Origin of the sequence: Ehrlichia ruminantium (genome assembly GCF_009728835.1) — a bacterium.
Taxonomy (GTDB): Bacteria; Pseudomonadota; Alphaproteobacteria; order Rickettsiales; family Anaplasmataceae; genus Ehrlichia; species Ehrlichia ruminantium_B.
Genome location: NZ_CP033455.1, coordinates 757,568 through 815,238, shown reverse-complemented (window position 1 = coordinate 815,238; position 57,671 = coordinate 757,568). Strand labels below are relative to the sequence as shown.

Genomic DNA, 57,671 nt, shown 5'->3' with positions numbered 1-57,671 from the left:
CTTAATTTGAATTCTATGTTAGAGAATTCATACGTGTTGTTGTTGTATATGTTATAAAGTAATTTAGGTAGTGGTAGTAAATTTTTTTTATAAGGTAATCCTATGTCTTCCGATATTGCTTTTCCAGTTTTTGGGGAAATAAATGTTAAATGTTCTTGCGTATTATTTATAGCGCATTTTGACAAATCAAGTCCAAATCCAAGTTCAGAAAGTAATATCATTTCCAATTTTAAATATTTTATTTGCCAGTTAATATTTTTAAGTTGTATTGAGCTAATAAAAATGTCTAGATAATGGTAAATAGTGTAATTTTCTTCATTTTCTGGCAATACTTGATCTAATATAAATGTAAAAAAAGCTAAGCATAAAATTTGTAAATTATTTGTTATATAATAGTGTAGAGTAGATTTAATAAGTTCATATTTAAAGTACCCCAAATTACTTATTAATCTTGAACTCCAAGTCACGTTAATATAATCACCTATTTGTAATCTACTAGTTGTTTTTTTATAGTGTTTTGTCAGTCCTTTTTTTAAACCATGTTTTTGGGTAAGTACTGAAATAATGATTTGATTATCGCAATATTTTCTTATTGCAATTACTATACCTTGATCTTGCCATCTCACACTATTAGGTTATTTTATAATATTACTTATCATAGTGGAAAATGTGTAAGAGTAGAATTATAAAGTATATGTTTTTTTGTGATGGTGAGGGATTATATTGATCAATGTTATATTATTGATATAGTATCTTCAGTATTTTTGAGTTTTTGATCCTATGTTAGTTATATGTTGTTGAAGATAATGTTATATTTAATTGTGATATGCATTTCTGATATAGTGATTCTTAATACTTTTAGTAACTGTAACATTTTTCTAATGTGTAATTTTGTATGAATATTGTTGTTTGCTTTCAATATTACGAAAAAGCTGTATAATAGAGGAAATTGTTAAATGGTTACTAATATATAATGAGTTTAGTTAATACTATTAGACATCTTATAATAGAAAAATTATCTATATTAAATATTGATCAGTTAGTTACAACAAATGACTTGATGTTAAATAAATTAATAGTTGATTATCCTAATAATCCTGACTATGGAGATTTATATACTAATGCAGCACTAGTCCTAAGTAAATATGTCAAAAAAAGTCCTATGGATGTTGCAGAGATTTTAGTTAGTGAATTTTCTAAGATTAAAGAAATATCTGATATTAATGTTGTAAAACCTGGATTTATCAATTTTAATCTTTCTCTTGATATGTGGTATGGAGTTATAATTTCTATTAATAAATTACAGGAAGATTTTGGCAATGTTAATTTTGGTTGTGGTAAGAAGATAAATATAGAATTTGTATCTGCGAATCCAACTGGGCCAATGCATATTGGTCATGCACGTGGTGCTATATTTGGTGATGTACTTGCTAACTTATTGGAGAAAGTAGGATATCAGGTTATTAGGGAGTATTATATTAATGATGCAGGTACACAAATAGATGTATTAGTTGAATCTGTATATTTGAGGTATAAGGAAGCTATAGGTGAAAACATTATAATAGGCAGTGGCTTGTATCCTGGGTTATATTTGAAAGATGTTGGGCAATTATTATATCAAAGGTATGGTGAAGATCTGTTAGAAATGGATGATAATCAAAGAAAACAGATTATACGTGATGTATCCTTAACATATCTCTTGAATCTAATTAAAGAAGATCTTGCATTATTAGGAATTAAGCATGATGTTTTTACATCAGAATCACAGTTGATAAGAGATAATGTTGTACAAAAGTGTGTAAAGCTTTTGCACGAGAAACAATTAATATATTATGGTGTTTTGGATCAACCTAAAGGTACAGAGGGTATAAATTGGAAACCTAGAACGCAGATGTTATTTAAATCTACTAATTTTGGAGATGATATAGATAGAGCTTTACAGAAGGCTGATGGTAGTTGGACGTATTTTGCAAATGATATAGCGTATCATTTTTATAAGATTTCGCGTGGTTTTAACCACATGATTTTAGAACTTGGATCTGATCATATTGGATATGTGAAAAGATTAAAAGCAGCTGTAAAAGCATTAAGTGATGGCAATGCAACAATTGACATAAAATTACATAATATTGTGAATTTTTTTGATAATGGCACTCAAGTTAAAATGTCAAAAAGGTCTGGAGAATTTTTAACTATTAGAGATGTTATAGAACAAGTAGGGAAAGATGTAGTTAGGTTTATAATGCTAACTCGTAAAAGTGATGTAGTTCTGGATTTTGATTTTGCAAAAGTGGTAGAACAATCTAGAAATAATCCTATATTTTATGTACAGTATGCCCACGCTCGTGTTCATTCACTTATACGTAATGCACCAAAAATTTTGGAAATAGAATTTGTAGATTTTTCTGTGTTGTCTTCTAAAGAAGAGATTCTATTAATTAAACTATTAGCAAAATGGCAACATATAATTGAGATATCAGCAAGAACTGCAGAACCACATCGTATAACATTTTACTTAATAGAAGTTGCGGAAGCGTTTCATACATTATGGGGTTATGGTAATAAGAGTACAGGTATGCGTTTTATCGTAGATGGTGATATAAATCTCACATCTGCGAGGATATATTTAGCAAAATCTGTTGGGTATATTATTGCGAGTGGTTTCAAAATATTTTCTGTAGTACCATTAAAAGAGATGAAGTAGTGGCAAGTTACTAATTGTATTGAGTTATAGTAGCTATTTATTTTTAATGAATACTATTGATAGTTATCAATAAATTTTTATAAACATTTTAATTCCTTATACAGGATATTATTTATTTGTATGTTTATAAAGAATTAGTATTTAAAGATATTGTAATTGAAAAGAATTGTGATATTGATATCTGTAAATTTATAATCATAGTCATTTCTTTTATAAATATTACATATAAATCATAATAAAGTATAAAATAATCAATATACAGGCTATAGACTATGATATTAAAACTACAACATTACAAATTATCAAGATATTTAAAAGTAATACATTTTTAGTTCTGATATCATAATATATGATTTTTATATATTAGTTGTTGTGTTTGTTATTGCTTCATAAGTCTTGAGCTAAGTTTCAGTGTTATACATAAAAGAATTTTTATGTATTTATAAGAAATGATAATGCTAAAAAATATGTTTATTTTTAGTTACTACTATTTTGATGGTTATCGATAAATTTATATAAGTGTTGTAATTTCATATATAAGGTATTAGTCATTTGTATGTTTATAAAAAATGAGTATTTAAAAATAATATAATAGATACTGTTTTTATATATTAGTAGCTATTCTTAGTGTTTATTATGTATCAATTTTAATATTATCATATAAAGTAAGAACTTGTATTGTTGTATACATAATAATATTAGTGTGATTTATGCAAAATAAGTTAGATAATGGTAGTGTTAATTATATATCGTATATTTTTATTGATTTATTACATACCATTTAGTTTGTGGATTGCATGTATAATGAAAGTATGTGTTGTTACTTTCTATTGTTAGTGTTATTATTAAGACAGTTCTTGTATGAAATGTGTGGTTATATTACACTACTTGTTAGTATGATGGAATGACATTTTACCTTTACTTAGTTTCTGTAAGTAAAGGTAAAATGGTTGGGTTTTTTATTTGTTATAGTCTGTACTTACGTAATTATAGATGAAGTCTACAGTCAATTCAAAAATATGCTGATTTAATAAAATAAAGTTAGATTAGTTGTAGTTTTGATACTATTATTTTGTATACTGTTGTTTTATTGTATCAGTTGTGTCATTTTTATTGTCTGTTATATTGAGTATCATTTATTTCTATTTAAGTATAGTGATTGATGTTTTATTTCATAAAATTTTACTAAACAAAATATTTACAACTAAAATTTAGTAGTTTTTTGTGATACCTAAATAGTGTATACTGTGCTTTCTGTAATTATCATATCTAATACTTGATCATGTGGTTCAGTAGGTACTTTATCACATAACTGTATGTCGTATGCTATTCCTATAGTTTGGCAGTGTGGTTTTAATTGAGCAATAGTACTGTCATAGTATCCACCACCAAAACCTAACCTATTTAACTTCTTATCAAAGGCAACTAAAGGTACTATTATAATATTTGGAGTAACAGAATTAGTAGTATTCCATTGATGAAATGACAGTATTTTACTATCTTGATTTATTATAGGAATTGCTACTATGTTACCTTTTTGTAATAGGTAGTGCATTAATGGTAAAACGTCTATTTCACCATCTATAGGCATGTATCCAGAAATAATATGTGATTTTTTGATTGTTACGTTATTTATATAGTTATTTAATAATGAGTAAGCTGCTTCTTTTTTATGAATAGTATCTTTTCTTAGTTTTCTATATTTTTTACGTAACTCAATTTTTTTGTAATTAATGTTTTCAATATTTTCCATACTCATACATAATAATACTCATTTACATAAGATAATGCACTGACAACTGCTGTGTCTACTCTTAATATTCTTGTTCCTAAAGATAATCCATCACAAAAAGTGTATGCAAAATTCAATTCTTCGGCTGAAAAACCACCTTCTGGTCCTATAATAATATGAATGTTCTCCTTATTTGTTAGAGTCTCTACTGGTTTTTTGCCTTTTCCTGTTTCGTCACAGATAATAAAATTGTTATTTGTTGTTTTTAGTTTTTTTAAATCAGTAAGACTGATTGGATTGGAGATTTCTGGTATATCAAGCCTTTCACATTGTTCAGAAGCTTCAATTGCCCACTTTTTACATTTTTCTAAATTTATATTACTAGTTGCTATATGTTGTGTATAAATTGGTTGTAAAACTGTAACACCCATTTCTGTTGCTTGCCTAATTATGTTAGGTAACGTGCTACTTTTGACAATTGCAAAACATAAGGTTAAATTCTTACTATACACTTGCTTTCTAGTTAGCTTATTTACTCGAATTTTAATGTTACTAGATAATTCATATATATCACATAGCCATTCCCCATCTTTACCATTGAATATCTTGATCTGATCACATTGTATTGCACGCATTACCTTATATATGTAGTGAGATACTAAAGTGTTTAGTGTAATAATAGAATGCTCGTTAATGGAATCAGTAACATATAACCTAACGTTTAATAATCTATTATACATCTATTTAATTTGTTACACTATTTCCCTTATTATTTCTAAAATATTGTTGACATGTCCAGCTACTTTTACATTACGCCAAATTCTTCGTATTATTCCATTTTTGTCTATCAGAAATGTTGAACGGTCTATTCCCATGTAGGATTTGCCAAACATATTTTTTTGTACCCAAGTACCATATTGTTGGGATAATTGGGAGTCTTCATCTGATATCAATTCGAATGATAGATTGTGTTTCTTTTTAAAATTTTCATGCGATCCTTCACTGTCTTTAGATATGCCAATAATCACTGTATCTAAATCAGCGAAATCATTAATTGCAGCTTCAAAATCCTTTGCTTCTCTAGTACAACCTGGAGTGTCATCTTTTGGATAAAAATATAAAACTATATTTTTAATTCCTTTATATGTGTTGAGACTTTTAAAGTATGGTGCTGTGTCTCCTATTTCTACTGTCATAAAACCTCACTGTAAATTTATTAAAACAATGCTATGAATATTAATATGAGTCAATAATTTTTACATATTTATAAACTGTGATTGCAGCTTACGCAAATATGTGTATAGTAAAAATTTTACATTCAATAACATATACTATGACAGAATATGACTCACAGTTAGTAGAAGGATCAGATTTCTCATTAGTGGAAGAAAGGGTATTGGAATTTTGGAAGAAGAATAATGTCTTTAAAAAGTCTGTAGAAAATCGTGATGAGAAAAGAAGATTTGTATTTTATGATGGCCCACCATTTGCTAATGGATTACCTCATTATGGTCACTTGCTTACTGGATTTATTAAGGATACAGTTGCACGCTATAAGACAATGGCAGGATTTAGAGTTGATAGGAGATTTGGATGGGATTGTCATGGATTGCCAGCTGAAATGCTTGCAGAAAAAGAATTAGGTGTGTCTGGTAAAGTAGCTATAGAGAAGTTTGGGATAGAAAAATTTAATCAGCATTGTCGTAGTTCCGTAATGAAATTCTCAAAAGAATGGAAACAATATGTTGACAGACAATCACGCTGGGTCGATTTTGATAATGATTACAAAACAATGGATTTACCTTTTATGGAATCTGTTATGTGGTCATTTTATCAGTTATGGCAAAAGGGACTTGTATATGAATCTATAAAGATAGTCCCATATAGTTGGGCGTGTCAGACACCACTGTCAAATTTTGAAACTAGAATGGATAATGCATATAGGCAAAAAACAAGTAAGACAGTAACTTTAGCATTTGAATTATTAGATAAACCAAAATCTCTTCTAGTGAATAATATCACATCATATAAAATTCTGGTGTGGACAACAACACCTTGGACTTTGCCTTGTAATCTTGCTTTAGCTATTAGTCCAAATATTAAATATTGTGGGGCAATTGTAAATAAAGAAATGTATATTTTTTCTAAGGCATATTTGAAAGATTTTGAGAGTCATTGTAAAAAAAATAACATAGAATATTCAGTATATAGTGGTGATATCTGTTATTCAAGTTTAGAATATTTGTCTTATAAGCCTGTATTTGATTATTTTATTGGTACGAAGAATACATTTAAAATTTTGGTCGCAGATTTTGTGATGGAAGGTGAGGGTACAGGGATAGTACATATAGCTCCAGGTTTTGGAGAAGATGATTTTGTACTATGTAAAAAACAAGGTATTCCGAATATTGATGATAAAGATACATCAAAGTTACTCTCAACAATTTGTCCAATAGATGATGGAGGGAAGTTTACTGATAAGATTTCAGATTTTGTGAATATGCATGTGTTTGATACTAATGATCAGATTATAAGTATGTTAAAGGGAAAAAATCTTTGTTTTAAAACGGATCAATATTTACATAATTATCCCCATTGTTGGCGTACTGATACTCCATTGATATATAGAGCAATGTCGTCTTGGTATGTTGAAGTTACAAAAATTAAAGATAAGATGATGGATCTGAATAAGACTGTAAATTGGATTCCTGGTCATATTCGTGCTGGACAATTTGGTAAATGGATTGAAAATGCTAAAGATTGGGCGATATCACGTAATAGATTCTGGGGTACTCCTTTACCAGTATGGAAGTCTGATAATCCTAATTATCCAAGAGTTGATGTATATGGATCAATAAAAAAAGTATTTGATGATGTAAAAGCATTAGAAGAAGATTTTGATATATCTATAGATGATTTACATCGTCCATATATTGATAGTTTAATACGTCCTAATCCTGATGATCCTACTGGTAAGTCAATGATGAGACGTGTTACTGATGTATTTGATTGTTGGTTTGAATCTGGATCAATGCCATATGCTCAACTTCATTATCCATTTGAGAATAAAGAGCTTTTTGAAAATTATTTTCCAGCAGATTTTATTACTGAATATATAGCTCAAACTAGAGGATGGTTTTATACATTATTTGTATTGTCTACAGCTTTATTTGATAAACCTCCATTTAAGAATTGTATATGTCATGGGGTAGTATTAGATACTCAAGGACAGAAATTGTCGAAAAGGCTTAATAATTATGCTGATCCAATGGAAATGTTTAAGCGGTATGGTTCTGATGCTATGCGTTTTCTAATGTTATCTCATACAGTATTACATGGTGGAGACTTATTATTAGATAAAGATGGTGTAATGATACGTGATGTACTGCGTAATGTGATAAAGCCAATATGGAATAGTTATAATTTTTTTACTATTTATGCTGAGATTGACAAAGTAAAAGCAAGAGTGATCAGTAGCATAAGTGAAGTATATAATATTATGGATAAATATATAATATGTGAGTGTATCAGTACTGTAAGGTCTATATTTAATTCTATGGAAGAGTTTGATCAGAATGCTGGTAATTGTGGGTATAATATAAAAGCTGCATGTAATAGCATTGTGCAATTTTTTGAGGTATTGAATAATTGGTATATAAGGAGATGTAGAAGTAGATTTTGGTCATCAGAGATTACTCAAGATAAGATAGATGCTTATAATACTCTGTATACTGTAATGTACTATATAATAAAAGTATCAGCACCATTTTTACCAGCTATTACTGAAGCAATTTGGCAAGGATTGAATTTTCAAGAGGAAGAATCTGTACATTTATCATTATTACCTAGTATAGAACGTATTACGTTAGAAGATGAGGATAGAAAAAATATACAATATATGAAACTTATCATCAATATATGCAGTTGTGTACTTTCTATTAGAAATGTTAAGAATATTAGAGTGAGACAACCTTTAAATAAGATTACTATATATGTTTATAATGATAATGATCTGTTAAATTTGCCCATAGAATATCAGAATATTTTGCTAGATGAAATAAATGTTAAAAATATAGTATTTAAGTCTAGTATTGAAGATATTGCATCATTTCAATTGAAGTTAAATTTTCCAGAATTGGGAAAAAGAATACCAGAAAAAGTGAAAAACTTGATATCATTATTAAAAAATAATCAGTGGGAAGTATTAGGAAATAATCAACTAATGCTTGGTGTTAAGGAAGGTGAGCACTATATATTAGATAGTAATGAATATATGTTAACTCTCAAAGTTCATAGCGAGTTTGGGTCTACTATTGTTCTAGACCAAAGTTTACTTGGAGTATTAGTATTAGATAATAGCCTTACTAATGAATTGATTATGGAAGGTATAGCAAGAGATGTTGTTAGGGTAATCCAGCAATCTAGGAAAGATAATAAGTTTAATATTTCTGATAAAATTGATGTAGTTATACAGACTGAGGATGTAATAGCTCAAGAGTCAGTAAAAATATGGTATGAATATATTATACAGCAAACTTTGTCATTATCACTTATTGTACAAGAGAATTTAAATAATGATGGCATGGCAGAATATTATAAAACTGCAATGAAAGATAGAAAATTAACTGTTTTTATCAAGAGATTATAGTTTTGTGAATAATATGTATAATTACTATATATGTTCTTTCTTAAAAAGATATTGTATTTGTTTCCAGTCTATTTTGTATTAGTTTTGTTAGATATAATTAGCTACAACTAAATGAATCAGTATTTAAGTACTTTTTTTAATTGAAAATAGGTATGGGCAGACTGTGTGAATTATATGGTAGTATTTTATGTTATTATAAAATGTTGTTACGTATTTCTGAGAGTATAATTTTGGTTTTTATTGATATAGCCTTTATTATTTTACAAATATTAGAGATCTTGTATTTTTTTAACAGATCTTGCTGGTGTTAGGTATAAACTGCATGTCCCAACATTATTAATGTGTGTAACATATGTACTAGTAGGTGTAAAATATTATTACTATGTGGTAAAAATTTTTCTACAAAATAGAATTGTAATTTTTGAGTGTTTAAATTCTGATATTGATTAGTACATAGTTTGTTTTAGTATTGATATCAAGAGTAATTTATAGAATGGTCTGTATTGGTTAATGTATAATACTAATATTAGTAACAATATTTTGCATTAGAACATATCTAATTTTTAGTCGAAATCTTATTGATTGTATATATTAATAAGGGCAAGTAGTAAAGAAATTATAGCTGCTTTTATATTAGTTTTATCGTATGACTACTTATCATAATTTATTTATTACTTAATATATATTTAATAACATACTGAATTTATATATTATCAAGATTTTTTAAAAGCCATAACAAATCAACCTTGGTTCAACTTCAATACTATTTGTTAACAGCAGTAATATTACTTGCCAAAATAATAATTGAAAATATAGATAGTTATTCTTATCTATAACAATCTCAAATAATGTAAGATTAAGTATGAATTCGATTAGAAAAATTTTGTGATTATATAGGTAAAAATTATTCCAATGCGTAATAATCTCAACACTGTTTAAAGTGTAAGTTTGTTGATTATAAGTGTTTCAAATTCTTAGATTTTTTAATGTTATATTATTTGTGATCATTCAGTAACTTAAGTTATATTGTAATATGTTAATATATTATTTTAGCAATATAATGTATGTCAGATAAATTGCTCATATGTATATTAAATTAATATACATATATAATGTATTGTAAGTATTAATTAAATCTTGATCTGAATTTATATAAAGCTATTCTATAAGTATAAGGACTAATTTATTAGTTATTAAATGTGATATGATAATAAAGTGCATAAGGTTTATTTTATATGATCAGTTGAGTATTTTACTTAAGTTGTATATGGTTAAAGTATTTATACAATAACTATTGATTGATTTTTCAATGCTTAAATATGATGTTAAAGTTGAAAATTTTTAAATATAAATGCAGTGTTATAAATATTTTGGAAAAAGTGATTGTTTTTACTGATATACAGTAAGTTATATATATAACTTAGTAATTTACATCATTATTAAGTGGTTTTTTATAGATGCGATGTGAGTTAAAAAATACTGATCAGATAAGGAAAAGCATTAGTAAAATAAAGTATTACATCAAAGAGACATTTAATAATATTTTGTTATGATATAAAATTATAAAATACCTTTGTTTCATATATTATGTAAAATTTTTGTTATATATACCTATATAAATTATATTCAATATTAAAGGAAGGAAGAATAGTGTTTGTATGCTATAATGTGAGGTTTTATATATATTGAATGGTTTATAATTGGAAAGTAATTTTTAGTTCAAGTTATATTTTAAGTGTGTTATAACTATAATTTCGTAATATAAGAATATACTAAAAAATTACTTTTTATCTTAGAGCGTAAGAGAATAATAGAAATTTCTGAGAAAGTTGTTGTATGTATCACACTCCTGTATTACTTAATGAAATGTTGGATATGTTATCTCCTCAAGATGGTAAAATATATGTTGATGCGACATTTGGTGCAGGAGGATATACTAAAGCAATTTTAAATTCTGCGGATTGTCAGGTTTATGCCATTGATCAGGATGAATGTACTAACATTTTTTATAAAGAATTATCTAATGATTTTCCAAGTAAAGTACATTTTTATATTAGTAAATTTAGTAGAATGCAACAAATATTGAATAGTGCTCAAATACACAAGGTAGATGGTGTTATATTTGATATAGGAGTTTCTTCTATGCAATTAGAAGATGCTAGTCGTGGTTTTTCTTTTTCTAAGAATGGGCCTCTTGATATGAGAATGAGTACTTTATCCTCTACTATTAATGCGCATATGTTTGTCAACACAATTTCTGAAAGAGAAATAGCTGATGTTATATATCAATATGGAGGGGAGAAGTATTCAAGAAAAATTGCAAGAGCTATTGTTAATGCTAGGAATAAAAACATAATAAATACTACGGGAGAACTTGCATCCATAGTACGATCTGTAGTTTCACGTAGTAAGAATCATGATATTGATCCGGCAACAAGAACTTTTCAGGCAATTAGAATATGGGTTAATAAAGAGTTGGAAGAATTAGAGCAAGGTATAGCTTGTGCTGCTAGTATATTAAATCAAGGTGGAAAAATTATAGTTATTTCGTTTCATTCTCTAGAAGATAGAATTGTAAAAGTGATGTTTAAGTCATTATGTAGTAAGAAATCTACAGATTTATTAAGTTCAGATTTAGAATTTCAGTTAATTAATAAAAAGGTAATTAGACCAACTATTCAGGAAGTACATAATAATCCTAGAGCTAGATCTGCAAAATTGCGTGCTATATTGAAAGTATGAAATTATATAATATAGGGATTATTTGTACATTTGAGTTTTCGTGGTTATATATAAAATGTAATTGATGTTTTAATAGTTATTTTAGGTATTAGTAATTTATCGTGTTAGTTAAAAAAAAATTTTTAATAATGCATTTTATATAGAATGTGGTTGTTCTTAATATAAAGTCTATTGTATCATTTTTTATATATTCTAATTATGTAGCTTATTATATAAGTCATTCTAAAATTGTCTTTATTATAAGTTTGATACTTATGAACTTATGGATTGTTATGTATTTTATGTGTCTGCATTAATTATATTAATCTGAAACTTTGCAATTTACCGATTAATGTTACTATTGCTAGTAAAGATTTATGTAAGTATCTATATATAATGTTTGCTGTAAATATAGTTTTGTATGTATTTAAGAAATAAAGCCTATAAATGTGTGAAAAAGTATAACTTATATTTGGATAATATAGGATATGTTACTGATAAGTTTATCTTTTTTCTATGGTTTACTGTTTGATATTTTTTTAATTCTAGTTTTAATATATTTGAGATAAGATACTAATCTGTATACTGTATTCTTATGATTTTTTAATACAAATATTACTATTGCTATTTTAAACTTGTGATATTCCCTTTTTTTTTTGTTTTGAATAATCTGTATATTGATATGTAATCTTTAGCATGTATATACTGTCAGAAAATAGTAGATGTAATACAAAGCTATTACTTTATTTACTATATAAGGTAACTGATTTGAATGTTCAATTTGTGTAATTTATAGTTTTGATATTGTATGATTAGTATGAACTATGATTCAATAAAATTGCTATATTAGTAACGTACTGACTATTTATTGTTGTTATGTGTGATACTATGTGTAGTATTGTAGAGTTTTACAATATATTATTCTTAAACGTATATATGAACTGGTGTATTTTAGTGTGAATTATATTGGTTAGCCATACTAATTTATTGTAAAAATGGCTATTTTTGTTTGTTATAGTGTAAAATTATCTGATATGTCTAGGTGTTAAGTAACGAATTTTATAAATATAATTTTGTTCAGTAGGCGCATATGCTATTTGCAGTATGAATAAATTTATTTATTACTTTGTTTATTTAAATGTCTTTATATTTGGGGTAGTGTAATTATTACCGAGATGGTGAATATGATAATATCCGTGATTATAATGTTTAATATATTAAGTTTATAAAAATGAGTTAGATATGATAGTCTAATGTATTATGTATCTTATATAATGTAAAACCATGAGTTTGTATGAGATATTTGTAAATGTAATGTTAAGGAAACGTCTATAAAGAATTGAGGTACAGCCTTATTAAGAGGTATCAATGCTATTAATTAAGTATACTTTAATTGGTGACAAATACTTATGCTTAGTAGATATTATATGTTGAATGGATCGTATACGAATGGTTTATTCTTAGGGTTATTTTTATTTATGTATTTTATTAAACTTGAAAGAATATGATATCTACTTTCTTGAATGGATGATGTGAATACTTCTTTTTTTGTATGATCAGAAAGCAAGTGCTTTTTTTTAGATATTTCTTTCTGATCAAGTAAGTCACATTTGTTTAACAATATAAATTCTGTTTTTTCAGTTAATGCTTTACTGTAAAGTAATAACTCGTTTCTAATGCACTCATATGATTCTATTATATCTTCTAATGTGCAGTCTATAATGTGTAATAATATAGAACATCGTTCTATATGTTTTAAAAACTTGTCTCCTATTCCATGGCCTAAATGGGCTCCTGGAATTAATCCTGGTATATCAGCTAAAACTAATTCTGTATTATCAATGAAAGCAACTCCTAATTCTGGTTCTAATGTTGTAAAAGGGTAGTTTGCTATTTTTGTTTTTGAATCGGTACATGAAGCTAAAAAACTTGATTTGCCTGCATTTGGTAAACCTATAATTCCGATGTCAGAGATAATTTTTAATTTCAATATAACCCACTTTTCTTCTCCTTGTTCACCAAGTGTGAAATGTCTTGGTGCTCTGTTAGTGGAAGTTTTATATTTGGAATTGCCTATGCCACCTTTACCGCCTTGTGCTGCTATAAATTGTTGATTTTCAGAATTAAGGTCAATAATTAGTGTATCTTCTTCATCATATATCTGTGTTCCTATCGGTACTTCTACGATAATATCTTTTCCTGATGATCCAAATTTGTTTTTTCCTGTTCCGGGATGTCCATTTTCTGCTTTTATATGCTGTTTATACTTAAAGTATATTAAAGTATTAACGTGATGACTTGTAATGAATATTATATTTCCACCATTACCTCCATTACCACCATCAGGTCCACCAAATTCGATAAACTTCTCACGACGGAAACTACTACATCCATCTCCACCTTTTCCTGCCTTTAAATAGACCTTTGCTTCATCAATAAAGCTCATAGCATTCCTTGATATGTTGCTGAAGTACCTAATAGTTTCTCTATGTACAATAATTCATTGTATTTTGCTAGTCGTTCAGATCTTGATAGGGATCCTGTTTTTATTTGTCCAGAGTTTACAGCTACAGCTATATGAGAAATTGTAGTATCATTTGTTTCTCCTGATCTATGGGATATTATTACGTTGTAATTGTGTTGTTGAGCAAGTCTTATAGCATTTAATGTTTCAGTTAAAGTACCGATTTGATTTGGTTTTATTAATACTGCATTTGCCATGTTATTATCAATCCCATTTTTAATCAGTTGACAGTTAGTTACAAATAGATCATCTCCGACTATTTGTATTTTATCTCCTAATTCTTTTGTTATCATTTTCCACCCTATTATATCTTCTTCTGCGATTGGATCTTCAAGGGATATAATGGGATATTGACTAACTATATTTTTATAGTATTGAACTAATTCACTAGTACTGAGTTCATAATCTGAAAATTTATACTTTTCATTTTTGTAAAAAGTAGATGCTGCAATATCCAACCCCAGTGAAAAATCTTTGTATACTTTGTATCCTGATTTTTCTATGGCATCTATGATAAGCTCAAATACTTCTGTGTTATCCTTTATGTTAGGAGCAAAGCCTCCTTCATCTCCTACATTAGTGTTATATTGTTTTTGTTTTAGAATTTTTTTTAATGTGTGAAATACTTCAGATGACATTTGTATTGCATCTTCAAATGTATTAGCCCCATGTGGAATAATCATAAATTCTTGAAAATCTAAATTATTGTCTGCATGCATTCCACCATTTATTATATTAATAAGAGGAGTTGGCAAGACTTTTGCTGTAATTCCCCCTAAGTATTGGTATAGTGGAACATTCAATGCTGAAGCTGTAGCTTTTGCTACTGCTAATGATATTGCAAGTGTAGCATTTGCCCCGACTCTTGACTTATTACTTGTACCATCTATTTCAATTAATGCATTGTCTATTTTTTCTTGATTTAAAGTTTCTATTTTTATGATTTTTGGACCAATGTCTGAGTTAATCAAGTTTATTGCTTTTGTAACTCCGTATCCATGATAATAATCCGGATTATTATCTCGTAATTCTACAGCTTCAAATTTTCCTACGGATGCTCCTGATGGTACACAAGCTTTTGCTAGTACATGATTTGATAATGTTACTTGTACTTCTATAGTAGGATATCCTCTGCTATCTAGGATTTGTCTGGCTGATATATCGTTAATTTTTATGTTGGACACAATGTACCTTATTAATGATTTAGTTTTTTAGATGATAATAACTTTCATATATGATGTAAATGTGTATTCTGAGTGTTGACTTAATTTAAAATTATAATATTATTGACAGGCTATGTTATGTTACACAGAATTAGCTAAGGTTTTTTAAGAGCACTATAGAGTATTTATTATGTTTGCTATTGTTGAAACTGGTGGAAAGCAATATAAAGTAAAAGAACAAGATGTTATAAGGGTAGAAAAGTTAAGTGCAAGTATAGGAGAAGAAGTTACTTTAAATAAAATTATTGCATTGACTGATCTAAATGATAAGGTTATTTTTACACAAAATGCGAGTGTTACAGCATCAGTTCTTGAGCAATGTAGGAATGATAAAGTAATAATATTTAAAAAAAGACGCCGTAAGAATTATAGGCGTAAAAATGGTCATAGGCAGTATATGACTGTCTTACGCATTACTAAGATAAATAATATGGAGTAAAGATATATGGCTACGAAGAAATCTGGTGGTAGTTCCAGTAATGGTAGGGATTCGAGAGGTAGACGGTTAGGTGTGAAAAAGTTTGGTAGCGAAAAAGTAATTCCCGGTAATATTATTATACGTCAAAGAGGTACCAAGTATCATCCTGGTAAGAATGTAGGTATTGGAAAAGATCATACTATTTTTTCTAAAATATCAGGTGTTGTGTACTTTAGGAGGGGAGCATCAAATAAAACATTTGTTGATGTATTAGAAGTTAGCTCTGCTTCGTAATATGTTATTTTCATTGGGCTTGTAGCTCAGGTGGTTAGAGCGCACGCCTGATAAGCGTGAGGTCGGCAGTTCAACTCTTCCCAGGCCCACCAGTTGTGTTGTTATTTTAGTAAAAATTATATATTTCTATTGTACTTATTAGATAGCAGTTATAAGGTTTTAATATATAACATGAATGTGTTTATGTTAAGTAGCTGTTGGTTCCACTTATTAGTTCTTATTTATTAAAAGCTTTATGTTAGAAAATAAAAACAAAGTATTTACTAATCTTGGTGGTCAGGATTCTCCATTTTTAAAATCTGCAAAAAGTAGGGGCATTTGGAGTAATACACTGGATATACTAAATTTAGGGTCAGAATACATTATTCAAGAAGTAAAAAAATCTGGGTTGCGTGGTAGGGGTGGTGCAGGTTTTTCTACGGGACTTAAATGGAGTTTTATGCCAAAAACTAGAACGGAAGGACAACCAGCATATTTAGTTGTTAATGCGGATGAATCGGAACCTGGTACTTGTAAGGATCGTGATATATTGAGATATGAACCACATAGATTAATTGAAGGAATATTAATAGCTGGGTTTGCTATGAAAGTTACTACAGCTTATATTTATATCCGTGGTGAGTTTTATAATGAATATTTAGTGTTATCTGAAGCGCTTGAAGAGGCATATAAAGCAAAATTGATTGGAAAAAATGCATGTAAATCGGGTTATGACTTAGATATCTTTATTCATAGAGGTGCTGGGGCATATATTTGTGGAGAAGAAACTGCACAGCTTGAATCTTTAGAAGGGAGGAAGGGAATGCCAAGGTTGAAACCTCCATTTCCGGCTGCGATAGGATTATATGGCTGTCCTACTACTATTAATAACGTTGAAACTATTGCAAATATTGGTGAAATCTTAAGAAGAGGTAGTGACTGGTTTGCATCTTTGGGTAAAGAAAATAATACTGGTACTAAAATCTTCTGTATATCAGGACATGTTAATAATCCATGTAATGTAGAAGAAGAATTGGGTATTTCTATGAAAGATCTGATAGAAGAATATGCAGGAGGTGTTCGTGGAGGATGGGATAATTTATTAGCAGTAATACCAGGTGGTTCATCAGTACCTTTGCTTCCAAAATCTATTTGTGATACCATTACTATGGATTTTGATTCTTTAAGAGCAGTACAATCTGGATTAGGTACTGCAGGCTTGATAGTTATGGATAAATCTACAGATCTAATTGCAGCTATAGAAAGATTATCACATTTTTATATGCATGAGTCTTGTGGACAGTGTACACCATGTCGTGAAGGTACTGGTTGGATGTGGAGAATAATGAAGAAAATGGTTAAAGGAGATGCTACACATGATGATATTGATTTATTATTAAATATTAGTCATCAAATAGAAGGACATACGATCTGCGCTCTTGGTGATGCTGCAGCTTGGCCAGTACAGGGATTAATTAGACATTTTAGAGATGTGATTGAAGATAGAATAAATCATTATGTTAGGAAATCATAAAAAAATAGATCTATTTATTTAGATATTATCACATTGGAAGATCATTTGAAGGTAAACTTAATTCTTCAACATCTTATCACTGGTATATAAGCTATGGCATGTTATGTTGAGTATTATAATTATCTTGTAGTTTTGTGGTACTTGATAATATTTTATTATTTAAGTTTTTTATATTATAGAGATATAATTACTGATATAATCACCCTTAAGATTAGATCTATATAAAAGCCTCAGTTATTTTATCTTAAAGTAATTGTGAGTTCTTAATTATATATAGAGGTGATGGTTACTAGTTGTACTACTTTTAAATTATTGAGAGAGTATATAAGCTCTTTTCTTAAGGTAGCTTAGTATTGTATATATTATCTATGATGCTTATAGATATTTTGGCTAAAGTTAGTTGAAGTGCTTGCTAAGTAGATTTTTAATAAATAATATTTAGATGCACAATATTATTGTATTGTTTAATAATTAAGATAGACAATGCATTGTATGAACAGGATTTTATGTGTTTGTTTAACATGTATTATCCATATGAGAGCTTTTTACTTAAAAGTTTAAACTTTATTAAGTTTTTTTGTCTAGCATGTGTGATCTAAATTTTTGAGAAGTTAATGTATTCTAGCTTTTCAGTTACTATAATTAGTAGTTTACTTGAATGTTTTATTGGTTATACTTTAAATAATTTTTATTGAGTTTGTTAATTATTGGCAGATAAAGGTACAATGATTTATTTTTTGTTTCACTTTTTTGCAGTATTAGTAGTAGTATCTGCTGTAGCTGTGATTTACGTATCTAATCCTGTGTATTCTGTCTTATTTTTGATTTTAACATTTTTTATATCTAGTACCTTATTTATTTTATTAGGTGCAGAATTAATAGCGATGTTAGTTATAATAGTATATGTTGGTGCTGTTGCTGTATTATTTCTATTTGTTGTAATGATGTTAGATATAAATTATTCAAGATTTAAGCATGGTTTTACGAAATATTTTGTTATAGGATTAATAGGTGGAATGATATTATTTGTTAACATGGTATTTATTATTAAACAATCTTCAACAACTGAGTTAGTTACAGATTCTAAACCATATGTTAGTAATGTTGTGGCTATTGGAAATTTGATATATACGAAGTATATGTATATTTTTCATTTGTCTGGTGTATTGCTTTTAATATCAATAATTGGATCATTGGTGTTGACTTTACGTGATAAGGGTAATAATGTGCGTAAGCAGAGTGCAAATGTTCAGGTTAGTAGGTCACCCTTTGTAAAATACATGGATGTTAAGGTAAGAGGAGGAGTGAATCATGAAGACTCTAATTGATGCTGGAATTACTCTGAATCATTTTCTTATTTTAGCGGCAATTCTTTTTACTACTGGTGTTTGTGGTATTTTTATAAACCGCAAAAATATTATTACAATTTTATTATCAATAGAATTAATGTTATTAGCAGTTAATATCAATTTTGCTGCTTTTTCAGTCTATATTGACAATATTTTAGGGCAAGTATTTGTAATGTTTATTTTGACAGTTGCAGCAGCAGAATCTGCAGTAGGGTTGGCTATTATTGTTGTATATTTTAGAAGTTGTGGAAATATTGATATTGAAACAGCAAATAAAATGAAAGAATGATAAAAATGCACTTTTTTTATCTGACTATTTATGTTTAAATATTGAAAATGATAATTTGTTATCTAATTAAGATTGATTGGGGATCAGCTTTATGATAAAAATAGAACTATTATCTGTATTTTTACCTTTAGTAGGTTCTATTCTTAGTAGTATAATAAATCATAGGATGTGTGCACAGCTGTGTGCTACTATGTTTGTCATTTTTTCTTCGTTATTATCTTGGTATTTATTTTTCAATTTTCAAGATAGTTATATTATTGATTTATTTCCATGGATTCAAGTTTATGATTTAGAAATTCATTGGTCATTGTATATTGATACTTTAAGTATTATTATGCTTGTGATAGTAAATACAGTTTCAGTAGTAGTACATCTATATTCAATAGGGTATATGTCTCATGATATGGGGGCATCCAGATTTTTATCATATTTATCTTTATTTACATTCTTCATGTTGATGTTAATAACGAGTGGTAATTTCTTGCAGTTGTTTCTAGGATGGGAAGGAGTAGGCTTATGTTCTTATTTGTTAATTGGATTTTGGTTTGAAAAATCTTCAGCTAATAAAGCTGCAATGAAAGCATTTATTGTAAACAGAGTAGGTGATTTTTTTTTTATATTAGGAATTATAGCAGTATTTTTAGTATTTGAGTCATTAGATTTTACTGCAGTATTTCATAATGTAGCAAATCCAAATCATATAGTTGGTGTAGTTAACTTTTTTGGTTATCAAATGCCTTATATAGATATTGTATGTTTATTACTTTTTATTGGGTGTATGGGAAAATCTGCCCAAATTGGTTTACATACATGGTTACCTGATGCTATGGAAGGTCCTACTCCTGCTTCAGCATTGATTCATGCTGCAACTATGGTAACGGCAGGAGTATTTCTTGTTGCTAGATGTTCTCCGTTATTTGAGTTATCAGATATTGCACGTAACTTTATATTAATAATAGGGACTATTACTTGTTTGTTTGCTGCAACTATTGCTATTGCTCAAACTGATCTTAAAAAAGTTATTGCATATTCTACCTGTAGTCAATTAGGATATATGTTTATTGCGTGTGGTTTATCAGCATATAGTGTTGCTATATTTCATTTGATGACACATGCCTTTTTTAAAGCATTGTTATTTTTGTGTGCTGGTAATATAATTCATTCTACACATGAACAGGATATTTTTAAAATACGTGCTTCTTGGCGTCAGATACCATTTACGTATATATTAACTTGGATAGGGTCTTTAGCATTAGCAGGTATTTTCCCATTTGCTGGTTTTTATTCAAAAGATTTAATTATTGAAAGTAGTTATCAGGTTAGTAATGTTGCTTTTGTAATATCTAACTTAGTTGCATTTTTAACTGCATTTTATTCTTGGAGATTAATAATAATAGTTTTTCATGGTAATGATTCAGAAAAAATGTCTATACATGAATCAGGAAAGCTAATGCTTTTGCCTTTGTTGGTGTTGACTATAGGTTCTGTATTTTCTGGTGTGTGGGGAGAAAAGATATTATTAATAAGTGATCCTACATTTTGGAAGAATAGTATAAAGGTACAATTGCATGATAAGGAAGTTGGATTATTTATAAAGTTGTTACCTCTGTTTTTGAGTATTTTAGGAATAGTATGTGCATATCTAAGATATTATTTTAATAATTTTACTTTTTTTAGATTTGATAAATTGGTTAAATTTTTGTACAAGAAATGGTATATTGATGAGTTATATTATTATATATTTATAGTACCTGTTAAATTTATTGCTAACTTCTTTTCACAAGTTGTTGATAAAAAAATTATTGATTATTTTGGCTTAGGTGGTATTACTAAAATGGTAGATTCCTTATCAAAAGGTAGTGTTAAAATACAAACTGGTTTTATTTTCGATTATGCATTTGTAATGTTATTGGGATTGATAAGTATTGTCATGTGGTTAATTTATAATAATACAGGATTTTAAAACCTTATGCTACTTTTTATGATTTTGTTGCCAATATTGGGATCATGCTTGTTAGCAGTGAATAATGTTGATGCAACTTCATTATTTATAAAGATAGTTTCTTTAGTATGTTCTGGAGCTGCGTTTATTATCAATATTATTATAGCTGTAAAGTTTGATTATTCGTATAGTGGATACCAGTTTATATGTAATTTATTACATAGTTTTGCAGTAGGAGTAGATGGCTTATCATTACCACTTGTATTATTAACGAGTTTTCTATTTTTATTATGTATTGTATTTTCTATATTCAATATGAAAATAGATAACTTACGTATATTTATTGCATTATTATTATTGCTAGAAGGGTTAACAATAGGGGTTTTTACTTCACTTGATATTATAATGTTCTACATATTCTTTGAGTCTGTTTTAATTCCTATGTTTTTTATTATAGGAATTTGGGGACATGAGGATAGAATATATGCTACATTCAAGTTATTTTTGTATACTTTAGCCGGTTCCTTATTATTTTTAATAGCTATCATATATATATACTATTTTTCTGATGGGGTAAGTAACGTAGAACAATTAAGTTACATTTTACCTAATTTTTTAAATCTGGAAGCTCAGAAATGGTTGTGGTGTGCATTTTTTATTTCTTTTGCAATAAAGATTCCTGTTGTTCCGTTTCATACGTGGTTACCTAATGCACATGTTCAAGCACCGACTGTTGGTTCTGTATTATTAGCTGGTATTTTAATTAAAATAGGTACATATGCACTGCTTAGGTTTTCAATTCCTATGTTACCAGAAGCTAATATGTATTTTTCAAATTTTGTTATGGTATTGAGTATTGTTGGTGTTATTTATGCTTCGTTGATTTCTTTTGTTCAAACTAATATTAAAAAATTTATTGCATATTCTTCAATTGCCCATATGGGATTTGTTACTGCTGGAATATTTTCTTTTAACGAATATGGAATGTCAGGTGCTGTATTTCAAATGATTAGTCATGGATTAATATCTGCAGCTTTGTTTTTTTGTATTGGTATGCTTTATGATAGAAATCATACTTTGGAAATATCAAGATATGGTGGCATAGCAAAAGTGATGCCAAGATTTTCTATTATGTTTATATTTTTTACTATGGCCTCTATTGCTCTGCCTGGTACTTCAGGATTTATAGGAGAATTCTTATCTATATTGGGAGTTTTTTATTATTCTAAAATATTTGGAGCTTTGATTGCTACTGGAGTTATATTAGGTGCTCTATACATGTTGTTTTTATGTAGAGAAATAATTTGGGGCACACCGAATAGTAGTTTAATTGTCTGTGATGTTAATAAGAATGAGTTATTTATTTTAGTTGTTTTAGCTACTTTTGTGCTAATATTTGGAATATATCCTTATTATATATTGTTAAAGTCTTTGTCTCCATTTATGGAACAATTGTCATTAAGAAACTTATACTTTAGTAGTATTTGAGATTGTTATGTATTGGAATAATTTTATTTATATAATACCTGAAATTTTTTTAGTTGGTTCGTCTTTAGTCCTATTATTATTAGGGATTGTTGTAGATAAGAAAATTATACATGTTTCTTCAATTATAACCTTGTTAGTTACTATTGGTATTGTAATAAGTAGTATTGAAATTGAACCAAGATTGATTTTTGATGGGCTTTTAAAGTCTGATTTATATATTTCTGTGTCAAAAATTACTATTCTGTTTTCTAGTAGTATGATTTTATTTATGTTATTAGCATCTGGCAGAAGTTACTGTTATGAATTTTCTATTATGATTTTATTTGCAGTTTTTGGATTAATTACTTTAATTTCGGCAAATAACTTACTATCTTTCTATTTATCATTTGAAATACAAAGTGTAACTTTATATGCATTAACATGTTTTGATAAGAAAGCTGTTGACTCTTCTGAAGCAGGAATAAAGTATTTTGTTTTAAGTGCATTATCTTCCTGTATTATGTTATATGGAATTTCAATGTTATATGGATACACAACACAGGTTGGTTTTAATGAACTGTATGCTTTCTTTTCTGAAAGCGAGATTGTCTCTTTAGGTGCAATTTTAGGTGTAGTACTTATTTTGATTAGTATTTTCTTTAAATTATCTGTTGCTCCTTTTCATATGTGGGTTCCTGATGTGTATCAGGGAACTTCTACTATTATGACAGCATTTTTTTCTATTGTTCCAAAAAGTGCATTTATATTTTTGTTAGTCCGGTTGCTTAATGAAGTTTTAATTGACCTATTCAAGAATTGGCAACAAATAATGATTTTTGTATCTGTGTTATCTGTTTGTATTTCAGCAGTTTGTGCAATGAGGCAGGATAATCTCAAAAGATTATTTTCGTATGCAGCTATTGGTCATATTGGATATATGTTAATTTCATTAGCAATGAATACTTTTAATAGTAATATTGCTGTGATGTTATATTTATTGTTGTATATTGTTATGAATATAGGTCTTTTCTCATTTTTGATGCAGTATAAAAATGATGATTATTCTATTTTTAGTCTTACAGGATTACACAATAGACTTCCCGTTACTGCATTCTGTATTGCTGTAATTATGTTATCTATGGCTGGAATACCACCATTAGCTGGATTTTTTGCTAAATATTATGTGTTATCAAGCCTAATAGAAAATGGTTTTATAGAAATTGCAGTAATTTTTGCGCTTGTTAGCGTTATTTCCTGTTATTATTACTTAAGGGTTATTAAAGTTATGTATTTTGATCAAAGTAATGATAGTTCCTGTAATTTAGTGATGAGTAAAAGATTACTTTTTATTATGTTAGTGACAGTATTGGTTAATCTAATATTTTTCTTATTCATTGGGTGTGTAAAGCCTATGATAGGTTATTTTCTGCATTTTAATTTTTTTAATGGATAATAATCTGAATATTCGATATATAATTTGTTAAAGTTTATTGATATTTAAGTTTGTGAAAACGGTTTCTATATTTGGTTCGACTGGTGCTATTGGTCAGATGATAATTGATGTGATTCTTGCTAATTCTGATAGGTATCAGGTAAAAGCATTGGTTGCAAAGTCAAATGCTCAATTACTAGCATTTCAAGCTAAAATAGTAAATGCTGAAATGGTAGTAGTTGCTGATGTTGAGTTATACGGAGAATTAAAGGATTTGTTATTTGGTACTGATGTTAAAATCAGTGTTGGTGATGTTGGAATTAAGATGGCAGCATCATTAAATGTAGATTATGTGATGATGGCTATTGTAGGGATAGCTGCCCTTGTACCTATGATATATTTAATTAGTGCAGGTGTTAAAGTAATTGCATTAGCGAATAAAGAAAGTATAGTTTGTGGTGGAGCATTATTATTTAATTTGGCAAGAGAGAAGAATGTTAATATTGTTCCTGTAGATTCAGAACACAATGCTATATTTCAAATACTTGATGGTAGTGATAAGAAAAATATAGATAAGATTACTATAACTGCATCTGGTGGTGCATTATTGCATATGGATTATAAGCAAATGCAAAATGTAACAGTCCAAGAGACGATAAGACACCCAGTTTGGAGGATGGGTAAAAAAATTTCTGTTGATAGTGCAACTATGGTAAACAAATCTCTTGAAATCATAGAAGCTCATCATTTATTTTCAGTGAAATCAGAGAAATTGGATGTTATTATACATCCTGAATCTGTAGTACATGGTATAGTATCGTATGTAGATGGTGCTTCCATTGCTTTTATGTCTGTTCCTGATATGAAAATATCGATTATGTATACATTATCTTGGCCAAATAGAATGGCTGTATTATGTAGAAAATTGAATTTGGTGTCATATAGTCAATTAACGTTTATGAAACCTGATATTAATAGGTTTCCTGGTATAAAGTTAGGTTTTGAAATTCTTAGAACATCAAATGTTCATGCAAATAGCATTGTTTTTAATGCTGCAAATGAAGTTGCAGTTGATGCTTTTTTAAATAGGAAGATAGGATTTCTTGATATTGTAAATGTCATTTATTCCACATTAGATATGGTTGACTGTTGGCATATTAATTCTTTATCAGATATTCTTGAGTCTGATGCTATAGCAAGGAGAATTGCATCTGATGTTATTCATACATTATGTTAGTTATTTAGTTTTATATCAAAATTAATAATTCGTTTTAAGTTATGGTCTTATTTTTTTGAAAATTACTGTATTTTGGTTGTAGTATTTGATGTTAAAGTATCATTTTTCGTAATTTATTATTTATGTATATACAAGTTGTTAATAGTATGTTAAGGTTTAGGCAGATGAATATTAATCATGTTATATATAGTTCTGGATAAATATGTTTTAAAATGATAAAATATTTATCTTTGTTAGAAATAATGCGTTTACTTATCATGGTATATTTAGTATAAGTATATTATGGTAGATAACTTATCTATATAGGTATCGGATGTTTGTGCGTGTATTAAGTACATTATTAGTGTTAATGTGTTGTTGTGTTGTGTCATGTAGTAATAAAGCTAAGTATCAGTTTAGTCGTAAATATTCTCCGATTTATAATCCAGGTGGGGAATCTTTTGAAAGTAATCATGAGTTTTCTCGTGCTTATTCAATTTATAAGGAACGTAGGGATGCTTTAACAGTAGATAATACTGATAATAATCATAATAAGTTAAAACAGAAAGCTAATAAAGCAGGTAAGCCTGTGAATAATTATGATGCTGTAAGTGAAGATATATCCTTACATAATCAAGATTCTAATCTCATGGTAGATAATAATGGAATTAATTTAGCTGATGTAGTTGGTGCGAAATTTATTCGGCCTATGATGGATAATGATGAAGATGGTGATGTTATAAAACGTGATGATACAAGAAATAGTGAGTCAGATAAGGCTTCTAAGAATGATGTAAAACATATAGATGATAAAAATATAAGTAAGGAGTTACATGATAAAGAAAACCTGCTTAATAATAGTGATTCTGTTGCTGAAGGAAAATCTGACATTGTGGAGAAAAATCAAATAGATTATGAAGATCAAAGTGGATTATCGTCTGCAGGTAAACCTGTAGAGTTAGATGCAAATAAAGTCCAGATAAAAGATGAGAAGAATAAACCATTACCTAAGGATAAATCTGCTAAATTAGATGTAGGGAAACTTCCAGTAAATAATGAGACTCAAAGTAAGTTGTTACCTGAAAATAAACCTGCGGAATTAGATGCAAATAAAGTCCAGATAAAAGATGAGAAGAATAAACCATTACCTAAGGATAAATCTGCTAAGTTAGACGTAGGGAAACTTCCAGTAAGTAATGAGACTCAAAATAAGTTGTTACCTGAAAATAAACCTGCGGAATTAGATGCAAATAAAGTCCAGATAAAAGATGAGAAGAATAAGTCATTGCCTCAAGATAAATCTGCTAAGTTGGACGTAGGGAAACTTCCAGTAAGTAATGAGACTCAAAATAAGTTGTTACCTGAAAATAAACCTGTAGAATTAGATGCAAATAAAGTCCAGATAAAAGATGAGAAGAATAAATCATTGCCTCAAGATAAATCTGCTAAATTAGACATAGGGAAACTTCCAGTAAATAATGAGGAGGACATTAATCCGATAGTTAATAATGGAAATTCTCAATTGGGTAATAATAAGCTTTCAAGTGTTGAAGGGAAGGATAAAGCTAAGCATAATGAGAATAGTTTGCGTTCATTATTAGATTTTTCAAAAGGAGAGAATAATAAGAAAGGTTTAGATAGTTCTCAACCTTTAAAAGATGATAAAGCAAAACCTGTAGTTGGTGATACGAGCCAATTAAAAAATTCTAAAGATCAGCAAGATACTACTCATAAAGTTACTCACTTTTTACCAGCATTGAAAGATCAATATGATGTTAAAGTGGAACAAAAGGGTAAAGATCTAAATAATGACAATATAACTAAAAATGATAATAATGAAAATCAACAAAAACCAGTAGATGAAAGCAATGATAACAATGCAAAAGAGGAATATAATGAAGATTATTCCATTACTTATTATTATGAGTAGTTTAGATAGTATTCTATAATTCTATTGTTATTAAGTTAAAGTACTTATTTTGGTTTGTAGGTTATCTTGATAATGTGTTTCTGATCATTATAAATAGATTTATGTATAGCCTGTTTTTATCAATATGATTCCTTAAATTATATTGATAAGTAAGATAAATTGACCTGTGGAATTAGACTAATCGTATTATTAGTAAAATAAAAAGTATTTATTTAGTTTTTGCATAATGTTATAGTGTATATCTGGTTGTTATCATAGGTTTTATATGCAATGTGATTTTGTGGATAGGATTTTAAATGAATATGGTTTGTTAAATTCTATTATGCACAAGAGTAAATTGACTCATGAAGTTAGAGTAGGTGATGTAATAATTGGTGGTAATAATCCTGTAGTAGTACAATCTATGGCATTAGGTGGGTCGGGAGATGTTGATGAAGATGCACGTGAGGTGTTGGAACTTGCGCAAGCTGGTTCTGAGTTAGTAAGAATTGCAATTAATTCGGATAAAGCAATCAAAAGTGTTCCTTATATTAGGGATGTATTACTTAACCATGGGTTTAGTGATAAAATGATCATAGGTTGTGGACAGTATGAAATTGCAAGATTGGTAAAACAATATCCAGAATGTGCAGTGGCTTTAGGTAAAATACGGATTAATCCGGGAAATATAGGATTTGGAGATAAAAGGGATAGAAATTTTGAAGATATCGTTGAATTTGCAATAAAAAATAACATACCTCTTAGAATAGGAGTGAATTGGGGAAGTTTAGATAAATATTTAGCCGCAGAATTGATGCATGATAATTCATTACGTAACGTTCCTGAACCAGATTATGTAGTTTTAAGAAAAGCATTAGTAATTTCTGCTATAACAAGTGCTAAGCATGCAGAGAGAATTGGATTACCTGCTAATAAAATAGTTATATCTTGTAAAGTTAGTAAAGTGCGTGATTTAATATCTGTATATACTATGTTATCGAACATTTGTGATTATCCTTTGCATTTGGGTTTAACTGAAGCAGGATCTGGTATAAAAGGCATGGTTAGTAGTTCAGCTGGAATATCTTATCTCTTACTTAATGGTATAGGTAATACGATAAGAGTTTCATTGACTCAACAACCTGGAGAATCACGAACTATTGAAGTTAAATTATGTCAGGAAATTCTTCAAAGTATAGGATTAAGAAGTTTTTCTGTACAAGTTACTTCATGTCCAGGCTGTAATAGGACTAATCCTAAATATTTTCATCAGTTAGTTGATGATGTGAATAAATATGTAGCAAGTCGTATGAGTATATGGAAAGGTGTAAATCCTGGAGTTGAAAACATGACTATAGCAGTTATGGGTTGTGTAGTTAATGGGCCTGGTGAAAGTAAGCATGCTAATTTAGGAATTAGTCTTCCTGGTTATGGTGAAAGAGCTGTAGCTGCTGTATATCAAAATGGTGAAAAATTGTGTACTTTAGAAGGTAATGATATTTTTGAACAGTTTGTATCAATTATTGAAAATTATGTTAATATTTATTATCGTTAATTAAAGTGCAAAGGTAGTTTGTATAATGAAATCTACAAATGGAGAAATGCCTTTTTTTAAGCATTTTGAGGAGTTAAGATATAGGATATTCTTTTGTTTTGCATTTTTCTGTATTATGTTTGGGGTATGCTATTTCTTTTCGGAAAAAATATATAATTTTTTGTTAATTCCTTTAATAGCGTTAGAAGGGTCTAATTCTGAATTCTCTTTAATATATACTGATTTAACGGAAGCTTTTTTTGTATATTTAAAAGTCGCTACCATGGCTGCTTTATTGTGTTCTTGTCCTGTTTTTATTTGGCAATTATATATGTTTTTAGCTCCTGGCTTATATAAAAAGGAAAAATTAATACTCTTACCTTATTTGATATCAACACTAGTACTTTTTATTACTGGAGCGGCAATGGTGTACTATTACATATTTCCTTTAGCTTGGAAATTTTTTATTGCTTTTGAAAATAGAGATGCTTCAATGGGTGTACCTATAGAATTTATGCCATCAGTAAGTGAATATTTGGAACTAGTGTTACAACTAATGTTTGCATTTGGAGTAGCCTTTCAGATACCGATATTTTTGACGTTAATGTCTAGAATTGGTATATTGCCTGCAAGAGTTTTAGCTAAAAAGCGAAGATTTGCTATTGTGATAATTTTTATTCTGGCTGCTATATTAACTCCACCTGATGTGTTAAGTCAAATAGGTTTAGCGGTGCCAATGTTATTATTATATGAAATCTCTATATTAGCGTGTAAATATATTGAGCAAAATAATAAATAGTGTAAAAAATTTGTAGTTTATATTATGTACATTAGAATATTTTTAGCTATGTTGTGATATTAAATTTCTTATATTAATTAATTGGTATATAATTCAAAAGTGAGAAAAATATCTGAAATCTTTTTACAAAGGAGTAGAGTATCTATATTCCTATTAATAATAATATTGATATTTGGTTCTTACTCTTATTTTGATGTCGCTAAAGAGAAAAACCCTGAGATTAAGAAGCCTATTTTATCTGTTCACACTGTATTACAAGGTATGTCATCTGAGGATATAGAAAAACTGATAATCTATCCTATTGAGCAAGAAGTAATGTCAATTAAAGGTGTTACTAAGGTTACTTCAGTAGCAAAAAATGGGTATGCAAATGTTATATTAGAGTTTAGTACAGGATTTGATAATAAAGAAGCTTTAGATAATGTGAGGTCAAAGATAGATATTATTCGTTCTAAGTTACCACAAGAGGCAACTTTTCCTATAGTAAGTGAAGAAAATTTAGGCTTGTTGCCTGTGTTAAATATTGCACTGATGGGTGATATTCCTGACAGAGCATTGTTTAACGTTGCAGAAAATTTACAATCCAGGTTGGAAGAATTGCCAAACGTACAAAGTGTCAAAATTGTTGGAAATCGTAAAGATAGTCTTGAAATAAATATTTCACCTGATGCAATTAATATTTACAATTTACAAGTACACGAGGTAGTTAATGCTGTATTAAATCATAATCAGTTTATCAATGCTGGAAACTTGGATATAGTATCTGGAAAATATACTTTATATTTATCTGGTTTATTGAAAAATATACAAGATGTTATGCATATACCAATTAAAACAGATGGATATTCCGTTGTAACTTTAGGTGATGTTGCTACTGTAAAATTAGTATATCAAGATGGTAAAGAACTTGTAAGGATAAATGGTAAGCCGTCTCTTGTATTAGAGGTATCAAAACAACCAGGTAAAAATATACTTGAAACTATATCTCAATTAAAAGATCTAATACGTGATACCAAAAGTGTATTACCACAGAATTTGTCAATTGTATATTTACAAGATCAATCAGAAGAAATATCGGATATTTTAAATGAATTGCAGAATTCTATAGTTATTTCAGTGCTGTTAGTCGTTATCATTATGATGATATTTATGGGTACTAAAACTGCATTATTGGTTGCTATTTCAATACCGGGATCTTTCCTACTTGGTATTATTGTGATGTATTTGTTAGGGTATACATTAAATATAGTTATTTTGTTCTCGTTAATTATGGCTATTGGTATGCTTGTTGATGATGCTATTGTAGTTACTGAGTATGCAGATAGAAAGATGATCAGTGGTTTAAATAGAAAAGAAGCATTTAAACAAGCTGCATATGATATGTTTTGGCCAGTTGCATCAGCCACACTAACGAAGTTGGTAGTATATATACCATTGTTGTTATGGCCAGGAACAACTGGTGAATTTATGAAATATATTCCAATTGCATTGATTACTACATTGACTGCTTCTTGGGTAATGGCGTTGATTTTTATTCCAGTGTTGGGGTCTATACTTGGTAAGCCGTCTGTTGTTGATAGGGAAAGTGTTGTAAAAATTACAGCGATAGAGACTGGAAAATTTATAAATTTAGGAAGATTTAGTAGGGGTTATGTGAATATACTCACAAAAGTACTAGATCATCCAAAAAAATTTGTTTGTATGGTTATTGGTATATTAGTTCTATCTACACTAGGATATTTTATAATTGGTCCTGGTATAGAATTTTTTCCAAATATTGAACCAGATAGAATATTTATAACTATAAAATCAAATAATAATTTATCTGTTGTTGAAAGAGACAATATATTACAGGAAATCGAGCAAAAAATTTCTAATGTTAAGGGAATAAAATTTATATATGTAAAAGTTGGACTATTTGAATATTTACTTGATGAAAATAATGTTATTGGAAAGATTCAACTAGAGTTAAAAAATTGGTTTCTTCGTAGAAGATCAAAGAAGATATTAAGTGAAATAATAGGAAAGTTAGGAGATGTAAAGGGTGTTATTATAGATGTATTAGAAGAAAGAATGAAACCAGTTACAGGTAAACCAATTCGTATTGATATTAGTTCGTATAATGTAAGTAAGATTAGTAGTGTTGCAGATAGAATAGTTTCTATGATGAAAAATTTACCAGGATTTAAGAATGTGACAGATAATAGGTCTTCATCAGAAATAGAGTGGAAAATTGATGTTGATAAAAATAAAGCAGCAAAATTTGGTGTTGATATTTCAATGATAAATCAATTTGTCAAAATGATAGCTGGTGGAATAATTCTTAATAAATATCATGCAGATAATGTCAATGATGAAGTTGATATCTTATTGAGATTTCCTAAGGAATACCGTAACTTAAAGACAATAGATAATTTTTTTGTTAATACTGTACATGGGTATACTTCTATAAGTGATTTTGTCACTTACAAGGCTCAACATAAGGAAAATGTAGTAAACCGTATTAATGGTAAAAGGACAGTTAGTGTAGTTGCTGATTTAGCTAATGGATATTTGTTAGATGATATGGTAAATTTTTTGAATAAGGAATTGAAAAAAGAAATAGATCCTGAAGTATTAGTTGAGATGAGGGGAGAGATACAAGATCAAAAAGAATCGTTAAAATTTTTAATTGAGGCATTTGTAATAATAGTTGTACTTATTATGTTAGTTTTGGTTGCTGAGTTTAATAGTTTCTATGATACATTAATTATTATGACTGCAATTTTCTTATCAACTACTTGTGTATTTTTTGGATTTTTTATTACGCATCATGTTTTTTCTGTAGTAATGAGTGGTGTTGGTATTATTGTATTAGCTGGTGTTATAGTAAACAATAATATATTATTAATTGATGCATTTTATACTAATATAAATAGTATTAGTGATAAAAAAGAGGCTATAATAAGAGCAGCTATATCGAGATTAAGACCTATCTTATTGACTGTCGTTACTGGGATTATTGGATTGTTACCTATGGTATTACGTGTAAGTTTTGATTTTATTAATCAAAAAATTATCTATGATTCTCCATCAAGTCAGTTATGGTGTGAGTTATCATATACTATATCTCTTGGATTATTATTGGCTACGGTAATTACTTTATTTTTTACTCCTGCATTGCTTGTATTAAGAAAATGTAATAAAATTAAGAAGTCTTATGAGATGGGTTGCTGTTAGGAGAAATTGCTTGACTTGGATAATGTTTATGATATAGACTGCTACCGCAGTTTTATCTAGGTATCTGTCATTTTTTATTTGATAATCAAATGTACTAAATCTTAGTTTTTTGTACATAGGTTTTACTAAGGGTTTTTATGGCTAATCTACAAAATTTTGATAATTTGGAATTGATAAGAGTGGCTAAGGATATTGCTGATCAAAAAGGCTTGAACTTAGATGTAATAATAAGAGCTTTAGAAGAGGCTATTCAGTTGACTAGTCGTAGTAGGTATGGCAATTGTAAAATTAGGGTGACAGTTGATAAAAAGACAGGCTTAATTTCTACTTATAGGCAAGTATTAGTTATTAAAGACAATGGTGAAGTTATTATTCCTGAGGGTAAAGAAAATGAAATAGATCATGCTGACATAAGTAAGTATAAGCTTGTTACACTGACAGAAGCCAGGAAGATCGATGAAAATGTTAAAATTGGTGACATAATGTTAGAACCTCTTCCTGTAATTGATCTTGATTATAGTTCTGCAAAAATTGCCAAGCAAAAGATTGCTCAAGTTATTGTTTCAGAAGAACGTAAAAAGCAATATGAAAGTTTTAAAGACCGTATAGGTGATATAGTTTATGGTACTGCAAAACGTATTGAATATAATAATGTTATTGTGGATTTAAATGGAAATGAAGGATATTTATCAGCTTCTAACTTGATAAAAGGGGAAGTGTTTCGTGTAGGTGATAGAGTTAAAGCTCATATAGAAGATGTAAGGAAAGAAAATTCTGGTCCTCAAATATTCCTTTCAAGGATTAATAAAGGGTTTATGGAACAGTTGTTTAAACAGGAAATACCTGAAATATATGATGGAATTGTCACAATCAAAGCAATAGCACGAGATCCAGGGTCAAGGTCAAAAGTTGCAGTATTTTCTTCTGATAAAAATATAGACCCAGTAGGAGCATGTGTTGGTGCCAGAGGTGTAAGGATTCAAAGTATTATTTCTGAATTACATGGAGAAAAGATTGATGTAGTATTATATTCTCCTGAGCTTCCTAAGTTTATAGTTAATGCTATTGCTCCAGCAGAGGTTTTAAAAGTTATTATTGATGAAGATAAGGAAAAAGTTGAATTGATAATTCCTGAAAATCAGTTGAGTTTAGCAATTGGACGTTATGGGCAAAATATAAGATTGGCATCTGAGTTAGTTAATTGGAAAATAGATGTGATAGGTGATGAAACTGAGTCTAGTAGGAAAGCAAAAGAGCTAACTATAGGCTCAAGAGTATTTGTTGAGGGGTTAGATGTAGAGGAAATTATAGGTCAGTTATTATTTACTGAAGGGTTTGTTAGTATTGAAGATATAGATCAAGCATCTGTTAGTGATATTTCTGCTATAGATGGTTTTAATGAGGAGATTGCAATAGAATTGAAAAATAGGGCAGCTGATTATTTAACACGTAAAGATGCAGAAATTAAACAAATTTTAGAGAGTTTGCCAATTGATAAAGATATTGTAGTATTACCGTTTTTAAAGCCAAGCGATATTATAGCATTATCTCAAAATGGTATTAATAATCTTGAGGATATAGCTGGGTTGTGTACAGATGAGTTTTACGAAATGGTTCCTAATATTGCATTAACTAAGGATCAGATTGACTCTATTATATTAGAGTCTCGTAGAAAAATTGGGTGGTTATAAACTTTTGTTTAGGTAGTGATCTATGGATGAGTCTAAGAGTGTTGGTAGTAGTGAATTGACATCAGGTAAGGTTGAGCGTACAACACTTAAGCTTAGTGATAAATTAAAGATATCTTCAAGTATACAACAGGGCAATAAGTTTTCTTTAAAGAAATCTATCACTACTGTAGAAGTGCGTAAAAGTAAAAAAAGAAAAAATATTGAAGAGGTTGCTAAATCTTCTTTATTATTGCAAGATAATAATATCAGTGGAGATTCTGAAGACAAAAATTCTCTTACTATACAAGAGCAGATTTCTCGTATGAATGCTTTACAGAATGCTACTATTAATGATAAAAAGGATGAGTTGTCTGATAATAATAAGCATGCTGAAGAAGAAGTTGCGAATTTAGATAAGACAGGAATAGAGGATACAGAAGTTGCATCGTCTAATGATAGTTTGTTAACAGGAAATGATGGTTTTGATGAAGTTGTTGATCAAATGACGGATGATGAACATGATGTTGAGGGTATTTCTGATGTTGTAATGTTAGGTGAGTTAGACAATATGCCTCCTGTTTCAGATAATGCTGATGATCAAAAGCAGGATAGTCAATCAAGTGATGAACCAGATGATGTTACTGATCTATTAGGACATAAAAATATAGAAGAAAAGAAACTCAAGAAGTACGAAAAGGAGCATGAGGAAAAGAAAGGCAATCCAAAGAAGGTGATGTCTAATAATATATATACTAAGCATGTAAAGTTAGTAATTGAGGAAGAACTAGAAGAAGATAACAATCAACAAGTTGTAAAGAACTATCGAAATAAGAAGAACCGTGCTATAAATAAACCTGTAAAGAATAAAATTACACGTAAAGTACTAATACCTAATAAAATTACTGTTCAAGAGCTAGCTAATAGTATGTCTGAACGAGTAAAGGATGTACAACAAGTATTATTTCAGATAATAGGGAAGCGTGATATTAAGTTAACGGATTATCTGGATGCAGATCAAGCTGCTATTGTAGTAGAAGCATTTAATCATACATTTAAGTTAGTGGATAATGCTAAATTAGAAAATGAGTTATATTCTGATGGTAATGATATGGAATCGCTACCAAGGGCACCAGTTGTGACTGTTATGGGGCATGTAGACCATGGAAAGACTTCGTTACTTGATGCTATGCGTGAATCAAATATTGTTGATGGAGAATTTAAAGGGATAACACAGCATATAGGTGCATATCAGATAACATTAAATGAGGATAAAAGGATAACTTTTATTGATACGCCAGGACATGAAGCATTTTCTGCTATGAGAGCACATGGTACTAATGTTACTGATATAGTAATATTGGTAGTGGCCGCTGATGATGGTATTATGCCACAAACTATTGAATCTATTAATCATGTAAAAGCAGCTAATGTTGCTATGATAGTTGCGGTAAATAAAATTGATAAACATGATGCTGATTTGGATAGAATTACTAGTGCTTTATTACAACATGGGGTGGTGGCAGAAAGTTTAGGAGGTGATGTTATTGTTGTACCTGTATCAGCAAAAGAGAGAATAAATTTAGATCAGTTAAAATCAAGTATATTGTTAATTGCAGATTTATTAGAGTTAAAAGCTGTTTATAATACTAGAGCATCTGGTACAGTAATTGAGTCAAAAATTGATAAGAATTGTGGGGTAGTTGCTACTTTAATAATTCAAAAAGGTACTTTAAAAGTTGGTGATATCATTGTTGTAGGTCATCAGGCTTATGGTAGAGTGCGTAATATGTTTAATGCAGATGGACAAAGTGAAAAATTTGCTATTCCTTCAATGCCTGTCAAAGTGTTTGGTTTGAATAATGTTCCAAATTTTGGTAGTAGTTTTATTGTTGTGGACTCTGAAAAACAAGCACGTGAATTAATTAATTATAGGCAAGAGTTATTAAATGCAGAGTTGAATGCACAGCCAGCAGTAGATAGAAATAATGTATTGCTTTATGATATGGTTGACGAGCTAAATGTTATCTTAAAATGTGATGTTATGGGTTCCATAGAGGCTATATGTTATTCGATTAGTAAAATTACTCATGAAGACATACGAGTTAATGTTTTGTATAAAGGTGTAGGAAATGTCACGAAGTCAGATGTTTTGTTGGCAGAAACATCTAATTCGATAATTCTAGCATTTAATGTTAAGGCAGACATACAAGTAAAGGAACTAGCAAAGCAGAAGAATATCGAAATAAAGCATTATTTTGTGATATATGATATAATAGATGATATTAAGAAGATATTAACTGGTATGCTTAAACCATTACAACAAGAAGTACAGATAGGTACTTTATCTATAAGAAAAGTGTTTTCTACAGGAAATAATGGTAGTGTACTTGGTTGTTATGTAACTAGTGGTTTAGTCAAGAAGGGTGCATTAGTTAGGTTAATTCGTAATAATAGTGTTGTACATGAAGGTAGAGTTAAAGTATTGCGTCGCTTTAAAGATGATGTAAAGGAGGTTGCTTCTGGTTTTGAATGTGGTATTTTATTTGATTATTCAAAAGAAATATATCCAGATAGTGATATAATGAATGTATTTGAGATAGTGGAAGAAGTTAGAGTTATACAATGATTTATAAATCTGAAAGTTTTAGAAATTTAAAAGTTGCTTCTGTATTAAACAGGGCAATATCTAAGGTATTAATGCATGATTTTTATTCAATAAGTTGTAATGTAATTAACATATCTCAAGTAGAAGTAAGTAGTGATATAAAAAATGCCACTGTATTTGTTGTAATTTCTGGTGATTCTGCAAATAAGGAGGAGCTGATAAAGGAATTAAATGATATGTCTTATTTTATCAGAAAGGCTATATTTTCTTATGTAGATCTCAGGTATGTACCTAGATTATATTTTAAACTTGATTATCATTTTGATAATTTAGTTAAAGTAAATGAATTACTGGAATCTCAGTAATAACTTTATTCTTTCTTCCTTTACTCTTACGTACTTCTACAGTAGTGATAGATTTCTTTTATTTATGTATAGTGTTGTTAGCTAGTTTAGATTATTAATATTGTATCTCGTTTTAGGATTTGTTGTATTATTTATTATAAGTAATAATGCTAGTATTATGCTCTTCAAGTATAACGTGTGTGTATGTGTCTCTAAAAATAAACTTATAAGTTACTATGTACTCCATTTTAGTTTTAATAATATAGTAATGCTAGAAGCAGTTATGATTATATTTTATTTATATTTTAAATAAAATATGCCAGTTAAACACTTGTATTTCTATATTATAATTCAATTCTGAAATAACATAAAACTTAAATACTGTTTATAGTGTTTGTTATATCACAATGCTACTTAACTTTTTTTATGATATTTATTATTTCAGTAAGGATTGAGAATATAAAAGTAAAGTATAAATAATTATGGGATATTTTAATATGTATTCCATCTAATACTAATATAATACCTAACATTAAGACAAACATAACAGCTATTGTTTTGATATTACTGTATGTTGTAATAGCTTTTATTATTTGATTTGAAAATAAGATTGTAAGTATGATGGATATGATGAATACTAATTGGATAATGAAGATATTATATGTAATTCCTATAGCAGTAAGTATTGAGTCTATCGAGAATACTAAATCTATTAATATTAGTTGTAATATTACTAAGTAAGGATTTGATCTCAAGTTATGAATATTCTTATTATGAGTTTTATTAAAAACATCATCTAATATTTCAGATATGCTATGGTATATTAGAAATCCTCCTCCAAATATCATAAATAAATTATTAGGTGATAGATGGAGTTGTAATAAAGATACTATAGGTTTATTTAATGATAATAGTATTGACGCTGCATGCAATGCAATAAGTCTCATTACTAATGCTAGTGCTAATCCTATGTATTTAACTTTATTACGCAGATTAAGTGGTACTTTTATAACTGCAAGTGATATAAAAATCACATTGTCTATACCTAATATAATTTCTAAGAGTAGTAATGTAAAAAATTTTAAAATATCATTTTCAAACATATTGAGTAAGTGATAAAAGCATTATTGTGTAACATATGTTTTTTATGCATACAATATTAAAAATTTATTGCATGGTATTGTGCTATATAATTGTTGTATTATCATTTGCAACTTATTTTTAATTATTCAATGATAGAGTGTCTGAAAATATAGATTAGGGACATTAGTGTTATCAAAAAATCTTGAAGATAGTTTGCATAAGGCATTATCAATTGCATTTGATTTTCATCATGAGTATGCTACTTTAGAACACCTTTTGCTCGCATTGACAGATGATATAGATGCAAGACGTGTTTTTTATGCGTTTCGTGTATCTATTGATAAGCTAAAAATTACAATTATAAATTTTTTAAGGTATGAAATACCTACTCTTATTGATAAAGGTATCTCAGAGGTTAAACCTACTATTATTTTTGAAAGGTTAATTCATAGAGCGATTATACATGCTCATAGTGCTGGTGTAAGTGAAGTAACTGGTGCAGATATTCTGAGTGAAATTCTAGCTGAAAAGGATTCTTATAGTGCCTCTTTTTTACATGAGCAAAATATAAAATATATAGATGTCGTAAATTATATATCAAATAATAATACTGGTGCTTACGTTAATGATTTTAGCATAGAGCATGAATTTAAAGATTATGAATATAATAATAAGCCTGTGCACTCATTTATTACTCTGCCTAAGGATGTATTAAAGGATAACGAAATTTTAAATACTTATTGTATTAATTTGAATGAATCAGCTAAAAAAGGAAAGATAGATTATGTAATTGGAAGATTATATGAGTTGAGTAGAACTATGGAAGTTCTATTACGTAGGCGGAAAAATAATCCATTATATGTTGGAGATCCAGGTGTTGGTAAAACTGCAATTGTTGAAGGATTGGCGTTAAATATTATAGAAGGTAATGTACCAGAACAATTAAAGAAAATGGTTATATATTCTCTAGATATTGGAGCTTTACTAGCTGGAACGCGTTATCGTGGAGATTTTGAAGAAAGAATAAAATCTGTGATTAAGGCAATAGAGGCAAAAGAAAATGCAATATTGTTTATTGATGAAATTCATACGATTGTTGGAGCAGGATCTACCAGTGGTGGATCTCTTGATGCAAGTAATTTACTAAAACCTGCTTTGGCTAGGGGGACTTTAAGATGTATTGGTGCTACTACTTATAAGGAGTACAATAATAACTTTGAGAAGGATAGAGCATTAGCTAGGAGATATCAGAAAATTAATGTTGAAGAATCATCAGTTGATGAGACTGTGAGAATATTGCGTGGGATACAATCTTATTATGCTTCATATCACAATGTAACATATACTGAAGACTCTATAGATCGTGCTGCAGAGCTGTCAGATAGATATATTTCAGAAAAGATGCTTCCAGATAAAGCTGTAGATGTTATTGATGAGGCAGGAGCTTATTGTAATTTGCATAATAGTAATGGTAGTAGGATTATTACTAGTAGTGATATTGAACATATAATTTCTAGAATTACTGGAATCCCATCTCGTAATTTGGCACGCAATGATTTGGATAAAGTAAAAAATTTAGAAAAAAATTTGAAACAACATATATTTGGCCAAGATTTAGCTATTTCTAATCTTGTAGATTCAATCAAAATAGCTAAAGCTGGACTTAGAGATCATAGGAAACCTTTGGCTAGTTATTTATTTACTGGACCTACTGGAGTAGGAAAAACCGAATTGGCAAAACAGTTAGCTAATCACATGGGTATGAAATTAATAAGATTTGATATGTCTGAGTATATGGAATCTCATTCTATTTCTAAAATTATAGGTTCTCCACCTGGGTATGTAGGATATGATCAAGGAGGCTTATTGACAGATTCTATATCTAGACATCAGTATAGTGTATTATTACTTGATGAAATAGAGAAAGCTCATAGTGATATATATAATATCTTATTACAGATTATGGATTATGGATGTGTTACTGATACTTATGGAAAAAAAGTAAGTTTTCATAATGTAATAGTTATACTGACAACTAATGCTGGTGCTTTTGAATTGAGTAGAAATTCTGTAGGGTTTAGTAGAGATAAAAGCTTTAATCAAGGTGATGATAAGCAAGCGATTGAAAGAATTTTTAGTCCAGAATTTAGAAATAGATTGGATGCTATCATTTCCTTTTCTTCTTTGAATCAAGGAGTAGTATTACAAGTAGTAAAGAAGTTTATTAGTGAACTTGAAGTACAGTTAGCTAGGAGGAATATTTATCTTGATGTCAGTGATGATGTATTAATGTATTTAGCAAAATCTGGGTATAATAATGTACCTGGTGTTAGAAATGTAGAAAATATTATTGCTCAGAAAATAAAAAGATATTTATCTGATGAAATACTATTTGGTGGATTATCTAGTGGTGGACGTGTCAAAATTATACTTGATCCTAGTACTAATGATTTAAAGTATAATTTCTGTTGTGCAGAAGTATAGTTTGATTGTTTTTATGAGTAATATATTTAATTTGGATATATCTATTTTCGGGTTTCAATTGTAGGTAAGTATTAGTTATCTATAATGTGTGTTAATATTTCAAGTATATTATTCAACTAACAAATGTATACTTATTAAGTGAATTAGTATTTTGTATTCAAATATATATTATTAATGTATCAATATTCTGCAATGATGTTTTATTAACCCAATTGTAAGGTAAATTATGTATTTTTTTATATAAAGTATATTTTGTAATTGGGATATAGTTTTTCATTTAAGATTAAATTGAAAGATAAGATAGTGGGATATTATTTATAGAGGATTATCCAACAAGAATAGAATAACATAGGGTAAAAATGATATAAATAGTTATTCTATGGAGATGTGTATGATTGATCAGAAAAATCATCTTTTGTAGATATGATGAATAAATTTATTGATAGGTTAATTGGATTTTAAAAAAATATATTGTTTCTTAAGGTGTTGAATTTTGTATTACAGAAAGTGATGTATGTGTAAAATGCTTACATACCAATCTTTGTCGATAAATATAAACTTACTGTAAGCAACGTCAATAAGTTGATTAACAAGAAAATATCATCAAGAAGTATTTAATATTTACTATATAAAATTTGCCTTATAATAGATAAGCTCTAATAATAAAACATCTTTGTAAATAATTAACTGACTATAAGAAGAATATTACATTATTATAATATTTTGTAAATCAGCATAAGAATTTTACATTATGTATGTTAAATCAACAATTCAATTTATTAATAAGCTTATTATTTTGAAATCCTAGTTTTAAATACAAGGAAGTAATAAATAATAAAGCATACATTTCAAAGAAATTGATAAGTAATATAATATCTGAAAGAAAAAGATTACCTTAACAAAGTAGATAACCTTTTTCAGTAATATTTTTATATATTAAGTTTGGCTATACGGTGTGAAATATCCTTAATATAATAAAAGTAATAATCAATAAAATACAAGCATCATATATTTATATGAGCAATACTCTTGGCTATGCTAATTTTTTAAATATAGTACCGACTAACTTAAGGACTATCAATTTATATGACTTAAATGACGTTATTTATAACGTATATGATATAGTTATTATACATACTTGTGTATTATATTCACTAAATGCCTTATGTTAAAAACCTAAATCGGACTTAAATTAGCAATTAATATTTTGTTGTGTTTCATGTTGCATTTGTGCACTACAATTACTAACTTTAGTATTTGAAAGGTTATGACCACTATTCTGGAGTTGGGTATAATATTTAAGATCATCAGTACTAGTAGACATATTACGTTGTGCAAGACCTGGTTCTGGTTTAGTACCCGTATTAGTGAGTAACGCTTTAGATAAAGTATATATACCATTAGAGCAATGTTCTATGTATTTTAATAATTTGTTCTCCATTCTAAGTTGGGCTTGAGAATCGACATGAGATGCTTGCTGTTGAGATACATTAATACAAACCTGAATGAAATGTAGTATAGCACAGAGTATTAGTATACTTAGTATTGACCACATGAGGATTAGACCTTCAGTAGACGCGTATTCTATGAAATGCATTGTTAAACACCTTATTCTTACATAATCACATAGTTTAGTATATAATATATTTATGTAAAAATGCAAGTATAATGTTTTAGTATATCAGTGTCATTTATTATAATACGTAAGGTTGAAAATAGATTACTTTTAAGTGCATTAGTAGTGCATAATGTTGTATATATGTTTAATATGCATATCAAAATGTGAATGATTGTATTGTTGTAAAACATAAATAATTATAGCTTATTACATAATATATGATTTATAAAATATATATTAAATATATAACGTAATTTATGGAGATTTTTTATATTGAGTAAGTAGTTTGTGTTACCTTTTTTATTTTTATAATTGGTATTTGTGTAACGGTTTATTAATCTGATTTATTGTTTTTGTTAATTCTTTTGAAAGTTCTATTTGAGTGTTAATATTGAATAGGTATTCTAGAAACTAAAGAACGTCATTAAATGAAGAAAAAGTATAAAAAGATATAGCTTTTTGATACAAGCTCTTAATAGTATTACAACATAAGCAAAGCTTTTATGAGTTAAGATATTTTTAGAATGTAATAAACCATGTAATCCAGAATGATACCATGTTTTTCATGATAACATATGTCATTTTTTTTATAAAAAGTAGGTTATGTGGTTAACATGACAGCAACTTGTTAAAGTGATACTTACTAGTCATACAATATGTACTACTATAATCTACTCTACTCGTAAGTATTGAATGTGTTATTTTAATAAAATGTAAAGCATGGAGGATATACCTGTTAAATACACTTGTAAGCTTATGATTATAGCTATTTTGTTTATAAATTTAACATACCAGTTATATTGAATATCCAGATAAACTCATGTTTGTATTTTTAGTATTGACATCAATCTCAATATTATTGTGTTAGCTACTACTACTTCTTCTATACCATAAGTTCTTATGTAATTAATAGCATGTTGTACATTAGCAGTAAGATTAGAAAGTTATTAAAATTGTTTTTATGTTAGAAGTGTATAGAGCTTGCTTGTTCTTTAGTATACTTTTTTGCATAAACAGTGTACGTATAGAGCTGCTTGTAATATTGTTATGAAAATAAGTAGAACAAGCGAAAAAATTGTACTACCAATCAATGAAGGTTATATTGCTTACACATTATCTAAATTACATTTGTTAATGTTTTGAAATATAAATATAATTTAGTCACATATAGGATTAAAAATGTATTATTTTAAGTATTTTTATAATCTATAGGCTATATTTTTTATGTGATGATTAGTGTGTCTAATTTAATATTCGTTATCTAACATTTTATTATGATTGAAATATGAAACTTATAAATTAAATAGTTACAATAATAAGTTTATAATTTAGATGAGAACTTTTATATATTTATATACATACCTAATAATAGTAATTACTATAATTGAATATAAGCGTAATTTGGAAAATATTTGAGATAGATTTTGCTAGCTGAGGGTAATTTACTAGATGATTTGTTATTTTAATGGTTAATAATATATTAATATTGTGTTTATTAATATATTATAAACACTTGTACATTAATAAAATTAAAATTATATTTAATTTTATTTTGTTTCATTTTATCTTCCTATTATTGATGTTTCGGGATTTATGCCTGGAGTTAATCAGTAGCATTCTAGAATTAATAGCACATGGAATTAAATTATTAATATACATATGCAAAAGCTACTGTGCCTAAAGTTAAGGAAATATATAGTTTGTATTTGAATGTAATAACTAATACAATTAGTTAGCTGAAGTAAATAGCTGACTAATTGTATAGATGTATATTACTGTCTATTTAGTGTTTTCTTTCAGGTGTTGATTGTCCTTCTGTACCTGAATCTACCATAATAGAGGATGGAGTTCTTTGGTTTTGTATAGTATCTATTCGATTACTTATTTCTGTAATATTCTTGTGAAAAAACATATTGCTTTCGTTTAATAGTGTGATATCACCACGTGCAGAAATAATAGCAGCAGATAATTCTTCATTTTTTTTTGATAAATCGTCTCTTACTTTATTTACATTTTCATTGAATACTGTATTACATCGATTTACCCTATCATTTAACTCTTTTATACTAGAATTTAGTTTATCTATTATATCAGTTGTGACAGACTCTATACTGTTTACTTTATTAGATAGTATGGCAACTTTTTTTGTGGAGTCTAAAAAGAGATCGTTGTATCTTTGATGATCTTCTTGTAACTTGCTATACTTTTTTGTACTTTGGCAAGCTTCTCTTATACTTAAGCATACACATAATAGTGCTGCTAGCATCATTATAATATTAGCAACTAACAATACAATCGTTACTATATCATTTGGGTTCATAAACACACCTATCTATATATAGTAGTATATAACTTATTTTGTACAAAATGCAAGTGTAATATTAAAGATATCAATACTATTTATTATAATATAAAATAAAAATATATTACTTTTAAGCATTTTAATTATCTATAGTGTTGTGTTTTTTAATATTATGATTAGTGTCTAATTTGTATTAATTATCATATATTTTGTAATAGTTGAGATGTAAAATTTATAAATAGAATGTCATATAATCATAAATTTACTAGTGTAACTGTTGTAATTCTGCATTTAATACAATTTAGATAAAAGTTTTTATATGTGATGTGCATAATATTATGATAGATAGCTAATATAAGTGTATACATAATAATTATTACATATTGGATGTATTTAAATTATATAACATAATTAATTTATAAAAGTTTTTTAGATTAATTAGTTAGCTGGGAATAATTTGCTATGCTATTTATTATAATTACCATTACATAGCTATTGTATTTATTTGTATGTATAAATGCTTATACATAATAACAACTAAGATTGTATGATATTAAAAAAAAATAAGCAGCGTGTGTTTAGATGTAATAACAAATACAATTAGTCAGTTTCAGTAAACTAGGTAACTGACTAATTGTATTTGATCTATATTATTACTTGAATTAGATTGACTGTCTTCTTATTGTAATCTGCTGTATGTTTGTACCGTGTATATCTGCTGCTGGTTTTAATTTGTACATGTCTTCTACAGTTTGAGATAACTTCTGTAGTTTCGATTTGTTGTCTTTAATACCCTGTTGTACACCATTTATATATTCAAGTACAAGTTGGACTTCTTTATCGAAAACAGTACACAGATTCTGTATATTAATTGTTTTTTGTGATGATATACTAACCTGTTGTGTAAGATCAGAGATCTTATTTTCTAAGTTTGCCTTATTGGTATTTACATTATTTGATAAATCAGAGGTCTTATTTTCTAAATTTATTATTTTGCTCTCTAAAGAATTTACAACCTTAAATTTTTCGTCTATGTCTTTTAGTAATTTTTCATTTTGTTCATTAACTAATATTATTGCTTTGCGCTGCTCTAATAGTGTTTTGTTTTGCTTTTCTACTTTGCACGTAAAATACATGTGTATTAATAGTAACATTAATACTAGTAATGAAACAGCGAAAAGTACACAACTTACAATAAAACTGAGATCCGTAGTAAGCATAATAAACACACCTAATCTATATACTATAAGTTAGTATATAACTTAATTGACACAAAAATGCAAGTGTAATATTAAAATATTAATATTATTTGTTGTTATGTAGAATTCAAAATATGTTACTTAAGGTGTTTTTATATCCTATAGTTCTATTGTTTTGTGATATGATATATAATTTATATTAATTTGTATAAGTGACATGTGGTGTTTATAAATAACGGTAATTATAATAGTAAGCTTACTATATGTGATATTTCTAATACTATGTTTAGAAGTATTTGTATCATTATTATGGTGATATAGTAATACACAAAATGGTATCTGTAATGAGTTATAGTGTTTACTTAATTAAAAAGTACAGTTTTATCATGTTATTAATGTTAAATTGTATAGTGCAATTAATAGTATGTAATTGTGTGTTTTCGTAGTTTTATTTAATGGTTATACTATTAAATAATCATAGAAATACAGGTGTTTAGTTATTATCTATTGTTTTGAATATACAAACATTACATCTTCTAGTATTACTGTGTTATAAAAATTAAAGTGGATAACACATAATAAATGATATATGCTCATTTTTATGAGTTTACATATCACGCATTAATCAAGATCATTAAATAATATCTAAAATATCATAAACTAGGTTACAGATTAATGTTAAATAGTCGTATCTTATATATAATTATCAAGGTTTGTTTGGAAAGTATTAGGTTATTGGAAGTTGATTTTGTATAGTGTAAGAGCTATTTGTCATAAAAAGCATTACTAACCATTAATTGTATTAGTGGAAAGAAAAGTATGAAACAAGAATTTACCATAATAAATTTTTTTATAATATATATCCTTATATGACTGTAGAAAAATAAACTGCAAGATAATGATACTAAAGCTCAGTGTTTTTATGTGAATTAAATATTGGAATTATATTAAATGGAAAATAACTTTTTAAGAAGTTAGAGATCCTAATAACTGGAATAACTCTGAATATAATTCAGAAGTTCTGTAAGTTAATGTTACAGTTGATTAATTTGATTTAATGTCACAAAATTTACTCCGCTTAATAAAGCTGTTGTAATTTTTAAAACAAAAATTGCTGTTAATAGAGTAACATCTTATATTAAATCTCATGAGGTACTACTAAGCTTTTCTTTATCTGGTGTTAAAATGGCTAGCTTAGGAATTATGCCATTTGTTTCAATATTTTCTTTTGAGATCACAGTAAAATCTTTAATGGCATATACTGTCATTATAAATGTGAATGCTATTAATAAAGGAAAGAGCATTATAGATGTTGTATTAAACATTTTATATAATTTAGGTATAAGATAAGAAATAAAGATTAATGAAGAACTGTGTAGTTCTTTAGTGCAACAGGAGCATATTTTTTATTTAAATATTTCATGTATTGGTGTTATTGATGAAGGAGGTTTGGTTGTATGGATTTATAAAGAATTTGTAATACATACTTATAAAAATTAGACTAATGTATGCCTTGTATCAATAACAAGTTGGATGTTCGTGATGTCAATCTCCTGCATTGATAATATAATAACCAAGTAAATATTTTGATATTTTTTTTATAAATTGGCTATATTGTGACTTTATTAATAATTATCTGGATTTATGTATCTATGTTTAACACAGTATCTATAATGCTATCTCATTTGTTAATAATTGTACAATATGTCTGATTTGTAATGATTCCAATGTGGTATCTATTGGTGGAAATGCTGAATTACAACCTTTAGAAGTGATAATTAAGATACTTTTTAAGATAATTGAGTTGTAAAAATGCTTACATATAACGTGTCATATCAGATCTGAAACCTGCAAGATGAGTACCACCATCTCGTTACCTTATGTTATTTGTAAAACATAACATATTTTCATAATATGAATCATTCCAATGCATTGATAATTCTACGTTAATACCATTTTCAGGTATGCTGTCTTCTATATGAATAACTTTAGTTATAGGGTTCTTATTTCGGTCAATTAATAGTTTTGTTTAGTAGTAATTAGAATAAATAGTTAATTTATGTAATAATATATACTTGTCTATTCTATAATAGAAATATTGTTGCCATTCCTAAGAAAATCAGGAAAGATAGAGTATCACTTGTAGCACATATGATAATAGAAGAAGATATTGCAGGATCAACTTTAAAAAAGTTTAATAGCATTGGTATTGCAGTTCCTAAAAAAGTTGCAATAGAGAAGGTAATTATCATTGAAGTTCCAGCTAATATTTGAATTTCAGTATCTTGTCCTCTAAGTATTAGTACTATTGATGTTATAATGGCTAATATTAAACCATTAATTGATCCTACACATAATTCTTTAAATAACAACCTATATGCATTTCTATGGGTTAATTGTTTTGTAGAGAGTGCTCTAATTGTCACTGCTAAAGATTGCAAACCGGCATTTCCACTCATGGATGCTATAGTTGGCATTATTATAGATAAGGCAATAAAATGCTGTAATGTATTGCTGAATATTCCTATTATCATTGAACTAACTGTTGCTGTTAGAAGATTTACTATTAACCATGGTAATCTTCTTATAACGGTTGTTAATAGAGAAGAATTTATATCATTGTTTGATACCATACCTAGGTGTAATACATCTTTTTCAGCTTCTTGATGTATTACATTTAATATATCATGTACTATTATTGACCCTATTATTCTTCCTTCTTTGTTTATTACGGGTGCTGATAGCAAGGAATATTTTCTAAAGATTTCAGCAACTTCTTCTTGTGTTGTATGTGATTTTATGATTTTGATGTCAGTTTTCATCAAATTCTTAATAACCTGGGATTTATTTGCACATATTATGTTATCTAATCTTAAACATCCTATAGGGTTTAACTTGGAATCTACGATAAAGATTTCATAAAATTCTTTTTTTAATTTATTATTTTGGTTGAGAAAATATAGTAACTGATTTATTGTCCAATATTCTGGTGCAATAACGATATCTTTGTGCATCAGTCTTCCAGCAGTTTCTTCTGGATATGATAGTAATTCATTGACAAAAATTTTATTGCGTTTTGATAATACGTTTATAATGCTTGCTTGACTTTCTTTATCTAGATCTTCGATTATAACAACTATGTCTTCAATGCTTAATTGAGATATTAAAGATGCTACTTTTTCTATCCCTAAAATTTTGATTATTTCTTGACGTAAATCTGGTACTAAATGGATTAAAATATCTTTGATTAAACTATCATTTATGTTATTCAGTAATTCTTTGCGATGTTGGTATGTTGAGGTGAGTAAAAAATAAGCTAGTTGTACATTATCTGATTCATTAATTATTTCTTGTATTGATTGATAGTTTTGTGTTTCTAATGCTTGAGTTAGAGCATTACTTATTTTTTCATCTAATATATAGTGTAAAGTATGGTCATTTTCTGACATGGACATATAACATAGCCTTTTGATTAGTTAATATATACTTTTTTAAACATAAAAAGTTGTCAAGAATAGTACAAGTTTATACAATTAAATAAAAAATCCTAGAAATGATTTAATAAAAATAGAAAATGTATGAGTTACTGCAAAGTGAGAAATTTGGGTAATTGATCTATTTTAAAAACATGTTCTATTATTAAAACATTGACTGATAGTGGAAAATTATATATTGTAAGAAATATAGTTTTAGCCCCTATGGTGGAATTGGTAGACGCGGTAGACTCAAAATCTATTGTCTGAAAAGACATGCTGGTTCAAGTCCGGCTAGGGGTACTTACAAATGCATTGTTTAGGTATTGCAAGTTTTTTTTATTTAATTACAATACTGGTGAACTGATGAGTTCTGGTAATCAGCTTATAATATGTGCTGTGTTTTTATTGTAATGTAAGGTACAAAATGTCAAATTTAACTGATAAAGTAAAAGGTAGGGTTAAGAGTAGTAAAAGTAAGAGTGATGTGGGTATTGGTGTTAATAGTTCCAATCAGAATGTCGGTATGGTAATTCGTGTAATGACTGCAGTTGTAGATATTAAGTTTTCTAATGGAAAAATGCCTAAGATACTAAATGCATTAGAAAGTAAAGAAGTTTATAATGGAAAAAAATTAGTTCTTGAAGTATCTCAGCATATTAGTGATAGCATTGTGAGGTGTATAGCACTTGATAGTACTGATGGTTTATCTAGAAATGATGAATTTATTGATACCGGTGCTCCTATATCCGTTCCTGTTGGTAAGGCAACTTTGGGAAGGGTTTTTGATGTTTTAGGAAATCCAATAGATAATTGTGGTCCATTAGCTAAAACAGATTACTCTATTAAGCCTATATATTCAGAAGTTCCTAAATTAACTGATCAAAAAGTTACTACAGAAATATTAGTTACAGGAATAAAAGTTATAGATTTACTAGCACCATACCTTAAAGGTGGAAAAGTTGGTTTATTTGGAGGTGCTGGTGTAGGTAAAACTGTACTTATTATGGAGTTAATACATAATATTGCAAAAGCTCATAAAGGGGTCTCAGTATTTGCTGGGGTAGGAGAGCGTACGCGTGAAGGAAATGATTTATATCATGAAATGATAGAGTCTGGTGTAATCAATTTAGAGGAAAAAGATAAGTCACAAGCAGTTTTAGTGTATGGTCAGATGAATGAACCTCCTGGAGCAAGGTTACGTGTTGCATTGTCTGCTTTAACTATGGCAGAATATTTTAGAGATATTGAAAATCAGGATGTATTATTTTTTGTAGATAACATATTTAGATTTACTCAGTCTGGTTCTGAAATTTCAGCTTTATTAGGTAGAATCCCATCTGCTGTAGGTTATCAGCCTACTCTTGCTGCAGAAATGGGTGCTATGCAAGAGAGGATTACTTCTACAAATCGTGGTTCTATTACTTCAGTACAAGCAATATATGTACCAGCAGATGATTTAACAGATCCAGCTCCAGCAACTTCTTTTGCTCATCTTGATTCAACAACTGTATTATCAAGGCAAATAGCTGAACTAGGTATATATCCTGCTGTTGATCCTTTGGATTCAGCTTCTCAGGCGTTATCTGTTGATATTGTTGGAGAAGAACATTATGAAGTATCTAAAGAGGTCCAGCGTATATTACAAACATATAAGTCTTTACAGGATATCATTGCAATTCTTGGGATGGAGGAACTATCAGAAGAAGATAAGCTTATAGTAGCTAGAGCAAGGAAAATTCAAAGGTTTTTGTCACAACCTTTCCATGTTGCAGAGGTATTTACTGGTACTCCAGGTGTATTTGTTTCTCTTGAAGATACAGTATCTAGTTTTAAGGGTATAGTAGAAGGTAAATATGATCATTTACCGGAAGCTGCATTTTATATGGTTAGTAATATAGATGAAGCTGTAAAGAAAGCAGAGTTATTGCAAAAAGAAGGTAAATAGTTATGAAATACCTTTCTGTTGAATTTGTTACTCCAGATGTATCATTAGAAATGCAGAATGTTGCATCTATTACTTCATATACTTGTGATGGTGAGTTTGTGGTACTACCTGGTCATGAAAATTTTATAATAGAGCTGTGTTCTGGGCTTGTTAAGTTAATCCTTGATACAGGAGAGGTTAGGTTATTTTATGTGCTGAATCCTATACTTAAGGTTGCTTTATATGAGTGTAAGATTATCGCTAATCAATTAATTAATGCCTATGATGTTAATGCTGGTATGCTTAAAGCATATAAAGAAGACATAGAGAAAATTTTGCATAATATCAATGATAGAATGTTACTTGAAATTGCAGAAAAACAATTGAATTTTATAAATAATATCAAAATACATGAAAATATTTCTTGATACTATAGATATAAACTTCTTAGAGGAGTTTTATATTAGTGGTTTAATAGATGGTGTTACTACTAATCCATCTTTATTTTCAAAATCAGAATTAAAATGTACTGACCTAATATTTAAGTTATGTTCATTAGTAAAAGGGCCAGTAAGTATTGAGGTTATTTCTACATCTTATAAAGATATGATTAGTGAGGCTTTAGAGATATCTAAAATTGCTGAAAATGTGGTAATAAAGCTTCCTTTAACTTATGATGGATTAATAGCATGTAAGATTCTATCTAATGAACATAATATTAAAGTTAATGTAACACTTTGTTTTTCACCAGCTCAAGCTATTTTGGCTGCAAAATCTGGAGCTTATTTTATATCTCCATTTGTAGGTAGATTAGATGATATTAGTCATTCAGGAATGAAGTTAATTGAAGATATACGAGATATTTATAATAAATATCATTCATTTAATACTCAAATTTTAGTAGCATCTGTACGTAGTCCTGTACATGTAATACAGGCTGCAAAGATAGGTGCTGATGTGGTTACGATTTCACCTTCAGTTTTTAAACAGATGTTTTTACATCCTCTAACAAATAAAGGACTTGAAGATTTTTTACATAATTGGAATGAATCAGGTAAAAAAATGTTTTCTTAATAATAGGTAAATAGTATTATCCATATGTCATGGTAAGTTACTTAGCTTATTGTATGGGATGTACATTTTTAAGTTATACTGACTTGGTGTTTATATGTTGCATCTTGCCTTAAAGAGATTCATATAAATAGAGGAAAGTGCTGTTACTTACTATATAAGTTATACCATTTATATGAGCAGTACTACGTTTTACTATGTAGTGCTGTTCATTTTTAATTTTGATTATATGCTAATTTCTTTTTTTTTTTAAATCTTATTTATTTGATCAGTTGCGTTCAAGTTAATTATTGGTATACTACCATTATCGAGAATTATATGAGAAAAATACATGATTTCTGTTAATGGTCTAGTATCAAAAGATAAAGATAGTATGGTTATTGAAAGTTTAAAGCGTTATATAGAAAGAATTGAAAAATTAGAATCTGAAAGAGAAGAAATAGGTCAGTGTATTAGAAGTGTATATAATGAAGCAAACAGTAATGGTTTTAATGCTAAAGCAATGAGACAAATTATAAAATTAAGAAAAATGAATAATGATGATAGAGAAGAACATGAAATGCTTGTCATGACTTACAAGAGGGCACTTGGAATATTAGTTGAGATTGATGAATAAAATGAATTTTTATTATTTGTTCTAACATTAGCGTATCATAGTAAGTAAGAACATAAAATAAATGGTATAAAGGAATATACATAGCTTGATTTGTTGGTACTTTTTCTGTTAGTTTTCTAAATATGATGTTATAGCAAATAGAGGTGTATGTAAGATAGCATATTAGGTACTTTTTTATTTGTTATCCTATTACCCTAAGTTGTTTATTGATATAATAGTTTTAGATTAAGAAAAAAATAAGGTTATACAATAGTTTATTAATCTGAAAGTTAAGTCTGGTATTATTATGAATGAATTATCTATAAAAGATAAACAAAGAATGGTTGTAAGTTGGTTTACAGAATTACAAGGTAAACTTCTTTCTGCATTCTTATCAGTAGAAGAAAAATTTTCTTCTTTAGTACCGGAAGTACAGTATAAAGATTGGGCAAGACCTGAAGGTGGAGGGGGACATTCTATAATAATACAAGGTAATGTTTTTGAAAAAGCTGGTATAAATGTATCAGAAGTGTACGGTAGTATTACGAAGAATTCTGAATTATTAAATATTATGAATTCTAATAAATTTCATGATTCTTATGCAGAAGGTACAGAATTTTGGGCGAGTGGGATTTCTGTTGTTGCACATATGTGTTCTCCATTTGTTCCAGCTGTTCATATGAATACCAGGTTTATCTGTTTATCTGATAAGAGTTGGTTTGGTGGAGGAATAGATTTAACCCCTATATATGAAAATAAAGAGGATGAAGAATTTTTTCATAGTAATTTACGCATGATGTGTGATCAGTATAATCATGAATATTATCCAAAGTTCAAACGGCAATGTGATGAATATTTTTTCTTACACCATAGAAAAGAAGCACGTGGTATCGGTGGAATATTTTACGATAATATAAATTCAGGAGATTGGGAATCTGATTTTTGCTATACTCAAGCAGTGGGTAAGTTTTTATTGGATATTTATCCGGTTATTGTAATGAAAAATATGTATAGAAGTTGGAGTGAACAGGAAAGGGAATATCAATTGTTGAAACGTGGTAGGTATGTAGAGTTTAATTTGATTTATGATAGAGGCACAAGATTTGGTTTACTGACTAATGGAAATCCTGATGCGATTATGATGTCCATGCCTCCTATAGTAAAGTGGAGATAAATTATTAAATTAATATCTTATGTGTAAAATACGATAATCATATGTTATGAAAGTGATGTCTACTAGAATGTAGTATAAAAAATCAATCAAATATATTACAAAATCTATATGATTTCTTTATCTACTGAAGCACATATTTTAATGTTTCTTTGTTGACTGTTTTGATATTAGTTTGAAAAACATATGTTACTTGATTATAGGTATATTGTAAAAGATATATAATGGTTATTAATCAATATAACTTAATGATACATATAAGTTAAATGTACTCATAGTATATTTAGTATTTAAGTTTTTTGTTATATATTTATAAAATTTAATGTACTATTAAATAAAGTATGATAAACAATTGACTTGTTTATTTGTGTATCATTTATTGGAAGGTAATAGTGATACATGTAACTTACTATATAAATACGGTATTAAAAAGTTCATTTTTCTTTATATCAATATACTTCTATATATTTTAAGATGCCTTATGTGAATAAGCATTGTAGTATAAATTATATTTTGTACAATATTGCTATAACCGATATTATTATAAAGTAAAATCTCTTGAGTTTTTCTGTATGTTAAGGTGATATTATTACTATTATTTACTTGATATTGCTCATATATTATTTCAATTTTTTGGTTATTTTAATATACAGACATTATTGATATCAATTATTTTACACAATATTATACTGTAGTTATAAGTTGATAGAATTTTTTATATTTCATAATTAATAGTAATATAGGTACCCTAGATCTTAGTACGTATAAAATCTTATCTAATAATCCATAGTAAACTCATTAATATCATTTTATTATGTTCTGATTATTCATATATTTCCTCAAAACATGTGGTATAGTTACTGAACCATCTTGATTTTGGTAATTTTCTAAAATCGCAATTATAGTTCGTCCTATTGCTAAAGCAGAACCATTTAATGTATGTACGAATTTATTTACCTTGATGCCATTGCTTATTGTGTTGTATTTGGCATTCATTCTACGTGCTTGAAAAGTTTTACAATTTGAACAACTTGAAATCTCTCTATATTGATTTTGACTTGGTATCCATACTTCAATATCATAAGTAATACTTGCTGAAAAGCCCATATCTCCTGTACATAACATCATTACTCTATATGGTAGTTCTAATTTTTGTAAAACTTCTTCAGCAACTTGTGTCATTCTTTCTAATTCTAATTCTGATTGTTCTTCAGTAACAATACTTACTAATTCTACTTTATTAAATTGATGTTGTCTCATCATGCCTCGTACATCTTTACCAGCACTTCCTGCCTCTGATCTAAAACATGGAGAACATGCAGTTAACCTAATTGGTAGGTTATTTGCATTGATATTCATATTTGATACTAAGTTAGTTAATGCTACTTCGCTTGTAGGGATGAGACGGAAATTTTCTGTGGTTTTGAAGGAATCATTAGCAAATTTAGGTAGTTGCCCAACTCCATACATAGCAGATTCATGTACTAATATAGGATGGGATATTTCTGAATATCCAAATTCTTGAGTATGAACATCTAGCATGAAATTTGCTAAAGCACGGTCTAGTTGTGCTAATTGATTTTTCAATATTACAAATCTTGATCCAGAAAGCTTTGCAGCTTGTTTAAAATCCATTAGATTTAGTTTTTCACCTAATTCATAATGAGTCTTTGGTGGAAATTTAAAATCTACCTTTTTTCCATGTCTTCTTATTTCAATATTATCATTTTCATCTTTTCCAATGGGTACTTTTTTATCTGGTATATTTGGGAGTATATTAAGTAGATCATTTAATTCAGAATCTGCTTTTATCTTATTGTTAATCTCATTTATTTTTTTTGTCAATTCTTTTGAAAGTTCTATTTGAGTATCACATTGAATATGGTTTCTCTTTAGTTTTTCTATTTCTTGCGTAACGTTGTTCCGCTCTTCTTGTAAAGAGTATAATTGTGTTAACATGTACTTTTTATTAGCAGAGAGTTCAATAATTTTTTGAGCAGCTTTCCCAAGATTTCTACTTTGCATTGCTTCATCAAATAGTTCTGGGTTGTTTTTTATGAAATCTAAATCATGCATATATATAACTGAATATATTCAACTAAAAGATAATAACATAATTTTATTTTACATAGGCCTAATATTTTTATAAAAAGCTAGTAGTTGAGTTATCATTTATTTAGTAAGGAAAAGTTTTTCTAAATGTATCAATAGATTTTTATAAAATCAAAACTCCAGAACTATATTTTAACAGTATAGTAGAAGTATAACTTTATAATATTCTACTATAGCTGCTGTCATACATTGGTAGTATCTCTGTAATACCATTAATTATTCTATTGAATAATGTGTTGTTAGGTGGAAATTCTATAGTATTTAGTAATTGATCATTGCTATTCTTACATTCACGTTTTATCCTTTTTTTTAACTTAGAAAAGCTTATGTTACCTTCTCCAGAACAAATGATTTTAGTATAGGATTGAAAAAGGTTTATATTTGTAGCTACTGTAATGGAAACTCCTGTTTGTGTTGGCCTATAGTTATTTAAGGTTAGTTTTTGTAAAAAATTTGTTAATTGATCATTTTTTACAAGTACGCACATCCATACTTTTCCAGTAAGTTTTGTGGCTTTTATAAAAAATATATAATGTGCCTCTTTATCGGTACATAACATTGGCTTATTTAGTGTTTTTACCATTGATGCTTGATTATTTGGTGTAATCATGCCAATACATATACATTTGTTACACCATACATATTTTTTTTCAATATCATATATCGTATAAGTATATAAGGTTAAGTTATTAATTGATGTAAGTACAGATGAAATATTATTATTAATTCTAAATTGCATATATATAGTCCCTTAATTATTAATATTTTATATTAAATAATATATTTTTTAATAGATGAATATATATATTTAGTATTTTTATAAAAATTGATTACAATAAGGCAATATAATAGAAATCTGCCAATTTATAATAGGTATGTATGTCAATTTTCACTATATTAAATTAATAGAGTAATCTCTATCTTTATTGTATTGTGAAAGTAGCAGTGGAAATTATGATATTAATTATTACATGTATTTTTGAAGGTTTTATAATAGCTGTTATAAGCTATTTTATTGCACTAAAAACTAGGATATCAAAATTTGATTATCATATTTTAAATATTAATAAAAATACGTTAGAAG

The 57,671-nt window shown here is 28.1% G+C and carries 39 protein-coding genes, 2 tRNA genes and 3 pseudogenes (2 of these 44 running past the window's edge); 29 read left to right on the top strand and 15 right to left on the bottom strand.

Annotation, left to right across the window (positions count from 1 at the left end; translation table 11 throughout):
- Positions 1–626, bottom strand: the 5' portion of a protein-coding gene (gene recO, locus EDL80_RS02770) for a DNA repair protein RecO (RefSeq protein ID WP_158406661.1). It extends 118 nt beyond the left edge of the window; 626 of the gene's 744 nt are visible here — the first part of the coding sequence; the start codon lies at positions 624–626; its stop codon lies beyond the left edge, outside the window.
- 347 nt (positions 627–973) lie between these two features.
- Here recO and argS point away from each other — a divergent pair, with 347 nt between their 5' ends.
- Complete coding sequence (gene argS, locus EDL80_RS02765) at positions 974–2,704, top strand: arginine--tRNA ligase (RefSeq protein ID WP_158406660.1); 1,731 nt, start codon at positions 974–976, stop codon at positions 2,702–2,704.
- Between the two features lie 1,231 nt (positions 2,705–3,935).
- Here the strand turns inward: argS and EDL80_RS02760 are convergent.
- From EDL80_RS02760 to EDL80_RS02750, 3 genes are read right to left on the bottom strand one after another with little or no spacing between them, the layout of a single operon-like run.
- A complete protein-coding gene (locus EDL80_RS02760; RefSeq protein ID WP_158407092.1) occupies positions 3,936–4,457 on the bottom strand; it encodes a 5-formyltetrahydrofolate cyclo-ligase in 522 nt (173 codons plus the stop codon).
- 2 nt (positions 4,458–4,459) lie between these two features.
- A complete protein-coding gene (locus EDL80_RS02755; RefSeq protein WP_158406659.1) occupies positions 4,460–5,176 on the bottom strand; it encodes a 16S rRNA (uracil(1498)-N(3))-methyltransferase in 717 nt (238 codons plus the stop codon).
- A gap of 12 nt (positions 5,177–5,188) precedes the next feature.
- A complete protein-coding gene (locus tag EDL80_RS02750) occupies positions 5,189–5,632 on the bottom strand; it encodes a peroxiredoxin (RefSeq protein ID WP_158406658.1) in 444 nt (147 codons plus the stop codon).
- Positions 5,633–5,769: 137 nt separating this feature from the next.
- On the opposite strand from EDL80_RS02750, the gene ileS reads away from it, so the two are divergent.
- Complete coding sequence (gene ileS, locus EDL80_RS02745) at positions 5,770–9,084, top strand: isoleucine--tRNA ligase (RefSeq protein WP_158406657.1); 3,315 nt, start codon at positions 5,770–5,772, stop codon at positions 9,082–9,084.
- A gap of 1,836 nt (positions 9,085–10,920) precedes the next feature.
- Positions 10,921–11,826 (top strand): 16S rRNA (cytosine(1402)-N(4))-methyltransferase RsmH, encoded by a 906-nt coding sequence (gene rsmH / locus EDL80_RS02740; RefSeq protein WP_158406656.1) that lies wholly within the window; start codon positions 10,921–10,923, stop codon positions 11,824–11,826.
- 1,402 nt (positions 11,827–13,228) lie between these two features.
- On the opposite strand, the gene cgtA is transcribed toward rsmH, so the two are convergent.
- The gene (gene cgtA / locus EDL80_RS02735; protein WP_158406655.1) at positions 13,229–14,251 is read right to left on the bottom strand and encodes an Obg family GTPase CgtA; all 1,023 of its coding nucleotides are present in this window, start codon (positions 14,249–14,251) and stop codon (positions 13,229–13,231) included.
- Positions 14,248–15,513 (bottom strand): phosphopyruvate hydratase, encoded by a 1,266-nt coding sequence (eno, locus tag EDL80_RS02730; protein WP_158406654.1) that lies wholly within the window; start codon positions 15,511–15,513, stop codon positions 14,248–14,250. The genes cgtA and eno overlap by 4 nt, the downstream gene beginning before the upstream one ends.
- Positions 15,514–15,682: 169 nt before the next feature.
- On the opposite strand from eno, the gene rplU reads away from it, so the two are divergent.
- From rplU to rbfA, 17 genes are all read left to right on the top strand, one after another.
- The gene (rplU, locus tag EDL80_RS02725; protein WP_158406653.1) at positions 15,683–15,991 is read left to right on the top strand and encodes a 50S ribosomal protein L21; all 309 of its coding nucleotides are present in this window, start codon (positions 15,683–15,685) and stop codon (positions 15,989–15,991) included.
- Positions 15,992–15,997: 6 nt separating this feature from the next.
- Entirely contained in the window at positions 15,998–16,264 is a 267-nt protein-coding gene (gene rpmA, locus EDL80_RS02720; RefSeq protein ID WP_158406652.1) for a 50S ribosomal protein L27, read from the top strand.
- 15 nt (positions 16,265–16,279) lie between these two features.
- Positions 16,280–16,356, top strand: a tRNA-Ile gene (locus EDL80_RS02715).
- 143 nt (positions 16,357–16,499) lie between these two features.
- The gene (nuoF, locus tag EDL80_RS02710) at positions 16,500–17,777 is read left to right on the top strand and encodes an NADH-quinone oxidoreductase subunit NuoF (RefSeq protein ID WP_158406651.1); all 1,278 of its coding nucleotides are present in this window, start codon (positions 16,500–16,502) and stop codon (positions 17,775–17,777) included.
- A 725-nt stretch (positions 17,778–18,502) separates the two neighbouring features.
- Positions 18,503–19,105, top strand: coding sequence for an NADH-quinone oxidoreductase subunit J (locus tag EDL80_RS02705; RefSeq protein ID WP_158406650.1), 603 nt, complete (start codon positions 18,503–18,505; stop codon positions 19,103–19,105).
- On the top strand, positions 19,089–19,415 hold the full coding sequence (gene nuoK, locus EDL80_RS02700; RefSeq protein ID WP_158406649.1) for an NADH-quinone oxidoreductase subunit NuoK: 327 nt from the start codon (positions 19,089–19,091) through the stop codon (positions 19,413–19,415). Before EDL80_RS02705 ends, nuoK begins: the two co-directional genes overlap by 17 nt.
- Before the next feature lie 91 nt (positions 19,416–19,506).
- Complete coding sequence (gene nuoL, locus EDL80_RS02695) at positions 19,507–21,378, top strand: NADH-quinone oxidoreductase subunit L (RefSeq protein ID WP_158406648.1); 1,872 nt, start codon at positions 19,507–19,509, stop codon at positions 21,376–21,378.
- A 6-nt stretch (positions 21,379–21,384) separates the two neighbouring features.
- Positions 21,385–22,845, top strand: a complete 1,461-nt coding sequence (locus EDL80_RS02690) for a NuoM family protein (RefSeq protein ID WP_158406647.1) — start codon at positions 21,385–21,387, stop codon at positions 22,843–22,845.
- A 7-nt stretch (positions 22,846–22,852) separates the two neighbouring features.
- Positions 22,853–24,277: an NADH-quinone oxidoreductase subunit N gene (locus EDL80_RS02685; RefSeq protein ID WP_158406646.1), complete on the top strand. Its 1,425-nt coding sequence runs from the start codon at positions 22,853–22,855 to the stop codon at positions 24,275–24,277.
- A gap of 52 nt (positions 24,278–24,329) precedes the next feature.
- Positions 24,330–25,493: a 1-deoxy-D-xylulose-5-phosphate reductoisomerase gene (gene dxr, locus EDL80_RS02680; protein ID WP_158406645.1), complete on the top strand. Its 1,164-nt coding sequence runs from the start codon at positions 24,330–24,332 to the stop codon at positions 25,491–25,493.
- Positions 25,494–25,806: 313 nt separating this feature from the next.
- The gene (locus EDL80_RS02675; protein WP_158406644.1) at positions 25,807–27,402 is read left to right on the top strand and encodes a TRP75-related protein; all 1,596 of its coding nucleotides are present in this window, start codon (positions 25,807–25,809) and stop codon (positions 27,400–27,402) included.
- A 265-nt stretch (positions 27,403–27,667) separates the two neighbouring features.
- Positions 27,668–28,936 (top strand): flavodoxin-dependent (E)-4-hydroxy-3-methylbut-2-enyl-diphosphate synthase, encoded by a 1,269-nt coding sequence (gene ispG / locus EDL80_RS02670; protein WP_158406643.1) that lies wholly within the window; start codon positions 27,668–27,670, stop codon positions 28,934–28,936.
- A 25-nt stretch (positions 28,937–28,961) separates the two neighbouring features.
- Complete coding sequence (gene tatC / locus EDL80_RS02665) at positions 28,962–29,714, top strand: twin-arginine translocase subunit TatC (RefSeq protein ID WP_158406642.1); 753 nt, start codon at positions 28,962–28,964, stop codon at positions 29,712–29,714.
- A 99-nt stretch (positions 29,715–29,813) separates the two neighbouring features.
- Positions 29,814–32,933 (top strand): efflux RND transporter permease subunit, encoded by a 3,120-nt coding sequence (locus EDL80_RS02660; RefSeq protein ID WP_158406641.1) that lies wholly within the window; start codon positions 29,814–29,816, stop codon positions 32,931–32,933.
- A gap of 137 nt (positions 32,934–33,070) precedes the next feature.
- Complete coding sequence (gene nusA / locus EDL80_RS02655) at positions 33,071–34,624, top strand: transcription termination factor NusA (protein ID WP_158406640.1); 1,554 nt, start codon at positions 33,071–33,073, stop codon at positions 34,622–34,624.
- Positions 34,625–34,646: 22 nt separating this feature from the next.
- The gene (infB, locus tag EDL80_RS02650) at positions 34,647–37,229 is read left to right on the top strand and encodes a translation initiation factor IF-2 (RefSeq protein ID WP_158406639.1); all 2,583 of its coding nucleotides are present in this window, start codon (positions 34,647–34,649) and stop codon (positions 37,227–37,229) included.
- Positions 37,226–37,573: a 30S ribosome-binding factor RbfA gene (gene rbfA / locus EDL80_RS02645; protein WP_158406638.1), complete on the top strand. Its 348-nt coding sequence runs from the start codon at positions 37,226–37,228 to the stop codon at positions 37,571–37,573. The genes infB and rbfA overlap by 4 nt, the downstream gene beginning before the upstream one ends.
- 389 nt (positions 37,574–37,962) lie before the next feature.
- Here rbfA and EDL80_RS02640 read toward each other — a convergent pair whose 3' ends face one another.
- Positions 37,963–38,655, bottom strand: a complete 693-nt coding sequence (locus tag EDL80_RS02640) for a TerC family protein (protein WP_158406637.1) — start codon at positions 38,653–38,655, stop codon at positions 37,963–37,965.
- A 166-nt stretch (positions 38,656–38,821) separates the two neighbouring features.
- On the opposite strand from EDL80_RS02640, the gene EDL80_RS02635 reads away from it, so the two are divergent.
- Positions 38,822–41,119, top strand: a complete 2,298-nt coding sequence (locus tag EDL80_RS02635; protein ID WP_158406636.1) for an AAA family ATPase — start codon at positions 38,822–38,824, stop codon at positions 41,117–41,119.
- 1,192 nt (positions 41,120–42,311) lie between these two features.
- Here EDL80_RS02635 and EDL80_RS02630 read toward each other — a convergent pair.
- The 3 genes from EDL80_RS02630 to EDL80_RS02620 all read right to left on the bottom strand — a co-directional run bounded on the left by EDL80_RS02630 (position 42,312) and on the right by EDL80_RS02620 (position 46,175).
- Positions 42,312–42,716, bottom strand: coding sequence for a hypothetical protein (locus EDL80_RS02630; RefSeq protein WP_158406635.1), 405 nt, complete (start codon positions 42,714–42,716; stop codon positions 42,312–42,314).
- A gap of 1,804 nt (positions 42,717–44,520) precedes the next feature.
- Positions 44,521–45,057 carry a hypothetical protein gene (locus tag EDL80_RS02625; RefSeq protein ID WP_158406634.1) on the bottom strand — a complete coding sequence of 179 codons (537 nt, stop codon included), beginning with the start codon at positions 45,055–45,057 and terminating at the stop codon, positions 44,521–44,523.
- A 644-nt stretch (positions 45,058–45,701) separates the two neighbouring features.
- Positions 45,702–46,175: a hypothetical protein gene (locus tag EDL80_RS02620; protein ID WP_196587313.1), complete on the bottom strand. Its 474-nt coding sequence runs from the start codon at positions 46,173–46,175 to the stop codon at positions 45,702–45,704.
- Positions 46,176–47,423: 1,248 nt separating this feature from the next.
- Between EDL80_RS02620 and EDL80_RS05185 the strand changes: the two genes are divergently transcribed.
- Positions 47,424–47,588, top strand: a complete 165-nt coding sequence (locus EDL80_RS05185) for a hypothetical protein (protein WP_158406632.1) — start codon at positions 47,424–47,426, stop codon at positions 47,586–47,588.
- A 198-nt stretch (positions 47,589–47,786) separates the two neighbouring features.
- Here the strand turns inward: EDL80_RS05185 and EDL80_RS05085 are convergent.
- The 3 genes and pseudogenes from EDL80_RS05085 to mgtE form a co-directional block, all read right to left on the bottom strand.
- Positions 47,787–47,919, bottom strand: a pseudogene (locus EDL80_RS05085) (aspartate carbamoyltransferase); the annotation flags it as partial.
- Positions 47,920–48,114: 195 nt separating this feature from the next.
- Positions 48,115–48,255: pseudogene (locus EDL80_RS05180) on the bottom strand (hypothetical protein); the annotation flags it as partial.
- A gap of 67 nt (positions 48,256–48,322) precedes the next feature.
- Positions 48,323–49,693, bottom strand: a complete 1,371-nt coding sequence (gene mgtE, locus EDL80_RS02605) for a magnesium transporter (protein ID WP_158406631.1) — start codon at positions 49,691–49,693, stop codon at positions 48,323–48,325.
- 237 nt (positions 49,694–49,930) lie between these two features.
- Here mgtE and EDL80_RS02600 point away from each other — a divergent pair.
- From EDL80_RS02600 to hemF, 6 genes are all read left to right on the top strand, one after another.
- Positions 49,931–50,014, top strand: a tRNA-Leu gene (locus EDL80_RS02600).
- Positions 50,015–50,237: 223 nt separating this feature from the next.
- The gene (gene atpD, locus EDL80_RS02595; RefSeq protein ID WP_196492748.1) at positions 50,238–51,659 is read left to right on the top strand and encodes a F0F1 ATP synthase subunit beta; all 1,422 of its coding nucleotides are present in this window, start codon (positions 50,238–50,240) and stop codon (positions 51,657–51,659) included.
- 2 nt (positions 51,660–51,661) lie between these two features.
- The gene (locus EDL80_RS02590) at positions 51,662–52,066 is read left to right on the top strand and encodes a F0F1 ATP synthase subunit epsilon (RefSeq protein ID WP_158406629.1); all 405 of its coding nucleotides are present in this window, start codon (positions 51,662–51,664) and stop codon (positions 52,064–52,066) included.
- On the top strand, positions 52,050–52,712 hold the full coding sequence (gene fsa / locus EDL80_RS02585) for a fructose-6-phosphate aldolase (protein WP_158406628.1): 663 nt from the start codon (positions 52,050–52,052) through the stop codon (positions 52,710–52,712). Before EDL80_RS02590 ends, fsa begins: the two co-directional genes overlap by 17 nt.
- 328 nt (positions 52,713–53,040) lie before the next feature.
- Positions 53,041–53,325 (top strand): DUF2312 domain-containing protein, encoded by a 285-nt coding sequence (locus tag EDL80_RS02580; protein ID WP_158406627.1) that lies wholly within the window; start codon positions 53,041–53,043, stop codon positions 53,323–53,325.
- 286 nt (positions 53,326–53,611) lie between these two features.
- Positions 53,612–54,478, top strand: a complete 867-nt coding sequence (gene hemF, locus EDL80_RS02575) for an oxygen-dependent coproporphyrinogen oxidase (protein ID WP_158406626.1) — start codon at positions 53,612–53,614, stop codon at positions 54,476–54,478.
- An 801-nt stretch (positions 54,479–55,279) separates the two neighbouring features.
- Here hemF and serS read toward each other — a convergent pair.
- Positions 55,280–56,551 (bottom strand): serine--tRNA ligase, encoded by a 1,272-nt coding sequence (gene serS, locus EDL80_RS02570; protein WP_158406625.1) that lies wholly within the window; start codon positions 56,549–56,551, stop codon positions 55,280–55,282.
- A 193-nt stretch (positions 56,552–56,744) separates the two neighbouring features.
- Entirely contained in the window at positions 56,745–57,326 is a 582-nt protein-coding gene (locus EDL80_RS02565) for a hypothetical protein (RefSeq protein WP_158406624.1), read from the bottom strand.
- Positions 57,327–57,541: 215 nt separating this feature from the next.
- Here EDL80_RS02565 and EDL80_RS02560 point away from each other — a divergent pair.
- Positions 57,542–57,671 (top strand): annotated as a pseudogene (locus EDL80_RS02560) (DNA recombination protein RmuC) (it continues 1,076 nt past the right edge of the window).

Coding starts and splice junctions, on each gene's coding strand:
- EDL80_RS05185 (WP_158406632.1), top strand. CDS start 47,424: ATGGCTAGCTTAGGAATTATGCCATTTGTTTCAATATTTTCTTTTGAG.
- EDL80_RS02690 (WP_158406647.1), top strand. CDS start 21,385: ATGCTACTTTTTATGATTTTGTTGCCAATATTGGGATCATGCTTGTTA.
- infB (WP_158406639.1), top strand. CDS start 34,647: ATGGATGAGTCTAAGAGTGTTGGTAGTAGTGAATTGACATCAGGTAAG.
- nuoL (WP_158406648.1), top strand. CDS start 19,507: ATGATAAAAATAGAACTATTATCTGTATTTTTACCTTTAGTAGGTTCT.
- ispG (WP_158406643.1), top strand. CDS start 27,668: ATGCAATGTGATTTTGTGGATAGGATTTTAAATGAATATGGTTTGTTA.
- rplU (WP_158406653.1), top strand. CDS start 15,683: ATGTTTGCTATTGTTGAAACTGGTGGAAAGCAATATAAAGTAAAAGAA.
- EDL80_RS02755 (WP_158406659.1), bottom strand. CDS start 5,176: ATGTATAATAGATTATTAAACGTTAGGTTATATGTTACTGATTCCATT.
- EDL80_RS02625 (WP_158406634.1), bottom strand. CDS start 45,057: ATGAACCCAAATGATATAGTAACGATTGTATTGTTAGTTGCTAATATT.
- serS (WP_158406625.1), bottom strand. CDS start 56,551: ATGCATGATTTAGATTTCATAAAAAACAACCCAGAACTATTTGATGAA.
- EDL80_RS02580 (WP_158406627.1), top strand. CDS start 53,041: ATGATTTCTGTTAATGGTCTAGTATCAAAAGATAAAGATAGTATGGTT.
- ileS (WP_158406657.1), top strand. CDS start 5,770: ATGACAGAATATGACTCACAGTTAGTAGAAGGATCAGATTTCTCATTA.
- mgtE (WP_158406631.1), bottom strand. CDS start 49,693: ATGTCCATGTCAGAAAATGACCATACTTTACACTATATATTAGATGAA.
- rpmA (WP_158406652.1), top strand. CDS start 15,998: ATGGCTACGAAGAAATCTGGTGGTAGTTCCAGTAATGGTAGGGATTCG.
- EDL80_RS02705 (WP_158406650.1), top strand. CDS start 18,503: ATGATTTATTTTTTGTTTCACTTTTTTGCAGTATTAGTAGTAGTATCT.
- EDL80_RS02675 (WP_158406644.1), top strand. CDS start 25,807: ATGTTTGTGCGTGTATTAAGTACATTATTAGTGTTAATGTGTTGTTGT.
- EDL80_RS02750 (WP_158406658.1), bottom strand. CDS start 5,632: ATGACAGTAGAAATAGGAGACACAGCACCATACTTTAAAAGTCTCAAC.
- EDL80_RS02630 (WP_158406635.1), bottom strand. CDS start 42,716: ATGCATTTCATAGAATACGCGTCTACTGAAGGTCTAATCCTCATGTGG.
- fsa (WP_158406628.1), top strand. CDS start 52,050: ATGAAAATATTTCTTGATACTATAGATATAAACTTCTTAGAGGAGTTT.
- nusA (WP_158406640.1), top strand. CDS start 33,071: ATGGCTAATCTACAAAATTTTGATAATTTGGAATTGATAAGAGTGGCT.
- cgtA (WP_158406655.1), bottom strand. CDS start 14,251: ATGAGCTTTATTGATGAAGCAAAGGTCTATTTAAAGGCAGGAAAAGGT.
- nuoF (WP_158406651.1), top strand. CDS start 16,500: ATGTTAGAAAATAAAAACAAAGTATTTACTAATCTTGGTGGTCAGGAT.
- rsmH (WP_158406656.1), top strand. CDS start 10,921: ATGTATCACACTCCTGTATTACTTAATGAAATGTTGGATATGTTATCT.
- EDL80_RS02590 (WP_158406629.1), top strand. CDS start 51,662: ATGAAATACCTTTCTGTTGAATTTGTTACTCCAGATGTATCATTAGAA.
- nuoK (WP_158406649.1), top strand. CDS start 19,089: ATGAAGACTCTAATTGATGCTGGAATTACTCTGAATCATTTTCTTATT.
- EDL80_RS02565 (WP_158406624.1), bottom strand. CDS start 57,326: ATGCAATTTAGAATTAATAATAATATTTCATCTGTACTTACATCAATT.
- EDL80_RS02640 (WP_158406637.1), bottom strand. CDS start 38,655: ATGTTTGAAAATGATATTTTAAAATTTTTTACATTACTACTCTTAGAA.
- atpD (WP_196492748.1), top strand. CDS start 50,238: ATGGTAATTCGTGTAATGACTGCAGTTGTAGATATTAAGTTTTCTAAT.
- tatC (WP_158406642.1), top strand. CDS start 28,962: ATGAAATCTACAAATGGAGAAATGCCTTTTTTTAAGCATTTTGAGGAG.
- argS (WP_158406660.1), top strand. CDS start 974: ATGAGTTTAGTTAATACTATTAGACATCTTATAATAGAAAAATTATCT.
- EDL80_RS02685 (WP_158406646.1), top strand. CDS start 22,853: ATGTATTGGAATAATTTTATTTATATAATACCTGAAATTTTTTTAGTT.
- hemF (WP_158406626.1), top strand. CDS start 53,612: ATGAATGAATTATCTATAAAAGATAAACAAAGAATGGTTGTAAGTTGG.
- rbfA (WP_158406638.1), top strand. CDS start 37,226: ATGATTTATAAATCTGAAAGTTTTAGAAATTTAAAAGTTGCTTCTGTA.
- EDL80_RS02620 (WP_196587313.1), bottom strand. CDS start 46,175: ATGTATTTTACGTGCAAAGTAGAAAAGCAAAACAAAACACTATTAGAG.
- EDL80_RS02760 (WP_158407092.1), bottom strand. CDS start 4,457: ATGGAAAATATTGAAAACATTAATTACAAAAAAATTGAGTTACGTAAA.